Origin of the sequence: Nostoc sp. FACHB-152, from assembly GCF_014697475.1 — a bacterium.
Classification (GTDB): domain Bacteria; phylum Cyanobacteriota; class Cyanobacteriia; order Cyanobacteriales; family Nostocaceae; genus Nostoc_B.
Genome location: NZ_JACJRV010000013.1, coordinates 1 through 57,671, shown reverse-complemented (window position 1 = coordinate 57,671; position 57,671 = coordinate 1). Strand labels below are relative to the sequence as shown.

Annotated in this window: 48 protein-coding genes and 1 tRNA gene (1 of these 49 running past the window's edge); 26 read left to right on the top strand and 23 right to left on the bottom strand. The window is 39.3% G+C overall.

Translation table 11 applies throughout. The annotated features are described in order from the left end of the window. From H6G76_RS13350 to H6G76_RS13340, 3 genes are all read right to left on the bottom strand, one after another. Positions 1-2,542, bottom strand: partial view of an ATP-binding sensor histidine kinase gene (locus H6G76_RS13350; protein WP_190700937.1) — the start only. The gene continues 2,882 nt to the left of window position 1, outside the view; only the first 2,542 of its 5,424 coding nucleotides appear in the window; it begins with the start codon at positions 2,540-2,542; the stop codon falls past the left edge of the window. A 389-nt stretch (positions 2,543-2,931) separates the two neighbouring features. After that, positions 2,932-4,275 carry an aminotransferase class I/II-fold pyridoxal phosphate-dependent enzyme gene (locus H6G76_RS13345; RefSeq protein WP_190700934.1) on the bottom strand — a complete coding sequence of 448 codons (1,344 nt, stop codon included), beginning with the start codon at positions 4,273-4,275 and terminating at the stop codon, positions 2,932-2,934. 774 nt (positions 4,276-5,049) lie between these two features. Beyond that, positions 5,050-11,634 carry a CHAT domain-containing protein gene (locus H6G76_RS13340; protein ID WP_190700931.1) on the bottom strand — a complete coding sequence of 2,195 codons (6,585 nt, stop codon included), beginning with the start codon at positions 11,632-11,634 and terminating at the stop codon, positions 5,050-5,052. A 298-nt stretch (positions 11,635-11,932) separates the two neighbouring features. Between H6G76_RS13340 and H6G76_RS13335 the strand changes: the two genes are divergently transcribed. The 5 genes from H6G76_RS13335 to galT all read left to right on the top strand — a co-directional run bounded on the left by H6G76_RS13335 (position 11,933) and on the right by galT (position 20,343). Further along, positions 11,933-12,646 carry a DUF928 domain-containing protein gene (locus H6G76_RS13335; protein WP_190700928.1) on the top strand — a complete coding sequence of 238 codons (714 nt, stop codon included), beginning with the start codon at positions 11,933-11,935 and terminating at the stop codon, positions 12,644-12,646. An 86-nt stretch (positions 12,647-12,732) separates the two neighbouring features. Next, the gene (locus tag H6G76_RS13330) at positions 12,733-14,931 is read left to right on the top strand and encodes a CHASE2 domain-containing protein (protein ID WP_190700925.1); all 2,199 of its coding nucleotides are present in this window, start codon (positions 12,733-12,735) and stop codon (positions 14,929-14,931) included. A 54-nt stretch (positions 14,932-14,985) separates the two neighbouring features. Continuing rightward, entirely contained in the window at positions 14,986-16,746 is a 1,761-nt protein-coding gene (locus tag H6G76_RS13325) for a ShlB/FhaC/HecB family hemolysin secretion/activation protein (protein ID WP_190700922.1), read from the top strand. 649 nt (positions 16,747-17,395) lie between these two features. Then, on the top strand, positions 17,396-19,264 hold the full coding sequence (locus tag H6G76_RS13320) for a glycoside hydrolase family 2 protein (protein WP_190701094.1): 1,869 nt from the start codon (positions 17,396-17,398) through the stop codon (positions 19,262-19,264). After that, positions 19,243-20,343: a galactose-1-phosphate uridylyltransferase gene (gene galT / locus H6G76_RS13315; RefSeq protein ID WP_190700919.1), complete on the top strand. Its 1,101-nt coding sequence runs from the start codon at positions 19,243-19,245 to the stop codon at positions 20,341-20,343. Before H6G76_RS13320 ends, galT begins: the two co-directional genes overlap by 22 nt. 145 nt (positions 20,344-20,488) lie before the next feature. Here the strand turns inward: galT and H6G76_RS13310 are convergent, their stop codons facing one another. Together H6G76_RS13310 and H6G76_RS13305 are read right to left on the bottom strand one after the other, a co-directional pair. Next, positions 20,489-20,893 carry a hypothetical protein gene (locus tag H6G76_RS13310; RefSeq protein WP_190700916.1) on the bottom strand — a complete coding sequence of 135 codons (405 nt, stop codon included), beginning with the start codon at positions 20,891-20,893 and terminating at the stop codon, positions 20,489-20,491. Between the two features lie 5 nt (positions 20,894-20,898). Continuing rightward, positions 20,899-21,105, bottom strand: a complete 207-nt coding sequence (locus H6G76_RS13305) for a hypothetical protein (RefSeq protein ID WP_190700914.1) — start codon at positions 21,103-21,105, stop codon at positions 20,899-20,901. 331 nt (positions 21,106-21,436) lie between these two features. Between H6G76_RS13305 and H6G76_RS13300 the strand changes: the two genes are divergently transcribed. After that, positions 21,437-21,724, top strand: a complete 288-nt coding sequence (locus H6G76_RS13300; RefSeq protein ID WP_190700911.1) for a hypothetical protein — start codon at positions 21,437-21,439, stop codon at positions 21,722-21,724. Further along, the gene (locus H6G76_RS13295; RefSeq protein WP_190700908.1) at positions 21,724-22,119 is read left to right on the top strand and encodes a type II toxin-antitoxin system VapC family toxin; all 396 of its coding nucleotides are present in this window, start codon (positions 21,724-21,726) and stop codon (positions 22,117-22,119) included. The genes H6G76_RS13300 and H6G76_RS13295 overlap by 1 nt, the downstream gene beginning before the upstream one ends. A 72-nt stretch (positions 22,120-22,191) precedes the next feature. Here H6G76_RS13295 and H6G76_RS13290 read toward each other — a convergent pair whose 3' ends face one another. Then, positions 22,192-23,088, bottom strand: coding sequence for a bile acid:sodium symporter family protein (locus H6G76_RS13290; RefSeq protein WP_190700906.1), 897 nt, complete (start codon positions 23,086-23,088; stop codon positions 22,192-22,194). 312 nt (positions 23,089-23,400) lie between these two features. On the opposite strand from H6G76_RS13290, the gene H6G76_RS13285 reads away from it, so the two are divergent. The 3 genes from H6G76_RS13285 to H6G76_RS13275 all read left to right on the top strand — a co-directional run bounded on the left by H6G76_RS13285 (position 23,401) and on the right by H6G76_RS13275 (position 26,126). After that, entirely contained in the window at positions 23,401-24,510 is a 1,110-nt protein-coding gene (locus tag H6G76_RS13285) for a Xaa-Pro peptidase family protein (RefSeq protein ID WP_190700903.1), read from the top strand. Positions 24,511-24,682: 172 nt separating this feature from the next. Next, the gene (galK, locus tag H6G76_RS13280) at positions 24,683-25,765 is read left to right on the top strand and encodes a galactokinase (RefSeq protein ID WP_190700900.1); all 1,083 of its coding nucleotides are present in this window, start codon (positions 24,683-24,685) and stop codon (positions 25,763-25,765) included. Beyond that, positions 25,755-26,126: a signal peptidase I gene (locus H6G76_RS13275; protein WP_190700898.1), complete on the top strand. Its 372-nt coding sequence runs from the start codon at positions 25,755-25,757 to the stop codon at positions 26,124-26,126. Before galK ends, H6G76_RS13275 begins: the two co-directional genes overlap by 11 nt. An 87-nt stretch (positions 26,127-26,213) precedes the next feature. Here the strand turns inward: H6G76_RS13275 and H6G76_RS13270 are convergent, their stop codons facing one another. Next, entirely contained in the window at positions 26,214-27,026 is an 813-nt protein-coding gene (locus tag H6G76_RS13270; RefSeq protein ID WP_190700894.1) for a carbonic anhydrase, read from the bottom strand. 465 nt (positions 27,027-27,491) lie between these two features. Here H6G76_RS13270 and H6G76_RS13265 point away from each other — a divergent pair, with 465 nt between their 5' ends. The 3 genes from H6G76_RS13265 (at position 27,492) to H6G76_RS13255 (ending at position 30,591) form a co-directional block, all read left to right on the top strand. Continuing rightward, positions 27,492-27,983, top strand: a complete 492-nt coding sequence (locus H6G76_RS13265; protein WP_190700892.1) for a gluconokinase — start codon at positions 27,492-27,494, stop codon at positions 27,981-27,983. 781 nt (positions 27,984-28,764) lie between these two features. Further along, positions 28,765-30,060, top strand: coding sequence for a glycosyltransferase family 4 protein (locus H6G76_RS13260; RefSeq protein ID WP_190700888.1), 1,296 nt, complete (start codon positions 28,765-28,767; stop codon positions 30,058-30,060). Between the two features lie 330 nt (positions 30,061-30,390). Continuing rightward, positions 30,391-30,591 (top strand): hypothetical protein, encoded by a 201-nt coding sequence (locus H6G76_RS13255; protein ID WP_190700885.1) that lies wholly within the window; start codon positions 30,391-30,393, stop codon positions 30,589-30,591. A 287-nt stretch (positions 30,592-30,878) separates the two neighbouring features. On the opposite strand, the gene H6G76_RS13250 is transcribed toward H6G76_RS13255, so the two are convergent. Beyond that, positions 30,879-31,559 (bottom strand): GntR family transcriptional regulator, encoded by a 681-nt coding sequence (locus tag H6G76_RS13250; RefSeq protein ID WP_190700882.1) that lies wholly within the window; start codon positions 31,557-31,559, stop codon positions 30,879-30,881. Between the two features lie 87 nt (positions 31,560-31,646). Here H6G76_RS13250 and H6G76_RS13245 point away from each other — a divergent pair, with 87 nt between their 5' ends. The 3 genes from H6G76_RS13245 to H6G76_RS13235 all read left to right on the top strand — a co-directional run bounded on the left by H6G76_RS13245 (position 31,647) and on the right by H6G76_RS13235 (position 34,541). Then, positions 31,647-33,251 (top strand): 2-isopropylmalate synthase, encoded by a 1,605-nt coding sequence (locus H6G76_RS13245; RefSeq protein ID WP_190700880.1) that lies wholly within the window; start codon positions 31,647-31,649, stop codon positions 33,249-33,251. Positions 33,252-33,425: 174 nt separating this feature from the next. Then, on the top strand, positions 33,426-33,839 hold the full coding sequence (locus tag H6G76_RS13240) for a KTSC domain-containing protein (RefSeq protein WP_190700877.1): 414 nt from the start codon (positions 33,426-33,428) through the stop codon (positions 33,837-33,839). Positions 33,840-33,977: 138 nt separating this feature from the next. Next, positions 33,978-34,541, top strand: a complete 564-nt coding sequence (locus H6G76_RS13235; RefSeq protein ID WP_190700872.1) for a Uma2 family endonuclease — start codon at positions 33,978-33,980, stop codon at positions 34,539-34,541. A gap of 78 nt (positions 34,542-34,619) precedes the next feature. Here H6G76_RS13235 and H6G76_RS13230 read toward each other — a convergent pair whose 3' ends face one another. Beyond that, positions 34,620-36,842, bottom strand: a complete 2,223-nt coding sequence (locus H6G76_RS13230) for a tetratricopeptide repeat protein (RefSeq protein WP_199337366.1) — start codon at positions 36,840-36,842, stop codon at positions 34,620-34,622. 564 nt (positions 36,843-37,406) lie between these two features. On the opposite strand from H6G76_RS13230, the gene H6G76_RS13225 reads away from it, so the two are divergent. Together H6G76_RS13225 and H6G76_RS13220 are read left to right on the top strand one after the other, a co-directional pair. Then, complete coding sequence (locus tag H6G76_RS13225) at positions 37,407-39,020, top strand: adenylate/guanylate cyclase domain-containing protein (protein WP_190700866.1); 1,614 nt, start codon at positions 37,407-37,409, stop codon at positions 39,018-39,020. A gap of 100 nt (positions 39,021-39,120) precedes the next feature. Beyond that, positions 39,121-39,882, top strand: a complete 762-nt coding sequence (locus H6G76_RS13220; protein WP_190700863.1) for a class I SAM-dependent methyltransferase — start codon at positions 39,121-39,123, stop codon at positions 39,880-39,882. Between the two features lie 158 nt (positions 39,883-40,040). Here the strand turns inward: H6G76_RS13220 and H6G76_RS13215 are convergent, their stop codons facing one another. Both H6G76_RS13215 and H6G76_RS13210 read right to left on the bottom strand, forming a co-directional pair. After that, positions 40,041-40,316 (bottom strand): hypothetical protein, encoded by a 276-nt coding sequence (locus tag H6G76_RS13215; protein ID WP_190700861.1) that lies wholly within the window; start codon positions 40,314-40,316, stop codon positions 40,041-40,043. A 6-nt stretch (positions 40,317-40,322) separates the two neighbouring features. Then, positions 40,323-40,805, bottom strand: a complete 483-nt coding sequence (locus H6G76_RS13210; RefSeq protein WP_190700858.1) for a VOC family protein — start codon at positions 40,803-40,805, stop codon at positions 40,323-40,325. 83 nt (positions 40,806-40,888) lie between these two features. On the opposite strand from H6G76_RS13210, the gene H6G76_RS13205 reads away from it, so the two are divergent. Continuing rightward, positions 40,889-41,359 (top strand): DUF4385 domain-containing protein, encoded by a 471-nt coding sequence (locus H6G76_RS13205; protein ID WP_190700855.1) that lies wholly within the window; start codon positions 40,889-40,891, stop codon positions 41,357-41,359. A 40-nt stretch (positions 41,360-41,399) separates the two neighbouring features. Here the strand turns inward: H6G76_RS13205 and H6G76_RS13200 are convergent, their stop codons facing one another. Both H6G76_RS13200 and petJ read right to left on the bottom strand, forming a co-directional pair. Beyond that, entirely contained in the window at positions 41,400-42,419 is a 1,020-nt protein-coding gene (locus H6G76_RS13200; protein ID WP_190700852.1) for an aldo/keto reductase, read from the bottom strand. Positions 42,420-42,437: 18 nt separating this feature from the next. Beyond that, complete coding sequence (gene petJ, locus H6G76_RS13195) at positions 42,438-42,815, bottom strand: cytochrome c6 PetJ (RefSeq protein WP_190700849.1); 378 nt, start codon at positions 42,813-42,815, stop codon at positions 42,438-42,440. Positions 42,816-43,000: 185 nt separating this feature from the next. Between petJ and H6G76_RS13190 the strand changes: the two genes are divergently transcribed. Then, complete coding sequence (locus H6G76_RS13190) at positions 43,001-43,783, top strand: histidine kinase (RefSeq protein ID WP_190700846.1); 783 nt, start codon at positions 43,001-43,003, stop codon at positions 43,781-43,783. A 170-nt stretch (positions 43,784-43,953) separates the two neighbouring features. Here H6G76_RS13190 and H6G76_RS13185 read toward each other — a convergent pair whose 3' ends face one another. The 7 genes from H6G76_RS13185 to H6G76_RS13155 all read right to left on the bottom strand — a co-directional run bounded on the left by H6G76_RS13185 (position 43,954) and on the right by H6G76_RS13155 (position 49,023). Beyond that, positions 43,954-44,139, bottom strand: a complete 186-nt coding sequence (locus tag H6G76_RS13185; protein ID WP_190700844.1) for a YqaE/Pmp3 family membrane protein — start codon at positions 44,137-44,139, stop codon at positions 43,954-43,956. A gap of 115 nt (positions 44,140-44,254) precedes the next feature. Further along, positions 44,255-44,662: a phage holin family protein gene (locus H6G76_RS13180; protein WP_190700841.1), complete on the bottom strand. Its 408-nt coding sequence runs from the start codon at positions 44,660-44,662 to the stop codon at positions 44,255-44,257. A 212-nt stretch (positions 44,663-44,874) separates the two neighbouring features. Then, on the bottom strand, positions 44,875-45,339 hold the full coding sequence (locus H6G76_RS13175) for an SRPBCC family protein (protein ID WP_190700838.1): 465 nt from the start codon (positions 45,337-45,339) through the stop codon (positions 44,875-44,877). A 19-nt stretch (positions 45,340-45,358) separates the two neighbouring features. After that, a complete protein-coding gene (locus tag H6G76_RS13170; protein WP_190700835.1) occupies positions 45,359-45,550 on the bottom strand; it encodes a CPXCG motif-containing cysteine-rich protein in 192 nt (63 codons plus the stop codon). 11 nt (positions 45,551-45,561) lie between these two features. After that, positions 45,562-47,208, bottom strand: a complete 1,647-nt coding sequence (locus H6G76_RS13165) for a radical SAM protein (RefSeq protein WP_190700833.1) — start codon at positions 47,206-47,208, stop codon at positions 45,562-45,564. A 255-nt stretch (positions 47,209-47,463) separates the two neighbouring features. Next, positions 47,464-47,799: a hypothetical protein gene (locus H6G76_RS13160; RefSeq protein ID WP_397333635.1), complete on the bottom strand. Its 336-nt coding sequence runs from the start codon at positions 47,797-47,799 to the stop codon at positions 47,464-47,466. 135 nt (positions 47,800-47,934) lie between these two features. Beyond that, complete coding sequence (locus H6G76_RS13155; protein WP_190700830.1) at positions 47,935-49,023, bottom strand: glycoside hydrolase family 3 protein; 1,089 nt, start codon at positions 49,021-49,023, stop codon at positions 47,935-47,937. A 222-nt stretch (positions 49,024-49,245) separates the two neighbouring features. Between H6G76_RS13155 and pds the strand changes: the two genes are divergently transcribed. The 4 genes from pds (at position 49,246) to H6G76_RS13135 (ending at position 53,313) form a co-directional block, all read left to right on the top strand. Continuing rightward, on the top strand, positions 49,246-50,685 hold the full coding sequence (gene pds, locus H6G76_RS13150) for a 15-cis-phytoene desaturase (protein ID WP_190700827.1): 1,440 nt from the start codon (positions 49,246-49,248) through the stop codon (positions 50,683-50,685). Further along, the gene (gene crtB, locus H6G76_RS13145) at positions 50,669-51,601 is read left to right on the top strand and encodes a 15-cis-phytoene synthase CrtB (RefSeq protein ID WP_190700824.1); all 933 of its coding nucleotides are present in this window, start codon (positions 50,669-50,671) and stop codon (positions 51,599-51,601) included. Before pds ends, crtB begins: the two co-directional genes overlap by 17 nt. Before the next feature lie 118 nt (positions 51,602-51,719). After that, a tRNA-Ser gene (locus tag H6G76_RS13140) sits at positions 51,720-51,811 on the top strand. A 191-nt stretch (positions 51,812-52,002) separates the two neighbouring features. Further along, a complete protein-coding gene (locus H6G76_RS13135; protein ID WP_190700822.1) occupies positions 52,003-53,313 on the top strand; it encodes an ABC transporter substrate-binding protein in 1,311 nt (436 codons plus the stop codon). A 143-nt stretch (positions 53,314-53,456) separates the two neighbouring features. On the opposite strand, the gene H6G76_RS13130 is transcribed toward H6G76_RS13135, so the two are convergent. Both H6G76_RS13130 and H6G76_RS13125 read right to left on the bottom strand, forming a co-directional pair. Beyond that, positions 53,457-54,272 (bottom strand): hypothetical protein, encoded by an 816-nt coding sequence (locus tag H6G76_RS13130; protein WP_190700820.1) that lies wholly within the window; start codon positions 54,270-54,272, stop codon positions 53,457-53,459. 315 nt (positions 54,273-54,587) lie between these two features. Next, positions 54,588-55,526 (bottom strand): serine hydrolase, encoded by a 939-nt coding sequence (locus H6G76_RS13125; RefSeq protein ID WP_190700819.1) that lies wholly within the window; start codon positions 55,524-55,526, stop codon positions 54,588-54,590. A gap of 6 nt (positions 55,527-55,532) precedes the next feature. On the opposite strand from H6G76_RS13125, the gene H6G76_RS13120 reads away from it, so the two are divergent. Further along, positions 55,533-56,237 (top strand): C40 family peptidase, encoded by a 705-nt coding sequence (locus H6G76_RS13120; RefSeq protein WP_190700817.1) that lies wholly within the window; start codon positions 55,533-55,535, stop codon positions 56,235-56,237. A 14-nt stretch (positions 56,238-56,251) separates the two neighbouring features. Continuing rightward, the gene (locus H6G76_RS13115; RefSeq protein ID WP_190700815.1) at positions 56,252-57,265 is read left to right on the top strand and encodes a glycosyltransferase family 2 protein; all 1,014 of its coding nucleotides are present in this window, start codon (positions 56,252-56,254) and stop codon (positions 57,263-57,265) included. A 142-nt stretch (positions 57,266-57,407) separates the two neighbouring features. Here H6G76_RS13115 and H6G76_RS13110 read toward each other — a convergent pair. Next, positions 57,408-57,671: bluetail domain-containing putative surface protein (locus H6G76_RS13110; RefSeq protein WP_277883086.1), on the bottom strand; the 264-nt coding region annotated here is incomplete at its 5' end.

Sequence of the window (57,671 nt, the reverse complement as noted above, 5' to 3'; positions counted from 1 at the left end):
TTTTATCGTTGATATTGTCAATTTTAGTCAAGGCAACATCAACTAGAGCCTTCATCTCCACAAATTTTGTACAGAAGCAAGCAGCTTGGGCCGCACCTGTATAAAGCCCTAGCGTTAATTGATATTGCTGTTGCCAACAGTCTACTGGTAGTAAAGATATGCCCTGACTAAAATAGTTATAGGCAGGTTCAAACGCGGCTGCAAGCAAGGCTCTGTTTGCTGCCATTAAGTTTAAATCAGCCAGATGAATTTTTTCTTGATGCTTTTGAATTAAATCAACACTTTTATTCAGTTGATTGACAATATCAAAAATATTATCTACTAATTCTGTTGGCGATATATTCTGGAGTAGTAATCTTCCAATCTCTAAATGCTTTGCTTGCTTTTGGCTATCAGGAATTAGCGAGTATGCTGCTTGTTGTACACGGTCATGTAAGAAACGATACTCTAAGCGATAGTCATCAAAATATAAACTCTTGAGTTCTTCATTACCAAATAATAAAGGAATTTTATAGTCATTACTCCAAGGCAAAATCAGCCCTTGTTGCAAGGCTGACCATAAATCGCTGGCTATTTGTGTTGAGGATTTTTTACAACTAGTAGCTAGTACCTCTAACTTAAAGCAAGAACCAATACAAGCAGCTAGCTTGAGAACCTCCTGAGTTGCTAGTGGTAATTGAGAAATATTATTAGCTATCAGTTCTACTACACTTAAATCGGCAATTCCCATTGCCTGAATTTGTTCTATACTCCAATGCCAACGTCCTAGGGCAAAGTCAAATGTTAGTAGCTGCTCTCGATACAAAGCCTTCAAAATCTGCGTTAGGAAAAAGGGATTGCCAGCTGTTTTATTAAATAATAAAGATGCCAGTTCTTGTACCTGTGGGTTATCTTTTCTTTCTTTGAGAGTATCACAGAGGATTTGGGTGACGTGAGTCAGATCTAAGGGTTCAACAACAATGTTATTAATTACTGTCCCGGTATTACTAATTTCCTCAATGGTTTGAATGAGGGGATGTGTTGAATTAACTTCATTATCTCGATAAGCACCAATTAGTAGCAGATATTTTGTATCTGGATCAGTCATCAGCAATTGCATTAACTTCAATGTGGCGGAATCTGCCCATTGCAAATCGTCTAAGAATATGACTAATGGATGCTCTTTTTGAGTGAAAACGCGAATAAATTCTTTGAAAACTTGATTAAAACGGTTTTGAGATTCCGTAGGCCCCAAATCTGGGACTTTTGGCTGTTTACCGATAATTAATTCAACTTCCGAAATTACATCAATAACAACTTGTCCATTTAAACCTAAAGCTGTTAAAAGTTTCTTACGCCATAATTCTAGTTGCTCAGGACTTTCTGTTAATAGCTGCATCATTAAGGAAGCAAAAGCCTGAGTTAAAGGAGCGTAGGGAATATTTCGCTTGAATTGCTCAAACTTCCCAGATATAAAGTAACCGCGAAGGCTGGTGATAGGTTTATTTACTTCATTAATAATTGCCGATTTGCCAATACCTGAATAACCAGAAACCAATATCAGTTCCTTAGTGCTTTGGGAGCCAGAATTTTTTTGTGTAGATGCTACGCGCTCAAATACCTCTAGCAATAAATTGACTTGTTTTTCTCTACCATAAAGCTTTTGAGGAATGACCAACTGGCTGAGAACATCAAAATGGCCTGGGATAAAATTTGTTATTCTACCAGTATTTTTAAATTGGTGAAGGCAAGTTTCTAAATCGGCTAACAGTCCTACCGAACTCTGATAACGTTCTTCAGCATTCTTCTCCATCAGTTTCATAACTATTTGGCTAATAGCTGTAGGAACTGCTGGATTTAATTCCTCAATGGGAGTTGCTTGTTTAGCAATATGACAGTAAACTAATTCTAGAGGGTCATGAGTAATAAAGGGTAGCTGACCTGTAAGCATTTGATAGAAGCTGACACCTAGTGAATAAAAATCACTGCGATAGTCCACGGAGCGATTCATTCTCCCAGTTTGTTCTGGGGAAATATATGTCAATGTTCCTTCTAATTGATTGGGGCTGCACTGTAAAGGTGTTTCTTGAGAAAGACAAGAAGCAATGCTAAAGTCAGTCAGTTTACAAACCCCAGTCTGAGGATTAATGATAATATTACTGGGTTTGATATCTTTATGTATTATTTGATGAGTGTGCAACGCGCCCAAGGATTTTGTCAGCTGTATGGCTATATTAAGAAAATTTTCCAGAGGTAATTTTGCAGAATCCAGAAATTGTTGCAAGGATACTCCAGCAAAATCTTCCGCTACCAAAATTAAGCGATTTTGATGTGTCTCTAACTCATATACTTGAACCACGCCTTCCAATCTGAGGTCTTGTGTAATACTATACTCGTGTTTTAACCGAAGCATCTGCTCTAAGCTGGGATACTCTGCCTTTAGGACTTTAAGGATAACTAATTGCTGTAGTTTTTGCGCCCAAGCTCGGTAAATAATCGTATTCAGACCTTCATAAATTACTTCAGTGAGGTCATAACCTGGAATTGTTAAACTTATTGTCATTATTTCCTTTGTTTGCGGTATTAAATTTTTATAATTCCCAATAAAGAAATTAAAAATGGCTCAAAAAAGCCTGAGATGGCATTTATTCGAGATATTTAAGCTATTTGCTAAATATAACTCAATAATTTAAAGCCCCAAAAAACTTGATTTTTTGGGGTTTGATTGCTAGAAGGAACACTCAACATATTTAAAAACGATATTGCCTATTTCGTTTTTGAAATTTTGCGTATTTTTATCGCATTGAGCCAATACAACGAGTATCTGCACCCCTGATTATTAAGGAATCTTGGTTGCTAATGCAGATTTAGGAAGTAAAAATATACATTGAATAGCAATGGCAATACAAACTTCTCTACTGCCAGTTTTCAGCAAATCATCAAATGTTATAACTATACTAAACTACTTTCTGGAGTCTGCGTCCAAGAATATCCATCATCTTGCCACTCTGCCAATGGAGACGGAGGTATAATATTGTATTTTATGCCAAGTTCTTGCAATGCATTTATTGTTTTATCTATTTGTTCTTTTGTATGCGAGGCACTAAGAATGAATCTGATTCGCCCTTCTTTTGGTTTAACTACCGGATAAAAAATAGATACTGAAAATATCCCACGGGTAAAAAGTTCTTTGTTCAATGAGATTAATGTAGCTTCGTCTGGCATGAATATAGGGATAATAGGGCTTTTGCTTGTGCCTAAATTAAAGCCAATACTAGTTAATCTTTGCCTCATATATTGATTATTATGATGTAGTTGTTCAACAATTTGTGGGTTATTCTCTATTTCTTCTAAACTAGCTAAAATAGCTGCTGCATCCGATGGCGTTAAACAAGCTTGAAACGCATAGGAATTTGCCCGCCATTTTAGTAGAGGTAGATATTTTGATTTTGTTGCCAAAAATCCACCAATAGAAGCAGTTGCTTTAGATAAAGTTGCAACTATAAAATCCACTTGCTCAACAATACCTAGTTCACTACAGTATCCAGCACCATTCTTGCCATAAATCCCGAATGTATGCGCTTCATCCACATACAACAAAAACTTATATTTTTGTTTTAACTCAATGATTTCTCTAAGAGGTGCAATATCTCCACTCATGGAGTATGCAGATTCAACTACTACAAATATATTTTCAAAATTTTGCGAATATTTTTGTAGTTTTAAATTTAAATCATTTACATTATTATGCTTAAAGGTCATCCATTTTTTTCCTGATAATTTAATTCCATCTATCAAGGAAGCATGGCTTTCTCTATCAAACAAAATTAAATCTTTTTTTCCAGGTAACGCGGATAGGGTACCTAAATTAGCAGAATAACCAGTGGGAAAAAGGATGACGTTTTCTTTCCCAATTAAATTTCTAATTTTTAACTCAACTTCTTTATGTAGGCTTGACATTCCACCTGAAAGAGCGGATGTTCCAGAGCCAGTACCAAATTTTTTGACTGCTTCACAAACTTTATTAATCACATTCGCGTTTCTATTTAATCCCAAATAGTGGTTGATACACCATAATATACATTCAACCTTAAAATTACCCGTAGCTGAAACAACAGTTCCTGCAACATCACTACCAAATTCTATATACCTATCATTGGAATATAAGCCCAGTTCAATTTGGCGATTAAGCTGTTGAAATAATTTTTCACAAATTATTTCTATGTCAGTAATTCCTTGACTCTCTAATTGTTTCAGATAAGTAATGATAGGTGTCGAAATATCAGTGTTAATCATCAATGATGTGGTGAAAGATATTAGGCTATGAGATTTCTATTTTTTTGCTAATAGCAGATAAATCTAATATTTTTCAAATATACGGTATCCAAAAGATAAAGTTTACCAGAAATAACAAAAAAGAATTCTCATTTCATTTATTTAAAAATAGGAACCTATTTTACTTGTGAAAAGTACTATATGTTTTTAAATCGACTTTAGGGTATATTACCCATATTATCTATTTTTCTCTTTTCACAAATCTCAAGAATTCCTATATTTATATATTTAATCAATTGATTCGATATGTCATTAGTATAAATAGTGAACAATTTTAATAAGCTAATATGAGTTATTTAAAGTTTTCCGTGTAAATATAATAAGCTTTTATAAATAATTGAAGTTTTTAATAAATACATAATAAGCTTTTATAAAGTACTTGAAACTTTCAGTAATAATCCAACAAGTAGGTTTTTATCAATTTATTTAACTGTTAATTAGAGAATTAAGAGAGCAAAACAGCAGATAATAGCATAGATCTGTCCTTGCTTCTGATACCAATTTGAAAAATGATGGCAACAGATGGATGGCTCAAACGGTTATACAACAAGTGTTTTACAATTTCATTATCTAAAATCTAAAATGGTATAAGTCTCATATAGAAAGTTTCACAAATTTACAGTGTTAAGTTTGCTGTGCGGATAGGCATCCTAAAAATTCGTCACACTGCGTAAGCCCTGAATTTTGTACCAATAACGCTTTGCTGTATTATAAAATATCCAAAACTGATGATGTTCACCAAGGATTACCAATCATAGTAAAACTTGCCCAATAATAAGGATGGTTTAAGTTGTGATTGTCTTGTTCTGCTAACTCTGGAGGTAAATCTACACCTGTGGGCAAAGCTGGGCTGTATAATTTACCTTTTTCAATCCGAATTTGTCCTTTAATCATTGCTAATTGTGCTTGTCGTAATGCCTCGGCTTTAATTTTGACTTTTTCATTTCCTAACTGGCTATAAAAATCGGTCATTAATGCCAAGGTTCCTTCGTCGCTGACATACCACAAACTTGCTACTGCTGATTTTGCCCCTGATTGGGCGGCAAGTCCGGCAAATCCTAATTCTGCTTCGGTATCACCAACTGCTGTGCGACAGGCACTTAATACTAATAATTCAACTGGGGGATTATTAAAACTTAATTTCCGCACTTGGTCTAGTTGTAATTTTTTATCCCAGAATTGAATATATGATTGCCCTGGTTCTCCAGGTTTAAATTCGGCATGGGTGGCGAGGTGTAAAATACCAAATGGGGTTTGTCGTCGCTGTGAAAGCAAGCCGTTAACAGTAAACTTTTCGTTTAATAACGAATTTCCTCTCCATAATTTTTGTGTTAATAAGGACAATTCTACTGGGACTGCGGGGAGTGCATTTTGTTCTTGAAATTTAGATGCACCCATTGCTAGAATTTGCAATTTTTTAATATCAACGTAGCGAGTATCAGTCAAGTTGAGGCTGGGGGACAGTCCAAGGCTATAATTTTCAACGAGGAATTTTTGACCATCGTGGAGTGCTGCAACAGGAAGTGATCGCAATCCTTCATCCATTAAAAATAATAAATTATTTATCTGCCGTTTTTGCAGTTCGGGTTGCACAGGTTTGATTATCCAGTTATATATTTTCTGCGATGGTAAGAAAAAGTCTTCGGTAGTTCTATCTGTAACAGTGCCACGAAGTTCATTCACTGTTGCCAGCACTTCAGCACGAGTAACATCATAAATTACTTTCCGAATCGGTTTTCCTTTAGCAGTAATTACAATTATTTCTAATTGATCAGTATCTTTTCCTGATGCGTTATTTTTTGTTAAATCTGGTACAAAACTTACATAGACTAAAGCAGGTTTTGTCCCAGTTTCTTTTTCAATATTAGCGAGAATTGCCTTAGCTTCTTCGAGAGTAATTTGAGGTAAATCAAACGGTAAACCAAAATAATCTTTGAAATCATTACCAAAATCTGCATCTAATTTTTCCATCCCTAAATCAATATCAAAATCATCTATATTATTTGGTGCAGATATTTGATTTGGCGATTTTGGTTGAGTTTCTTCTGGAAAACGGGAAGTCATTTGATTTGGCGGTTGAGGAATAACAGGTTCAGGCGCAGTAATCAAACGGATTTCGTTGGGTGCAGTTCCTTGAGAATATAAATAAGGAAAAGATTGTCCAAGAGTGAGGCGATTTCCTAAGCCTGTAGTGATTTCTCCTGCTGTACCGTTAGTTGCAGGATTACCAATATCAAATGGTACTCCTGAATATCCGCCAAAATGACGTAGAGTAAATGAACCATTACCCAAACCACCGGCGGTGGATATACTGGCCAGTAAGCCATTTTGGTCTATAAAAGTATCGGAAGCACGAAAATATTGACCAGCCGTAATATCGATATTACCGCCAATTCCATTAGTACCGCCTTGGGCATTAATATAACTAACAACAACATCGCCAATGGGGTCAATACTAACATTTCCAGCGTTACCATTGCTGGTACTAGAGTTAATTATTCCAGTTGTCACACTGGTTTGAGCTATTAGTTTAATTTCGCCACCTTGGGTATTTCCTGAAGTATTTAAATCGCCACTGGTAATACTTTCATTTTGGCTGGTAAGGGAAATTTTACCTGCAATTGAATTGCTGTTAGAGGTGCTGAGGCTGCCAAGATTTAATGCTTCAGGTGCAAATATAATAATATCGCCGCTATTACCACTACTAGAAGTTGTATCGAGGTTTCCAGTAGTATTTACTTTACTGCTACTATTTAAGGAAATATTGCCGCCATTTGTACTAATATTAGTTGTATTGATATCAGGTGCCTTGATAGTAATGTTTCCCTTATTTGTGTAAATAGAGTTATTGAAAGTCAGCCCTTGTTGAGTTTGGATTGTGATATCTTGAAGTGGTTGATTTCCGCCAACTGCACTGGCAAAAGCTAGACTATTTGTATTGATTATCAGCGAATTACTACCAGTTCTTTGCCCATCAAGAGTGTTATTAAAATTAATTGCATTATCACTATTGGTGAGTGTCGTTAATGGATTAGTTAGAATAACTGCATCACCGTAGTTTTGTCCGTTAGCCGTGATAACGTTATTTTGGATTTTGGTTATACCATCTACATCAGTGGTTAAACTTTGAGCATTTACTGTCCCAGCAAACGTAGTGATTCCACCAGTATTGACAGTTACATTACCATTGGAGTTAACGTTTGCATTAAAACTAATATCTGCATCGTTAATACTATCAAGAATAATGTTTGCGCCGTTGATAGTTAAATTTTGAGCATAGGTTTGAGCATTCAGTGTAGTGACATTAGCATTAATTGTTGTATTACCATTAACAATTAAGCTGGCAGCATCTACAGTTCCTTTAAAATTAGTTATACCACTGCTATTAACAATTAATTGACCTAATGCTTGAGTTGAACCAACATTATTATTAAAGCTAACATCACTACTAATTGAATTTATTGTAAGAGAGTTATTGGCAAATGTTTGTCCATCAACAGTGCTATTAAAAGTAATGGGGTTATTTGTAGTTGTGAGGATAGTATTAGTAGCATTGATTTGAACTGCACTATTATAAGTTTGAGCGTTGGTTGTGGTGACGTTACCATTAAGTTGAATTGTACCTGCTGTTGTCAGGCGATCGCCAATAATTTCACCAGCTATAATATTGCCATTAGTAGCAGTAATATCAATTGCACCGCCAGTCCCGCCAGGGTTGGTTGCATCTAGAGTAATAGCACTGGTATCAACGTTTGTCCCTTGTAATGTTATAGAACCACCGGATGTAGAAACGGGTTTAGCTATATTCAAAACACCGGAACTGTTTAAGAATAAATTACCACCAGTAGTATTTACTTGACTAATACCATTAAAATTAATTTGACTGGGAGCCGTAATATTACCAATTATTAAATCTGCTCCATTATTATTAATGCCACTGTTAAGGTTAACAATTCCCGATGTATTAATCTGTAATGCATTATCTACACCTGTGGGACTTGTTGCACCAAAAGTTAACAACCCAGTGGTAATATCTCCTGTACTTTCTAAATTAATAATCCCACCTTGGTTGGTGCTGCTAGAGTTTAACGTGAACCCAGTAGTATTTATACTGCTACCACCAAGCGTAATATCGCCACCATCAGTATTAATATTGTGATTAAGATTTAATGGGTTTGCTTTTAATAGTATTAAACCGCCATCAGTATTAATAGTTGAGGGAATCGCAGTACCAAAATTAATTGTATTAGCTGATGTAAGGTTGCCAATTAAAATATCTGCGCCATTATTAACTAGATTTGCATTTATATTGACATTACCAGGTGTATTTATTTGCAAAGCATTATCTATACCATTGATATCAGTTGCCCCAAAGATTAAGCTACCAGTAGTAATATCACCGCTACTTTGCAGATTAATTGCGCCAGCTAAAGTTGTGCTACTAGAGTTTAGTGTCGCTCCGGTTGTTATAATGCTGCTACCACCAAGAGTTATATTGCCACCATTGGTGATGATATTACGGGTAAGGTTTAAGGGTGTGCTAGTTTTGAGTAGTACATCACCACCATTACTATTAATATCACCAGCAAAACCAAAAGTAATTTGACTTGTTGGGGTAACATCTCCAACTTTAATATCTGCGCCATTATTATTAATTGCACCATTCAAAGCCACAGTTCCCGGCGCATTCAATGTAATTGCACTTCCCCCAACGCCATCAGATTGAAGTTGCGAGACAATATCAATATTTCCGGTAGTGCTAGTAACATCAATATTGTTACCAATTAAAGAATTCGTGCCAAAATTACCAACTCGAATATTATTTGTGGCTTGAAGAGTTAAATCACCGCTTGTACCTAAAGTACCACCGTTGGCGCGATCGCTGCGAATAACTGTCCCATAGAGATTAATTCCTGCTTTACTATCAATTGCAATATCGCCACCATTACCAGAGTCAGTCGCCACACCTCGAAACTGAGAAGTAATAGCACTACTAGAAGAAATTCCCGTATTTGCAGAAATATTAATTGCACCGCCTGTTGTTCCGTTAGCACTAGAACTAGCATCCACTCCCCCATTCAAAGTGACACTTCCACCTGTGCTGGTAACACTAACATTTCCACCTTGTGTTCCGTCGGCTTGAATAGTGTTGAGAGTAATATTTCCTGGTGCTTTCACAACGAGAGAACCAGCTGCACTACCTGAAGATGTGGTATTAATAGGCGAAGCTACAGTAATCGTACTATTACTTCCAGTACTATTATCTATAGTGACATTACCGCCTGTAGAGTTGATAACACCTAATAGGATATTCCCAGAAGAAAGAGCATTGAAGGTTCCGCCAGCAGTTTGAAAAGTACTAGAAATATCGCTTTGAATTCCATTAGCTGAATTTAGAGAAATAGCAGAACCGCTAGCAATATCTGACTGAATTGATGTAGTGATAATTTTCCCATTACTACTGTTAAAATTCACTAATCTGCCAGTAGTTCCAGCACCTGCTATATTGACATCAATATCACCAAAAGCATTGAGCGTAACATTACCATTTGTTCCAAAATTACCGTTTTGATTGTAAGCATAAATGCTATCGGTAATTGTAATTCCTCCTGCGCTGCTGTTGATGTTAATACTACCAGCATTTCCCACATTTGGAGCCGAGCCACGAAATACAGAATATAAACTACCTACAATATTAATATTATTTTTAGCTGTTAAATTAATTGCTCCTGCACTAGTATTGCCTTCACTTCTAAGCTCTATTGTACTAATAGAGCCATTGATACTATTAAGAGATATATTACCGCCTTGAGTGGTAATATTTTGAATATTAATATCTCCACCAGCTTGAAAATCTACTAGTAGCTTACTTAAGCTAGTTGAAACACCATCAGGACTAGTAATAGTTCCACCAGCACTCAAGAAAAATGCGGGATTTGTAGGATGAACAGCAGGATCAATCCCATTAATAACAACTGTTCCATAGGTAATATTTCCTCCAGATGTTACTTGCAGTGATGCACCCGTATAGTTCCCAACTGCGTAATTACCTCCAACATTAATAACAGGATCATAGGAACTAATAAAATTTGTAGTTTTGCCATTTAAATTACGAATACTAAAATCTCCACCACTTTGGAAATGAGCGTCGGTAGAAATAATTCCATTACTAGCTAGTGTTAAATTTTTGCCACTATTAAATGGTTTATTGCCATTACTAGAAGAATCAAGCGCAAGAATATCAATACCTTGATTTCCTTGAATATATAAATTACTACCAGATTGTAGAGATGTTAAATTTAATGTCTCTACGTTATCGCGTACAAATACATTATTATTAGCTAGTAAATTTAAATCACCCGTTGTCTGGATACTACTACCAACTAATTTCAAATTATTACTTGCTGATAAAACTGCGTTTCCTGCTGTAACTTGTTTGGCTGCTACATCACCAGATTCTACTTGAATATTTGCACCAATTAAATCAAAACTACCATCAGGATTTACTTTTATATCTGTGGCAGAAGTCGCATTACCACCTGTAATTAATTGCGCTAAGGAGATAGATTCAATTTGAGGATGATTTAAATAATTTTGAATTGGCGAAAATTCTAAGTTTATTAAACTTCCCTGCTGAGTTAACTTTAATAAATTGTATCCGGGAACTGATACAAGTGTAATTTGTCCATTGGGTGCAGATAAACTTCCCGTACTGATGACTGTTCCAGCAAACAATGATAAATTCTTGCTATTACCAACAGCTAAGTTTCCGGCATTCAAAATGCTTCCTGGTATTTGTGTTGTAAAAGCAAAAGTATTAGGATTTCCTACAAGCCCAGCATAATCATTACTACCAATACTATCAAACCAGCTATTATTGCCAAACCCGATACTATTGGCAGTCGTTGCTGTAAATGAACCTGGAATATTTAAACTAGCATTTTTCCCAAAAACAATCCCCGCAGAATTCATTAAATATAAATTTGAATTACCACCAGTAACTTGAATTAAGCCGTTAATTATCGAGGCATTCCCTCCATTTACTCGCGTCAAAATATTTTGAATATTCGGTTTGGATACAAAATTAGCAATTTCATTTTGATTCAAACCAAATTGACTCAAGCTATGAAACAAATTTGCACCATCACCAGATAAATATCCCCCAGTAATATCGTAAATATTTCCATTGATATGAACTTGGGAATGGACTCCATCATTGGCGGGAATGATTGATTGTGCTTGAACAATATTAGTTGTTGTAGCAATGGTAAGGTTTATGAATGCTCCTGCTACTGCTAGCTTGAAATTTGCGGATTTCATAAGTATATATTCTCAAATTTTCATTAACTAAAAGTAAAGATGAAAGTATCTAGGCTGTTTTTTAGGTATATTTTCTGGTGCAATATAGCCTATAAATAATAGAAGTGCCTAAGGGATATTACGGATGGAAGAGGATCAGTAATTTTCTAAAACTTAAAATTTTGAGGCTTTCTGAGGGTAAAGTGTCGCTTAAAACTGGGAATACTGTAATTAGTAAATCAGGGTTTATTTATTGCCTGCTGTCCGATTTTTGCATCCAAGAAAAAAAATAAAGCATCAATATTTTTACAGTATTCTTATGCTCAAAATCCAAAAAAATCCCGCTTTTATTTCATTATTAATGGTGTTTTCTACAATCTCGCAACCTGTTCTCGCGCAAGTTCGTTTTAAACCACCTAGTACAAAAGCACCTGGTGTCAGCCAATCTGGGGGTACTCGTGGAGAATGTATTGCAAAAACTCAGCGAGAACTGCAATTTGTCAAAGCTTTATTACCGAAAGAGAATTTTGGGCTGACAACCGCAGCAAATCCTACTTTAATGGTATATGTACCTAAATCTACAGCTAAAAGTCTAGATATAGAATTGCGATCGCTAGATAAAAAACAAGTACTTTTAAAACAAAATCTTCCAGTTCCTGTAAATAATAGTATCGTTCGCATCAATCTTCGTGATCCTAAAATTCCCCAGCTAGAATTGAATAAAAACTACTATTGGAAAGTTACATTAGTATGTCCAAGTAAAGATAATGATGCAGGTGGAAATAGTTTCGCTGAAGGATGGATACAACGCATTCAACCAGATGCAAAACTGCAAGCTGCAATTAGTAAAGCCACACCACAAACCCTTCCTTCTATTTACGCCGAAGCTGGTATTTGGCTTGATGCTTTAATAAGTTTGGATACATTGTTTCAACAACAACCGCATAACAGATTGCTAACTTTTAATTGGAAAAGTTTTTTGAAATCTGGGGAAGTTAATGATGCGATCGCATCTATACCCATAGTGAAATAATAATCTAAAAATTATCAACACAATTCCCAACTTATTACATAGGTTGGGAATTTAAATTTATAAATTAATAATAAAGTAAGGTTAAAATGTGGAAAAATATTAAACAATTAACTTGGAAATTTCGCGGTGTAATTGTTGCTGCACCAACTATAACAGGATTACTAATATTACTTCGCATTTCTGGATTAATGCAAGGTTGGGAATGGCAAGCGTTTGATCAATTTGTCCGTCTTTCACCACCGCTTACCCAAGATAAACGCATTATTATTGTTGAAGTTACGGAATCTGACTTACAAAAATATGGTTTTCCTTTATCTGATAAACTAATCACTAAACTATTAGAAAAAATTAAAGCGCAACAACCGCAAGCAATTGGACTTGATATTTATCGAGATTTACCTGTAGGTGAAGAAACCGCAAAATTAAATAAATTATTTGTATCAACGCCAAATTTAGTTGGCATTCAAAAAGTTGGAATTCCTAGCGTTGCACCTCCAGCAAAACTGAAACAGTTAGGACAAGTTGCAGCCAATGACATTTTACTTGATGCTGATGGTAAACTCCGCCGAGGATTACTATCTTTACCTGACAAAAAAGGCGAAGAAATTTTAACGCTAGGTATGAACTTAGCTATACAATATCTGCAAAATCAAGGTATAAACCCAGAAATTACTCCAGACAACCGAATTAAACTAGGAAAAACTATATTTAACAAATTGCAAAAAAATGATGGTATTTATATAAATCTTGATACGGGAGGATATCAAGTATTATTGAAAAGTTATCGTCCGGCTGGCAGCTTTAACAAGGTTTCCGTCCAGCAAGTTCTAGAAGATAAAATATCTCAATCTTTATTCAAAAATCGCATCATTTTGATTGGTAGTACAGCAGAAAGTTTAGGAGATTTCATTCCCACACCTTACAGCACATTACAACAAACTCCAGGTGTCGAAGTTCATGCACAATTAACCAGCGCAATTATTACGCAAGTTCTCGATAAGCCTCTAGTAATTCAAGTTTGGAATGATAAATGGGAATATTTATGGATTTGTAGTTGGGGATTCATCGGTGCAGTTTTAGTTTGGCGAAAACGTAATCATCAAGTTCGCTCATTTTTAGATAGAGTGAAAGTTTTTATCAGCTTACTGATTGCAGCTAATATTTTAATCTTGAGTGCTTATCTTGCTTTTTTAAATCACTATTATATTCCTCTTATTCCGGCAATTATAGCTTTTTTGAGTTCTGCGATCGCTGTTATGGGATACTTATCGCAAACTGCCGCAGATATGCGAAAAACTCTCGGACGCTACTTAACAGATGATGTAGTGACAAGTTTATTAGAAAATCCCGAAGGTTTAAATTTAGTTGGTGAAAAACGCAAAGTCACCACTTTAATATCTGACATTCGTGGCTTTACCAGCCTGTCAGAAAAATTACCGCCAGAAGAAGTAGTAAAATTTCTTAACTTATATTTGAGTGTGATGAATAAAATCATCAAAAAATATGGCGGAACCATTAACGATATTATGGGTGATGGATTAGTTATATTTTTTGGCGCACCTATCCAGAAACTAGATGATACAGAACGCGCAGTCGCTTGCGCTGTTGCAATGCAGCAAGCAATGGAAACAGTAAATCAAAAAAATCGTGAGTTAAATTTACCCCAATTGCAAATGGGAATAGGGATTAATACAGGTGAAGTAGTTGTTGGGAATATTGGCTCAGAAGAACATATTAAATATACTGCCATTGGTAGCCATGTTAATTTAGCCTCCCGCATAGAATCATGCACAACAGGTGGACAAATATTAATATCAGAAACTACTTACAATGAGATTTCTGATATTATCAAATTCAAGGGAAAGATAGAAACATTTATGAAGGGATTTGATAGTGCAGTGACTCTATACGATGTTGAGGGAATCACAGGTAATTTTAATCTTTTTCTATTAGAAGAGATAGAAGATTTTATTAATCTAAAAGAGCCATTATTATTAAAATTTACCCTGTTGGAAGGCAAACAATTATCCCAAGACGAATTTGTGGGACAATTAATCCAATTTTCTAGTCAAAGTGGATTGATTGTGGCAGATAAAATACCTAACGCATTAACTAATATTAAACTAACTATTTTAGATTTAGATACTCAAGATTTATTAGCTGAGATATATGGGAAAGTTACAAACAAAGTAGTAGAGAATAATATAGGATTTTATATTAAATTTACGAATCTGACTCCACAGATAGAATCAGTTATTAGCCGACAAGGCTCAAAAATTTGCTAGTTTAGAAATGTCTGGATATAGTGTTGGATGCTACACATATCTGGGTTGCAATAAATGAAATTAGAGTTCAATGCCGCATTAAGTAAGTATAATTTATTACTATTAATACTTGTCTATTTTAGTTGTGTATATATAATCTTTCCAACCGCAGCGTTAGCGCAGCTTTCTCAAAACTCTTCCGAGGGGATTTTTTCAGATCCCAACCAACATAAGTTTCCGCAACCTCTACCAACAGTTGTCCCCATTCCTAACGAAGATGAACCCAGCCTAGAGACTCCACCAACTCCCGCACCTATAAATAACCCAGAATCTCGACAAATTAATATACCGGTAAAGAAAATCGAAGTTATCGGTAATACTATTCTTTCTAGTGAAGATATTAATCAAATTATCAAAAAATATGAAAATCGGGATGTTACTTTATCCCAACTGCGAAGTGCGGCGGAGGAAATTTCGCAACTATATTTAGATAAAGGTTATATTACTTCGCGGGCAATTATCGCCAATCAAAAAATTATTGATGGTATCGTCACCATTCAAGCAATTGAGGGGGGTATTGAACAAATTATTATTGAAGGCAATCAAAGAGTAAAACCAAGTTATATCCGCAGTCGTGTCAAATTAGGCAATACTACACCTTTAAGGCGGCAAACCCTAGAAGACCAATTGCGATTACTTAAAATTGACCCTTTATTTACCAATATTGAAGCCAGTTTGCGACCGGGAACTAAGTTAGGGCAGAGTATTTTAGTTGTCCGAGTTAAAGAAGCTAATGCGTTAATTAGCAGCTTTAATCTGGATAATTACTCTCCTCCAAGTGTTGGTTCTGAAAGGTTTGGTGCAGTAGTTGGTACTCGCAATACCACAGGAATTGGTGATGAGTTAACAGCAGCTTATCAACGTTCGACGACTGGCGGTTTGCAGATATTTGATTTCAATTATCGCGTACCGATTAATCCGATGGAAGGGGCAATTCAATTGCAAGTGACCTCCAGTAATAGTAAGGTGACTGCGCCTGATTTTAAGGATTTAGGTATTGAAGGTAATAACCAATTATATGAGATTAGTTATCGACAACCTTTAATTAGAACTCCCCGCGAAGAATTTGCTTTATCTTTGGCATATAGCCATCAAGATGGACAGACATTTATTTTTAATAATTTACCCTTTGCTTTTGGTATCGGCCCTGATCAAAATGGTAATAGTCGCACCCGTGTAATTAAATTTGGACAAGATTATATTAAACGCGATTTGCAGGGTGCTTGGGCATTGCGATCGCAATTTAACTTCGGTTTAGGAATTTTCAACGCAACTATCAATGATGCACCTGTTCCTGATGGTCGTTTTTTTAGCTGGACAGGACAACTACAAAGAGTTCAACTTCTCAATCAATCTAATATTTTGATATTACAAGGAGATATTCAGCTTACTCCCCATAGTTTGCTTCCTTCTCAACAATTTGTAGTTGGTGGAGGGCAATCTGTACGCGGGTTTCGGCAAAATGTCAGGACAGGGGACAATGGATTTCGGTTCTCTGTTGAAGATAGAATTGTCCTACAGCGCAACGAGTCAGGACAACCGATAATCCAGTTAACTCCATTTATAGATTTGGGTATGGTTTGGAATCAATCAGATAATCCTAATAAGCTCCCGCGACAAAATTTTCTGGCAGGTGCAGGGTTAGGAGTTTTATGGGAATTATTTCCTGGATTAAATTTGCGCGTTGATTATGCTTTTCCCTTTGTAGAATTAGATGATCAGGGTGATAATGCCCAAGATAATGGTTTATTTTTTAGCCTTAACTATCGTCTGTGATGGCAATTCAGGTTACAGGTTATAGATCTATCATCGACCAATGTCTTAACTGTCTTGGCTATTACAATCGATAAAAATATTATCCCAATCTGAACCTGAGACAAAATCATAAATTTACTGTCCGCATTCTGGTTTTGTCATTTAACTATAGTTGTTGACAAAGTACCTCAATCTCAGCCTTGATTTTTGTAAAAATCAAATAGTGCCAATAAGTTCGGTATTATTGGATTTTCTGGCAGAAATTACTAATATTTATTAAAAAAAATATATATGTAATTTGATTTACGTAAACAAATTACATTATCAAATTTCTTTTTTTTAAGGTTAATTTGCGGGTGATTGATGATAGTTTTTTGGAGAAAAATAATTTAGATTTTGCGGAATTATCTGGCGTAAATTGAAACTATATGTGCCATAATGTCACGAGCCAGAAGTTTATTACTACTTTTATGCTTCGTCACATTAATTGATGGAAGTAAAAATGCTTACTACAAAAAAATATATTGTTCGTTTGTGATGAGTCAAAACAATAACCTGACTCATCAGAATAATTTTTAGTAAAACTGCTGGTACGTCTGATAATCAAGCATTTTGGACTGAATCTAACTTACACAGAGGAATGGTCAAGAACCAGGAGCCAGGAAAAGTGATCAATTTATTAGATTTGGAGAATCGAGAGACTGAGTTATCTGCTGAATCCATCCAGAGCGATCGCACTAGTCAGGTTTTAAATACAACGGCACACCCAAACCCGATGTTACAGCGATCGCAATGGCAAACTTTAAACGGGGTATGGAAGTTCGCCTATGACGATGAGGGTAAATGCATTCGTCCTAGCGATCTTACCGATTGGTCACATTATATAGAGGTTCCTTTCGCCCCGGAATCTACCAAAAGTGGTATAGGCGATCAGGGGTTTCACCCAAACTGCTGGTATGAACGGGAATTCGTTACACCAGAAGGCGAAGGCAGGTTACTGTTGCATTTCGGTGCTGTTGACTATCGCGCTCGTGTATGGGTTAACGACCAATATATAGCTGAACATGAAGGTGGACATATATCTTTCACCCTGGATATTACTCATGCCTTAAACGACAGTGGCACAACCAAGGTGACAGTATGGGCGCAAGACGACCCGCATGATTTAGCTAAACCAAGAGGTAAGCAAGATTGGCAATTAAAGCCCCACAGTATTTGGTATCCTCGCACCAGTGGTATTTGGCAGACGGTTTGGCTAGAACGTGTACCTAATACTTATATAGGCAATATTCGCTGGACTCCCGACTTTGAGCGGTGGGACATTGCTTTTGAAGCTGGAATCGCAGGTAATAGACCTCTTCCAGGTATGCAAATTAAGGTGAAACTGAGCATTGGCGATCGCATCCTCGCCAATGATATCTACGAAATTTTAAACGAAGAAGTTAGCCGCCGCATCGCTTTGGGCGACCCTGGAATTGATGACTGTCGCAATGAATTATTGTGGAGTCCCGAAAAGCCAACTTTGATTGATGCCAATATTCAGTTGTGGTATCAAGGTCAGCTATTGGATGAAGTCACATCCTACACCGCCATGCGAACCGTCAGTATTCAGCGCGATCGCTTTATGCTCAACGGTCGTCCCTACTATCTGCGCCTGGTTCTTGACCAAGGTTACTGGCCGGAAACCCTAATGACTCCCCCCGATGATCAAGCTTTGCGGCTTGATGTCGAACTCGTCAAAGCAATGGGTTTTAACGGAGTCCGTAAGCACCAAAAAATTGAAGATCCTCGCTTTTTATATTGGGCAGACGTTCTAGGGTTGTTAGTATGGGAGGAGATGCCTAGTGCTTATCGCTTTTCACCAAAAGCGGTGGAAAGAATGACCCACGAGTGGACAGAAATCATCAAGCGAGATGTGAGCCATCCATGTATTGTGGCGTGGGTGCCATTTAACGAATCTTGGGGTGTGCCGAATTTAGTTGAAACGGCGGCTCATCGCAATTACGTGTTGGCAATGTATCATCTGACCAAGACTCTCGATCCAACTCGTCCAGTGATTGGCAACGATGGCTGGGAAAGTACCGATACAGACATTCTCGCTATTCACGATTACGAAACCAAGCCCCAACAGTTGGCGCATCGTTATAGACCTGAAGTTCAGCTATCAGACTTATTCGAGCGCAGCCGTCCAGGCGGACGTATTCTCACTCTGGATAACTATCCTCATCAGGGACAACCTGTGATGCTGACCGAGTTTGGTGGTATCGCTTATGCTCCCTCGGATACACCAGATGCAGATAAAGCTTGGGGTTATGAGCGTTGCTTTAATATCTCCGAACTCCAGATGAAATACGCCGATCTACTGAAAACGGTCAACGATATTGAGCTATTCAGTGGATTTTGCTACACCCAACTGACAGACACCTTCCAAGAAGCTAACGGGTTGTTGTACGGCGATCGCACACCCAAATTCCCCATTGAAGCAATCCGTGCCGCGACCCTCTCAGGACAAGGATTATGTACTCCCACAAGCTGTTAAAGCCCGACGGACGCAAACTCACCTTATATAGTCGTTACCCAATTTCTAACCAGCTAGAAGCACCTAGCCCTAGTAATGAGCCAGTGCAAGCAAATCCGCATTTGCGCTGGCATCCCTTGCGGGGTGAGTGGGTAGCCTATGCTAGTCATCGTCAAGGGCGGACATTCATGCCGCCCCCAGAATATAACCCCCTCGCACCTACCAGCAACCCCAATTTCCCCACGGAACTACCCCAAGGGAAGTATGATGTGGCGGTGTTTGATAACCGCTTTCCTTCCATGAATCTCACAGCTAACAATCCACCTCAAATGATTGTGGAGACGTTGCCTGCGAATGGGGCTTGTGAGGTAGTAGTGTTTACCCAAGATGCCAGTGCTTCCCTCAGTTCCTTGCAGTTGGATCATCTGGAGTTGTTGTTAGAAGTGTGGGGCGATCGCACCCGTGAATTAGGAAGCAACCCGCAAATTCAGTACGTCCTACCCTTTGAAAATAAAGGTCTAGAAGTAGGTGTAACTTTGCACCATCCACACGGGCAGATTTACGCATATCCTTTCGTTCCACCTGTGCCAGCGCGGATGTTGGCAATGCAACAGGAGTATTATCAAGAACATGGGCGGGGTTTACTGCCAGATTTAATCCAGCAAGAAATTGCCGACAATCAACGGATTATATATCAAGATGAGGAGGCGATCGCCTTCGTCCCAGTGTGCGCCCGTTATCCTTACGAAGTTTGGCTTGCGCCTAAACAGCCAGTTAGCAGTTTTACCGAACTGACTCCAGCGCAACGTTCAGGACTTGCCAAGGCATTAAAAACCGTCACACTCAAATATGACGGCTTGTGGAATCGTCCATTCCCATATTTAATGGCTTGGTTTGGTGCGCCCACCGATGGTTTAGCCCATCCCGAAGCACATTTACACGCCCAGTTTTACCCACCATATCGCACTAGCGAAAGGCTGAAATATTTGGCGGGAACAGAACTCGCGGCTGGGATGTTTGCGAATGATGCTTTGCCAGAGGAAAAGGCTAAGGAATTACAGGCGGTGGTTGTAAATATCGAAATGCCAGTTTCGGTATAAAGGGAAAATAAACTAATCAAAATAAGCGCATCTCATAAGGGATGCGCTTATTGTTCATAAAAACCGAAATTTAAAAAAGACAGTCAAAACATTGAATAATTGCAACAGATTAATAAATTTCGTGAGCGAACAGAAATCATAAATTTTATTTGACAGGAACTATATCAAACTCCAATTTAGAACGATAGAAACAAATATCAAATTCCAGAAAAAAGTTGGTTTGCCCCAAAATTAAAGGTATGTTTGCTTTTCTTACCCAAGCAAATGCTAACCTAACCGGAGGATAATTACCTATTTCAGCATGAGCGAAAAATGGCATTGCTAATTGATTACTTAAATTACCAGCAAGTTGAATAATTGCTTTACTATCTTCCCAAATAGCACCTAACTGAATACCAATTTCATAAGGTAATACACTAACAGTTGCACCACTATCAACTAATCCCAAAACTTCCACACTCTTCTCTCCTCGACGCAGAATCAGTGGAATTCGTGGCAAGCTATCAAATTCGTTTTGGGATGAGTCACTGGTTGAGTATCTGAAGCGCATACCATTCAGTCCTCATCTGTCATCATCGCTTCCATGAGGACTGCACCAACGCCAAAAGAATTATAAGGAGTTGGTAAATTATAAATTTTGAAAGGTTCGAGCGGTGAAATATCCTCATTAGTATCCAGTTCTGCCTTGAGGATACGGAATAACTCTAATTTATCAGTGGGAGAAAGTTGAAGAATGGCAGGAATTAACTCAGAAAGTGTCATATTTTGCGCCCCACTTTAGTTGGTAGCTTTACTAAAAGCTTAATCTATTTCCTACCTATTCAACTTAAACACTCCTTGTTAAGTGTGGTCTTGCTTGCCAATGCATAAGTACTAAGGACTTACGCAAGAACTCTCTCAAACTCTTATAACTGTGTATCCTTTGCGTCCTACCCTGCGGGTTCGCCATCAGGCGTTCTCGTTCGGCGAAGCCGTTCCCGAAGGGTAGAGTAGCCGCTAACGCATCTACGTTTTTTCATACTTGTGCGTCAGTCCTATTTATTTAAAAATGATTTAAAATTATAATATCTAAAAAATATAATATTAAATAAACATGAAAGTCAAAGGTATTAAACGTGGACAAAATATTGAACTGTTAGAGCAAATAAATAACATTCCTGATGGAACAGAAATAATTATAGAAGTAGAATTGATTGCCAAGCCAATACAAGAATCAAAACTGAATTTAACAGAAGAAGAAAGATTGGCTAGATTAAATAAATTATTTGGCGCGTGGAAAAATCAACCAGATTTAACAGAAATATTTGCAGACATCGACCAACAACGCCATGCTTATCAAGGTAGAAGCATAGACTCAATTGATAATCAGGATAACCGCTAATGTATCTGTTAGACACTAACATTTGCATTGCACTACTTCAAGAAAACCCCCAAGCAATTAAGAAATTTAATCGCTACTTCAGCCAATGTTATCTATCCACAATTATTGTTGCTGAACTTTATAAAGGCATTTACTATTCTCAACAGGTGGTTAATAATCTGGAAATATTGCATCAGTTTACTGAGCTATTACCAATAGAAACCTTTACCTTAGAAGCGGCGATTGAATTTGGCAAGATTCAAAGCGAACTCAAAAAGATTGGTAAACCAACTGGAGAAATAGATGCGTTAATTGCTGCTGTTGCTCGTTCTCGCAATGATATTCTCGTAACTAATAACATCAAAGATTTTACTAATATTCCTAACTTACAACTAGAGAACTGGTTAGAAAACTAGATATAGATTATTTAGTCAACCGCCTGAGGCTATTTCATATTCTTACTCAGAAATACCAGATTTTGTCCTATGCTAAACCTTACTTTCTAAAGGTTGCTGAATAGCAGCAGTTGCAGCTAACTTTCTACCATAATTAATAGCAATTAAACCTGTCACATACATAAACAAACTGTAAACCGCAGCTGGGATTGCCATATCAGGATTGTTGAGTAATCCGGCGGTAATTGCGATCGCTAGTGTACCATTTTGAATCCCAACCTCAATGGCAATGCAGATTTGCTGCGGAGCATTGAGTTTCAACAGCTTGCTAACATAAAACCCCGCCAACATTGAAATAGTATTCAACAGCACTACAGCAATTCCCACTTGCAGAATAAAGCCAGGGAGACGGTTCCACTCACGAATCACAAGTAAGAGAATAATTATCGCCAGGAAAGCAACTGCTAGGCGGCTAGTTACTTTTTCTAGACGACGCGCAATTTCGGGAAATCTCTGCCGCATACCCATTCCTATGATTATGGGTAGAAGCGTCATCAAGAAAATTTGTACTATTGTTGCACCAATAGGTAGAGCGATCGCCGCACTTTGACCAATGAAGTGCTGATATGCTAGGTTCCCTAACACCGGAATTGTAAATACTGTAATTAAACTACTAAAAGCTGTTAGAGTCACTGAGAGTGCAACATCACCTTTAGCAAGGAATGTAATTACATTCGAGGATACCCCACCAGGACACAATGCTATGATCATTAACCCCATAGCAATGACAGGTTGCATAGGTACCAATTTAGCAATACCAAAACCAATCACAGGTAATAAAACTACCTGACTGATCAAGCCAATGGAGACAGCTTTCGGATACTTCCTTACACGTTGAAAATCTTCTGGTAGCAGAGACAAACCCATGCCTAGCATAATGATAGCTAAGGCTATCGGTAAAACAACCGCACTCAAAAAGCTTGCTTCCATAATCAATATTTTGTAGGAATTAAACAATAAGTTAGAGGGTAATCAATGCTTTACAACTAATTGAGTTGCCAAACGACATTTTTAGCTTTCTAGCGTGAATTAACATTCAAAGCTGGTATTGGTAGAAATATTATCATGATTCAGTAATTACCCCTAATTTGCTATAAAAATTACTGAAATACAAAATTACCGAGGAGAAACAGTAAAGGTATATTTATCTCAAAAAACCTCAGTTCAAAACCTTAGACAGACGCAGAAAGACGTAGATGGCTTTGATAATTAATCATCGGTGTTCATCTGCTTTTATTTTTTATGAACGAGGAAGTTTCTCGAAAACTAGAGTTAATTAGGCAAACCATCTCGGAAACTGAGGCGGGCGGTGTGCGTCTGCGAGGGACAGATTGGTTTGCTTGGGCGACGGCTGGTGCTTCTCATACTGTGTTGCTCACTGCTGAAACTGGTGTCGCAGAAGTATTAGTTACAGGCCAAGATGCGTGGATATTGACAGATGAAATTGAAGCGCAACGCTTAAAGGATGAGGAATTACCCAGTAATTTTAAATTGCAGGTTAGCCCTTGGGCTGAACCTGATACTCGTGAAAGCTTTGTGCGGGATGCAACTGCTGGGGGCATAGTTCTGAGCGATGTCTGCGACAACGCGAAGCGCGATCGCCCCACAGCCCAAGAGCAACCAGTACCACCTTCTCTAGTAGCATATAAACGGGTACTCATGCCAACTGAGCTAGAAAGATATCGCCAAGTTGGACAAAAAGCCAGTGCAGCCATGACAGAAGTACTCCAAGCTGCCCAACCTACTTGGACAGAATATCAGTTAGCGGGTGCAGGTGCAGAAGCATTATGGGCAAGAGGTTTGCATCCAGCCGTGACATTGGTAGCGGGAGAGAGACGTTTACCTCTGTATCGTCATGCTACAGCGACAGCAGAAAAACTAGGACGGCAAGCAATGCTAGTGTTTTGTGCGAGAGGCTATGGTTTGTTTGCTAACTTGACTCGCTTCGTTTGTTTTGGTGAACTTTCCCAAGATGAAGCCGAACTACATCGTCATGTGCGAGAAATCGAAGCCAAAGTTCTATCTGCATCTCAACCGGGAATGACTCTCGACGCAGTTTATTATGCACTAGCGCAAGCTTATGAACGGCATGGTTTTCCTGATGCTATCCGCCAACATCATCAGGGAGGAACTACCGGCTATTTAGCGCGAGAGGTTGTAGCAACTCCCCATACAACTGAGTCATTGACAGAAAACAAAGCGATCGCTTGGAATCCTAGTTTACCAGGGGCAAAGGTTGAAGATACATTTGTCATCCTCAAAGATGGCAAGCTAGAAAACCTGACTTTTGATCCTAACTTTCCGAGCGTTGAGGTAGAAGGAAGATTACGTGCTGTGCCTTTGAAAAGGTGATTTAAGGCAGTTAACAGTTAACAGGCTTGAAAGTACCTTTGTGCATGGATTTTATCAGGAGGAAATGTCCTAAAAATTGCTTCAATTGCCATACACCTTTTACATCTGGATGAGGTACACTCACCTAGCCTCTAACCCTAGTCTCTAGCCTCTCTTCCTTAAAAAAATAACTATGAATTTCTCACAAATATTTGGTACACTACCCCAAACGCAAGCTAGTGCGCCAGGTAGGGTGAATTTACTTGGCGAACATACCGACTACAACGATGGTTTTGTACTGCCAACAGCGATTCCGCAACAAACAACTGTACAGCTAAGTCATAGTGATGATGGATATCATCATTTTTACTCAGAAAATTTAAATGAACGAGTCAGCATTTTAGAAATTAATCATTCACCTTCGGGATTTGCCAGATATATTTTTGGTTGTATTGAGGTGTTGCAAAAAGCAGGACACACAGTTCCACCACTAAACGTATATGTCCAATCATCAGTTCCGATGGGTTCTGGTTTATCAAGTAGTGCAGCGTTAGAAGTAGCAACGTTAAGAGCAATTCGCCAACTCCTCAATCTGCCAATTGATGATGTTGAAATCGCCCAACTAGCGCAGCAAGCTGAGATTAACTATGCTGGTGTGCAATGCGGCATTATGGATCAAATGGCTTCTAGCTTGGCTGATACTGAGCATATTTTATTTTTAGATACCCGCACTCTAGAACGCCGTGTACTACCTTTCCCTTCAGGAGCAGAAATTGTAGTTATAGATAGTGGTGTACCGCGAACTCTGGCAAGTAGTGGTTATAACCAACGGCGTGCTGAGTGTGAAGAAGCAGCACATTTACTAGGAGTAAAAGCACTGCGAGATGTAACTGATGCGAAAGTAACAGAAGCATTACCTGAACCTCTAAAGCGTCGCGCTCGTCATGTAGTTACAGAAGATAACCGCGTCTTGGAAGCTTTGGAAGGTGTCACACCTGAGCGGTTTGGCGAATTGATGAACGCATCTCATACGAGTTTGCGTGATGATTACGAAGTGTCTGTACCAGCACTAAATACTTTAGTAGAAATTTTTCAGAAAACCCCAGGCGTATTTGGTTCCAGGCTGACTGGTGCAGGTTTTGGCGGAGCTTGTGTGGCTTTGGTAGCTTTAGGTGAAGGAAAAGCGATCGCTAATCAAGTCCTAGAACAGTATAGCCATACAGGTAACACCGGAAAAATTTTAGTTCCTTCTTTGGAATCGAATCATGCAGCCTAGAGTTATTTATGGTAACGCCGCCACTGAAGGTGCAAATCGCTGGGGTTGGTTTATTGGTCACTTTATCACCCCAGATGATGACCCGCGATCGACTCAAGATTTAGAAATTAAATGGGGTGTCCACAAAGCAGGAGATCAAAGAACTCAGTGGGCAATAAACCACAAAGCTGCTACTCTTTCTATCTTGATTAGTGGCAAATTTCGCCTGCAATTTGAAAATAAAGAGATTGTTTTAGAGCGTGAGGGTGACTACGTACTTTGGTGTGCAGGTGAGCCACATTGCTGGGTTGCAGAGACTGAGTGTACTATTCTCACAGTCAGATGGCCTTCTGTGCCAGGCGATAGTGTAGCTATACGTTGAAAATAGGTGTAGAGGAGAAAGGGAAAAGGGAAAGAACAAACCTTTGCCCCTTGACCCTTTTCCCTGCTAAGTTATCTTGGCTAACCACTAATTTGAGCCGCGATAAATTCGCTCCATCTGTTCTGGAGAGAGGCGCGTCATGGGAAAACGCTCATTTGCAGAAACGGGAAGTACTTGAGGAGGTGTTATCTCTGTTTCTGGCTTATGGATCGTACCATTTGGCACATCGCAAATCGGAAACGGATTTAGGCGGTGGGTTTCTTCCTCTGATTCTGTTACTTGAGTTTGAGGTAAGACATAGGCGTGCCTATCGGGATCGTATGCTAAGACTTCGCCTGTTTCAATATGATAAACCCAAGCATAAATATTAAGTTGTCCTTGGTAGAGCTTAGAGTGAATTACTGGATAAGTCCGCAAATTTTCAATTTGGGTGAGAACATTCTCAGCAATCATAATTTCTAATAGTTCCTCCCCACTGTAGTGACCATAATGGTCTAGCACTAGCCTTCGGGTTGCTTCTGCATATTTCAGCCAATCATGTACAAGGGGCATTTCTTTACTCAGGCTGTTTAACTTCATTAGCCCTTTCATTGCACCGCAATGAGAGTGACCACAGATAATAATTTGACGAATATCTAAGGCTTGCACAGCATACTCAATTGTGGCACCTTCACCGCCATTGGTCGCCCCATATGGAGGAATGATGTTGCCTGCATTGCGGATGACAAATAACTCACCTACCTGGGCTTGTGTAATTAGATTAGGATCAAGACGCGAATCGGAACAGGTAATAAACAACACTCTGGGCTTCTGCCCAAGCGAAAGTTGCTCAAACAGTGATTGATGCGTCGAAAAATAGCTAGATTTGAATTCACGCAGACCTTTAATTAATTTCTTCATTACCAAATTCCACAAATACGCGGCTTAAGTGCCAAATCAGAGGAAGCAAATTAAGACAGTAGAGAGCGTTTGTTCTTTACGCTTTAACCATTGAGAATTCTTATATCATAAGTTAACTTGTGCTTTAAATTCCTACAATGTATCCACTCTTTAGTTATAGAATCTGGTTTGATTACTGAACATACTTGTGTAGTCAGGCAATAGGCAATAGGCAATAGCAAAGAAGGCAGGTAACGATGTACTGATTTTTTAAAAGAATGAAATATGAGTCCTATATATGAAGTTAGCTTTAACTTTTAGAGGCGACTAACATTTGCACGAAGTGATAAAAGCCTAAGACTTGCGAATTACTCTAACATACTTTAAAAAGTAAAATCACTCCTATTTATGTGAATAAACTGAGATATTTCAGCGTGTAGTTACGAAATTCCTCAAAGTGGGTGTGAAGGTTTAATTGAAGAACTTATGATTGTAATTGTCATGGGAGTAGCAGGCTCAGGTAAAACAACTGTTGGTCAAGCACTTGCAGCTGCTACAGGCTGGGAATTTAGCGATGCGGATTTATTTCACTCAGCAATAGCATTGGCAAAGATGGCTAGGGGAGAACCTTTGACAGATGCCGATCGCACTCCTTGGTTACAGACTATGCAAAGCGCGATCGCTCGTTGGCTACAAGAAGATAAAAATGTTATCCTAGCTTGTTCGGCACTGAAGTCTACTTATCGTCAGATTCTCGGTGGCGATGATCCACGGGTGAAATTTATTTACCTCAAAGGTAGCTATGAGTTGATTCAGCAAAGACTGCGCGATCGCGTTGGTCATTTCATGAAAGCTGATCTCTTACCCAGTCAGTTCGATACCCTAGAGGAACCAACCGCTACACAGGCATTTTATGTTGATATCTCCCAAAATTTAGAGGAAATTATTGACGATATCACAACTTTCCTCAACGTTTAACTGCCTGCATAAATCATCAAAGTAACTCAATCAAAATACTGATATATTTTCGCATTTATTTACTGTAATTTGGGTGTTGTCTGTAAAAATTTTTCCTGTTACCTAACTCTCTTATAAAGTTTATAAATTAAACAGTATTGCTAGATAGTAGGTAACAAGGAATAGGCTTAAAAACCTCTTGGTATCAATGTTTCATGATGAGTAATTATGCTAATTTATCTAGCAACCAGCATATATAATTTCTGCTCAATCTTCATTCAACAAAAGTTTTTTCAGTAAATTCAACTAGTTTTGACTTAATTAATTGATAAATGTAACATTCCATTAAAAGTTAAAGATTTAATAAAACATCAGTAAGTAAATTAAGATTATTGAGTACAATGCTACAGCCATGATAAAAATAGCGAGTAACAATTAAATATCAAAAATGCTTGCTTCTATCCAAACGTTAAAGCTTTCAGCTAAATAAATATTTAGATTAAATGCTATTTTCATAAAAATTAACTTAATTTAAAGAATAATTTGGAGGTTAAATAATGCCGATTTGTATTTAAAACTAAAAATAATGTTGACAATCAAAAGAAGCAATATTATCTATAAGGGATCTGGTTTGATTACTGAACATACTTATGTAGTTAGGGAATAGGCAATAGCAAAGAAGGCAGGTAACAATATACTGAGTTTTTTCAAAAATAAAATACGAATCCTATATTAATATTTAAATATCTAAAATTAACACTAAATAAATTCAGCCGGACTTAACAAAATTCATCATTAACTCATGCAGATTCTGATTTATTCCTATAATTATCATCCAGAGCCAATTGGCATAGCACCTTTAATGACTGAACTGGCAGAAGGACTGGTAAAACAAGGTCACGAGGTGCGGGTAATTACAGGAATGCCCAACTATCCACAGCGCGAGATTTATCCGGATTATCAAGGTAAGTGGTATCTCACAGAAAAAATTAATGGGGTGACAATTCAACGCAGTTACTTGCGAATTAAATCAAAACCAAATTTAATCGATAGATTACTGTTAGAGTTAAGTTTTATTATTACTAGTCTTCCCCAAGCTATTAAAGGCAAAAAACCAGATGTAATTCTTCTCACTATACCGCCATTATTAGTGACCCTACCAGCAGCTTTTCTGGGGAAAATATATAATTGCCCAGTGATTTTAAATGTCCAAGATATTCTGCCAGAAGCGGCTGTGCGCGTTGGGTTAATGACAAATAAATGGATGATCCGGTTTTGCGAAGTATTAGAAAAATTTGCCTATCGTCATGCCCAAACCATTAGCGTTATCGCTGATGGTTTTTTAGAAAATTTGGTCAACAAGCAAGTACCTGCTAAAAAAATTGTTTGTATTCCTAACTGGGTGAATGTGAATTTCATTCAGCCTTTGCCAAAGGAGAATAATCCTTGGAAAATTACGCATAAGTTAGATGGAAAATTTGTGGTGATGTACTCTGGGAATATTGCCCTGACCCAAGGTTTAGAAACTGTGGTAGCGGCCGCCGCACTTTTGCGTCATATTCCCGACATCAGCTTTGTAATTGCGGGCGAAGCGATCGCACTTTCAAGATTACAACAGTATTGTTTATTCTGTGGGGCAGATAATGTTTTACTCTTGCCATTACAACCACGAGAACAACTCCCGCAAATGCTAGCGGCGGCTGATGTGGGTTTGATTGTCCAGAAGCGGAATGTGATTTCTTTTAATATGCCTTCTAAAATTCCCCTGCTATTAGCGAGTGGTCGTCCCATCATTGGTTCTGTACCCGCAAATGGCACGGCGGCTAAAGCAATTAGAAAAAGTGGCGGGGGTATAATTGTCGAACCAGAGTCAGCCGAAGCTTTAGCTGATGCAGTTCTGGAACTTTATCATAATCAACAATTAGGTGAGCATTTGGGTAAGAAAGGTAGAAATTTTGCCCTTGAGCATTATGCTTTTGAACAAGCAATTGCTAGGTATGAAGGCGTATTTATGGATGCGATCGCTAAACGCAAATTATCAGGCGATCGCATTTTAAAAATCAATTCTCAAGAATCAGTTGTAGATATTTGCAAATAAGTAGTCTTACTCACTAATTACACCAGAATAGATAAGGTACATAACTATAGGAATCCGGTTTGATTACTGAACATACTGGTGTAGCCAGGCAATAGGCAATAGGCAACAGAAAAGAAGGCAGGTAACAACGTACTGATTTTTTTCAAAAATCAAATATGAGTCCTATATCTGCTTAAAAATAGTAATTATCCTGTTACAAATGTTAACTATTAATTCTACTATATTGTGATTTTTGATAAAGAATTGTATGACTTATAAAACAGATACTTGTCTGGATTTATATACTGGAGATTAATTTCCACCGTGTGCAATATGCACCAGGAGGTTCCAATGGTTCATACTTTTGAGGTGTTGGTTGATATTAAGGAATATGCCGATCAACCCAACAATACCTATCAATGCGGAACGTCAAGATACGAAATTAGTGCAGAGTCAATACAAAAAGCCGACGGTATGGCACGGGTTCAGGCCAGAAGCGAACATCCAAAAGGCACTGAATATGATGTCAGAGTAACCAGGCTTCTGAAGTAATTTAAGCCCTGGATTTAACGATAAATTGAGTTCTCATCATTAATTTTTCGCTTTTGTCAGTATTATAAAAAGAGACTAGAGGCTAGGGACTAGAAAAATTTTAGATTTTGGATTACCGATTTTAGATTGAAAAATGCTCCTAATCTAAAATCCTAAATTTAAAATTCAAAATTGATTCCGGCAGCACTTTTTTAAGTCAGCTACTCATGAGAAAAATCTACAATCAAACATGAGAAACTGTCTTCTCTAGACCCTAGTCTCTAATCTTTAAGCCCTATTTTTCATCACTATCGCTGTTGAGATTTTTGCAGCAAATACATAACTAACTGTTCGCCTGCGCTGTCGATATGTTTTTTTAATAGGCGCACAGCAGTTTTTGTGTCCCGCTTTTTGCAAGCATCCAATAGTTGATAGTGTTCTTTTTGCGATCGCTCTTGATAATCCATTTGTACCATCTGCACGCGCACATAGCGATCAACATTCACGTGCAAGTTTTTCACCATCGTTAATAGTCGCGGACGTTCAGCACTGGCGTAAAGAGTGGCGTGAAATTCCCAGTTGAGTTGCGCTAACAAACCTGCATCGGTGGCTTTATCGGCTGCTTCAAGAATGACTGCTGCTTTTTCTAAATCGGCTGCGCTGATTTTCGGTATTGCCAACTGCATCGCTTTTACTTCTAAAGCACTGCGAATCTCACAAATTTCTTGCGCTTCACTTGCAGTCAGTACCGATACCATCGCACCACGATTGAGATGCAGTGTTACTAAACCTTCTGCTTCTAATTGGCGCAACGCTTCCCGCACAGGAATGCGACTCACACCAAATTGCGTGGCAATTTCATCTTGTCTGAGAGATTGTCCTTCTTCAAAAATGCCGCGCAGAATCGCTTCCCGCAAGGCATCGGCAATTAAATCAGGAGTGCTGCGTTGTTGTTGCAGCAAGTTAGCAGCTAAATCATTTAAGTTCATAATTTATATTGTATACAATATCCAAAAAATTGTATACAATATCCAAAGTAACAAAACATCATTCCCTTAATTCCACGGGAGACAGTTATGAGCATTGCATCTCAACCAGACCGAGTTATTATCTTCGACACCACCTTGCGGGATGGCGAACAATCTCCAGGCGCAACCCTGAACGTAGAAGAGAAACTAGCGATCGCTCATCAACTGGCACTCCTTGGTGTAGATGTGATAGAAGCTGGTTTTGCCGTCTCTAGTCCGGGAGATTTTCAAGCCGTCAAAACCATTGCTGAACAAGTCGGAACACCGGACGGGCCAATCATTTGCTCTTTAGCCAGAGCCACCCGTAAAGATATTCAAGCTGCTGCTGAAGCCTTAAAACCTGCGGCGCGTCCGCGAATTCATACGATGATTTCTACCTCTGATATTCACTTGCAATATCAATTGAAAAAGTCTCGTAGTGAAGTATTGGCGATCGCTCAAGAAATGGTTGCCTATGCTAAATCTTTTGTAGATGATGTAGAATTCTCACCGATGGATGCCAGTCGGACGGAACCAGAATTTTTATATCAAGTATTGGAAGCAGCGATCGCATCTGGTGCAACTACCATCAATATTCCCGATACTGTCGGCTACTGCACACCCAAAGACATGGGAAATTTGATTCAGGGGATTCGTGAAAACGTCCCAAATATTGACCGAGTAATTCTTTCCATCCATACCCAAAACGATTTAGGTTTAGCTACTGCCAACGCCTTAGCTGCGATCGAAAATGGTGTGCGTCAGGTAGAGTGTACAATTAACGGCATTGGAGAACGTGCCGGAAATGCTGCCTTAGAAGAAATTGTGATGGCATTGCAGGTACGCAAACACTACTTTAATCCTTACTTTGGCCGTCCTGTTGATTCTGATGCACCTTTAACTAATATCAAAACCCAGGAGATTTACAAAACCTCTTCCTTGGTTTCGCAATTAACTGGAATCCTGATTCAGCCGAACAAAGCAATAGTCGGAGCCAACGCCTTTGCTCATGAATCTGGCATTCATCAAGATGGCATCATTAAGCATCGCCAAACCTACGAAATTATGGAAGCCGCATCTATTGGTTTGCCAGAAAATCGGATTGTTTTGGGTAAGCACTCTGGACGCAACGCCTTCCGCACGAGGCTGAAAGAATTAGGCTTTGAACTTAACGAAGCAGATTTGAACAAAGCCTTCAACCGCTTTAAAGAAGTTGCTGACAAGAAAAAAGAGATATCTGATTTAGATTTAGAAGCGATTGTGCGGGATGAAACGCAGATTCAAGTAGAAAGCGGTTTTCAACTCGAACACGTGCAGGTGATTTGCGGTGATTGCACTTGTCCAACAGCCACGATTACAGTTGTCACTCCCGATGGCAGAATCCTCACTGATGCAAGTGTCGGTACAGGGCCAGTAGATGCAGTTTATCAAGCTATGAACCGCTTAGTACAGATTCCTAATCAACTAATTGAGTTTTCTGTGCAATCAGTCACAGGCGGAATTGATGCCTTGGGAACAGTCACAATTCGGTTAGCTTACCAAGAGCGAATCTTCTCTGGACAAGCATCCGACACTGATATTGTGGTAGCCGCAGCATATGCTTATCTCAACGCTGTTAATCGCCTCTATCGTTACTTGCAAACTCAAAAAATCCCTGCTTCAGTAAGTGAATAAATAATACACAGGCTTAGATAGATCCCCGACTTTTTGAAAAAGTCGGGGATCTTGTTCGTATAGAAGCAAAATTTGACAATTTATTAATTTTATAGTACAAAAATACTAATAAGTTGCTTGTTGCGTAAAATTCCATACTTTACAACTATATATATCAGCAGGAGAGCCAAGTTAATGAAGCTATCTAAGATAGACTTGAGCAGTGTAATAGCGATCGCTCATTCTGACGGATATTTGCAGTTATTACTTGATCGAGGTGAAGAACTAGAGTTTTTAGAAGTTCCTGCGCCAGTCGAAGCTTATGAAGGACTGCAACACTTGAGTGATATTGTGGCAGAAACCGCTACACTGCCGATAGTGGAAGAACCAATTGCCATGTTACCAGTTAGCTCATCAATGGCGATCGCAGTTGGATATGATGAGTGCGATCGCACTCTGCAAGTTGAGTTTCAAAATGGTGCAGTCTATCAATATTCAGAAGTAGAGGCAGAAACTTGGGAAGATTTACATACAGCTGACTCTATTGGTGAATTTTTTAATCAAGAAATTAAAGGCAGATATGAATCTGAACGTATAGATTATATATAAGCATTTATAATTCATTCATAAAAAACAAGCTCCTCGACTTTTTTAAAAAGCCGAGGAAACGATAAACTGAACAGTTTAAAAATTAACATTACAATACAATTAAATATAATAACAATAAACCTATCAGGCAAGTTTTAGATGAATACTATTGTGCTGAATCTAGAACCAATTGTTCATTTAAACGATGAGCAATTTTATCAATTGTGTGTTGCCAATAGTGATTTAAACCTTGAAATGAATGCATCAGGAGAATTAATTATTGTGCCACCAGTGGGAGGAGAAAGCGGAAATCAAGAAGCTGAACTCATCACCGATTTAGAAATTTGGAATCGCCAAGCTAAATTAGGAAAAGTCTTTAGTTCTTCAACTATATTTATACTTCCCAATGGTGCAAAGCGTTCTCCTGATGCGGCTTGGGTAAAATTAGAACGGTGGGAAGCTTTAACCCCAGAACAGCGAAAAAAGTTTCCGCCACTTGTACCCGACTTTGTGATTGAATTGCGTTCGGAAACAGATAGGCTGATAACTCTTCAAGAGAAAATGCAAGAATATATAGAAAATGGTCTGCGCTTGGGTTGGCTGATTAATCCTCAAGATGGAAACGTGGAAATTTATCGCCTAGGAAAAGCTGTAGTAATTATTCAAATACCAGCAATTCTTTCTGGAGAAGATGTCTTACCTGGATTTGAGTTGCAAATCTAACATGGTATAGTTTTGCTAATATTTAACAGTTATCAGTTATCAGTAAAGAATGAGGTGTTTATCTTTGTGATCACTGTTTTAACCAGCAATCAATTGCTTAAAACGCTGATTATCAGCAATCTCATCAAAATCTATATCATTTGCAGCATCTTCCTTATAGCTGGGATTGATTTCAATTGCTTGTTGCAGACATTCAACGGCTAATTCTGCTTGTCTTTGTAGTGCGTAACAGGCTGCTTTGTTGTAATAAACAATGGCATAGTCTGGCTTAAGTTCTAGTGCTTTATTAAATGCAGCGATCGCATCATCATCCAGCCCTAATCTTACCAGTGTGTAACCGCGTTTATCCCAAAGTTTAGGCGAGTCTGGTTGAAGTTTTAGTGCTTGATCAAAAGAAGCTAATGCTTCTTCATATTCTTCCAACTCTATGAGGGAAAGACCGCGATTTAACCAAGCAGTTCCGTCATCTGGTTTGATTTGCGTAGCTTTATTAAAAGAAGCAAAAGCTTTTTTATGCTGGCGGAGATTACCAAAAGCCACGCCGCGATCGCACCATGCTTGGTGATAATCTGGTTGAAGTTTGATAGCTTTATCGTAAGATGCGATCGCCTCTTTGTAAAGTTTTAATCTTCCTAAAGTTATGCCATGTTTTAACCAAGCAAGAGCATTACCTGGCTGGACTGTGACGGCTTGATTGTAAAAAGAGAGTGCTTCTTCATATTGCTTTTGAGCAAACAAATCATCACCTTGTTGGATATCAGCTACTGCTGATACTTCCGGTTGTGGCTGAGGTGTTGACTCTGAATTAATTTGAGGTTGACTTTCAGTAATTTCTTGCAGAATTAAGTTTTTTCTTTCCTGAGCATCCAACTGTAAATCAGACAATTGTGTAACCAACTCTGTCTCTAATTTTTCTAATCTTTCTAAAAGAAATAACTTTTGTTTTTGCGCTTGTGATTGTAATTCCGAAAATTGCGAAGCAAACTCTGAACCAGATTTTTCTAAATTTTCAATAATTAAATCTTTGCGCTTTTGCACCTCTGCTTGTAATTCCGATAATCGTGTAGCAAATTGCAAATTTAAGCTGATCAAATCTTCTAACAGATTATTTCTTTGTTCTTGGCTTTCAACTTGTAACTCTGATACTTGTAATTTAAAGGTTTCTGCTATTTCTCCTATATTTTCCTGTACGTTATCTTTTTGCTGTTGAGTTTCAGCTTGTAATTGCGCCAGTTGTGTTGTAAATTCTGATTGTAATTTGATTAAATTACCTAGCACATCATCTTTTTGCTGCTGGCTTTCAGATTCTAATCTCGATATATAAGAATTAAAGCTACTTTCTAATTCCTCAATATTTTTGCTAGTTCTATCCTTTTGTTGTTCAGCATCTACTCTTAATCCAGCCAAATGAGATATAAATTCTGTTTTGGAATTTAATAATTCTTCAATTAAAGCATCTTTTTGCTGCTGTAATTCAGATGTGAGATTAGACATCTGAACTATAAAATCATCTTTTGACTTATCTATTGTTTGCCAATTAAGACTTTGATTTTGCTCATTTTTTAATTGAAATTCTGAAATTTGTAATGCAAGCTCTGATTCTAAATTACCTAAATTTTCAATAACTTTATCTCGTTTTTGTTGAGCAGTTAGCTGAAATTGCTGCAATTTGGTGTTAAATTCAGATTCTAAATTTTCGATAGTTTGTTTAAGACTGCTTATTTCTATATCTAAACCTGATAATATATTATTTTTAGATTGTAAAATATCAGATTCAAAAATATATAAATTTTCCTGCTCTTGTTTTATCTTTTGTTGTAAAGCATTAGATTCATTTTCTAATTCACGACTAATTTTTTTGACTTCTTGAATAATATTTTCAGCTTCTTGTTTAACAATGGTTATCTGAGTTTGTAACTTTTCTATTCCTTCTAGTTGAGACATAGCTCGATCAACAATTTCTCGAATTGCCACTTTGCGTAATAGCCAAAATAAGGCAATAACCGCTACAGGAAATAGGCTTAATATTACTAACCAGACATTCATCAGAACAGTCGTTCGATTAAAAGCTTGGTAAAAATTAGATGGAACAGGCTCTCGAAGTTTCTGTTCGGCTCGTAGTCGGTTTAATTCTTCTCTCTCTTGATTTGAGAGTACCTGAGCAACAGTTTGTTCTTTAGCGATGGATGGTATAGTTTGTCCACTAGTTACACTAGCAGACAGCAGCAAGGGTGAAAAGGCGATCGCGCTTTTCAAAACTAAGGCTAAGATAACTTGATTCTTGCTGTTCACTCTAGACATCTCCCTCAGATTTTAAAACCCCTACTTTTAGTGTAGGGGTTTAGCATCAGGTGTTCATGATCATGATGACTTTGCTCCCGCCTCAACTAACTTGTTAAACAGTAGATTGGCAACTTTGGCCATCAGCTTACCACCCTATTGCCTATTGCCTGTTCCCTGTTGTAATTTAGATGCAAGCAATTATCAAGATTTTGTAAAGCTAGTATCAAGGCATGATTAGTCTGTGTTAAATTCACCGAAGTTAAGATTATTGAGTGGTAAGCCGGAGAGAACTCGGTAATGTAAAATACTTTTGGCAGAACTCGGTCTAAATAACCGTTGTTTTCTGAATGGCTTCTGTGCAATCTCTTATCCGCCTAGTTTTTCAATATAAACGGGAAATAGCATCTACCTGGCTCACAATAATTGCTGGCAATACGAGAAGATAAGTAATATGTAATATTTACTACATACAGTTGCCGGATTGCCATTAACAGTGTCATAAAGAAAAGGTAAAGAATTCATCCTGCGTATTCTTTACTTTCAAAATGCTTCCCCAGCTTCCAGGATAGATAAATCATACTCATGACTGAACTTATATTACGCTTACAACAGGGAGAGACAGATACAAAGGTAACAGTGAATCAAGAACAATTCACTATTGGTCGTTTACCAGAATGTGATTTGTATTTACCCTTTGGTGGAGTTTCCCGTAAGCACGCCCTGTTACGAAAAAAGGCTAATGGTAGCTGGGCAATTGAGGATCTGGGCAGTAAAAACGGCACACAAGTAAATCAGAGTTTTGTGACTACGGCTAAAGAGTTACAGAACGGCGATATTATTTGGCTGGGAAACGTGAAGCTAGAAGTGCTGTTACCAATTTCGGCGATGCAGTTGATGTCTCAGCAAGTATCTTCAGAAGGGGCTGAACAGAGAACAATTCTGCGAAATGTTGAACAATTACAACAGCAATGGATAGCAGCTGATAGCCGAAATAATGAAATTGACAATAAAGACAAAAGCATTGCCCGCCTGAAAGATTTGGTAGATATAGCTAAAAATCTTTGTGCAGCAGCATCTATAGAAGAAATTTTCTCTCAGGTGCAACAAGTAGTTTTTCGTTATCTTGACAGTATTGACCGTTTAGCTTTATTGATTGATGTGAATGGATGCAATCACCTAGAATTGGTGAATGCTGCCACTAGATATGCTTCTGAACAAAAATATTTAGCAGCTGATGGCAGTTGGATTAGTCGGAGTATTTGTCAAAAGGTATTTGAAGAAAAAGTTGCCATTCAAACTGCTGATACTCATAAAGATGAGCGATTTGCTGGCGAACACAGTATTTTAGTCAAAGGTATTCGCAGTGCTATGGCTGTGCCTTTATGGGATGAAACTAAAGTAGTTGGTGTTCTGTATGCAGATGCCCATCTTTCTTCTTATCATTGGGCTGATGATGGTGAAGAAGAACTCAGCTTTTTTTCAGCTTTAGCAAATCTAGTAGCTTCGAGTGTGCAACGTTGGCTATTAGTAGAGAAGTTGAAAACAGAAGAAGTCATACGTCATAGACTAGAACGTTACCATTCTCCCGCAGTGGTGCAGCAGTTAATATCTGTAGGCGGTTTACCAGATGGACGTTTGCCCACGACTGAGAGCGAAATTAGTATTTTATTTGCAGATTTAGTCGGGTTTACTGCATTGTCAGAGAGATTAACACCAACAGCGATCGCTCAATTATTAAATAATTTATTTGAAGAAATGCTGCAAGAAGTGTTTGGCTACGGCGGCACTTTAGATAAATATATTGGCGATTGTATTATGGCATTTTTTGGCGCACCCGAACCTTTAGTAGATCATGCCGAACGCGCCACCGCCGCCGCTAAAGGAATGCTAACTCGCCTGCAACAGTTGAATGCCAACGGTTTTTGGCAGGAACCCCTACAATTACGCATTGCGATTAATAGTGGTAGGGCTGTTGTCGGTGATGTTGGCAGTTCTCAACGCGTTGACTACACCGCATTAGGAGCTACGATAAATTTAGCCGCGCGGATGGAAGCTGTTTGTCCTCCCGGTGAATGCGTCATTAGTGAAGCCACCTATCAAATGTTGTCACAGCCCCTAGATTTTCACGAAATGGGGGATTACCGTTTTAAAGGTATTGATAGGTTAGTTAAGGTTTATCAAACAAAAATGAGTTAAAATAATTCCCTTCAAATTAGGGACTTTTATTTAGGAATGGTATTTGCATACTTTGGTACAATTCATAAGTATTTTTCTACCATGCAAATATAAGTCATCAATGAATCATATTCGTAAGTTTAATTGTTTATCTTTTATAGGATTTATTCTCTTAATTTTGAATTGCTGGCTGCTAACACCAATTAACCCAGCACTCGCAGATATTTCCTCTACTAATGTTTATGAACAAAGAGCTAAACATAGTTCAGATGGTATTGGTAAATATTACATAGGGCGGGAAATTGCCAAGGTGATGGGACATACAGGCGCAGGTTGGCTAGAACGTCCTAGTCGTGAGTTAGAAGAACAGCCGAGTAAGATAGTCAGCGCGCTGAATTTAAAACCCGATGATGTCGTTGCAGATATTGGTGCTGGTAGTGGTTATATGAGTTTTCGTATTGCACCGTTACTATCGCAAGGAAAGGTTTTGGCTGTAGATATTCAGCCAGAAATGTTAGATATTATTGAGTTTTTTAAACAAGAAAAACACATTACTAATATTGAGCCTGTTTTAGCTACTCTCAAAAATCCTAACCTGCCAGCAGCAAGTATTGATTTAGCATTAATGGTTGATGCTTATCACGAATTTGAGTATCCCCAAGAAGTGATGCAAGGAATTGTTAAAGCACTCAAACCAAGGGGTCGGGTGGTGTTAGTAGAGTACCGAGGCGAAAATCCTTTAATTATGATTAAACGTCTACACAAGATGACACAAAAACAGGTGCGTAAAGAAATGCAAGCTGTTGGTTTAGTGTGGCGAGAAACTAAAAATTTATTACCCCAACAGCATTTAATGGTATTTGAGAAAGCAACACAATCATAATCTGTAGATTGTATCTTGCATCCCTCCCGACGAATGAAATTCGTGGCTATACAAACTAAGTCCGCCTGCGCGGGTTCCAAACCCTAGATTTTATAACAGTCCGCGCAGGCAGGTTTTGTCTGTGTAGCTGCGACTTCAGTCGCTTGCTGCAAGATTTTTTATGGAAGTGGAATCAAGCTGACACTTTTGTTTACACTATCCCAAACTATCCAATTACAAGAATTATCTACATCTTCTGGGTTATTAGTAACTTTAAAATATAGCTTGTTTCCATTTTTCGGTTCGATCGCAAAATCGGCATTTTGAGCATAAATAACTTTGAAACCTTTATCACGCAAGCAATACATAGCCCACGCTTTTAAAGATTGTTTATATGGTTCGTGGGGAATTGGTGGTTTTGTGATTGCTTCTTCGATGACTTTATATATCTGCATTGTCTGCTAACGTAGGTAGATACTTTTGCTATCATCCCTTGTTCCAGTAGATTGGGGATTACAACGAATTTCAATCATAAAACCATCGGGGTCATAAAAGTACACACCTCTACCGGTAGGACGGGTCACTGGCCCATGAGCGATCGCTATATTATTTTCCTGCAAAACTGCCAAAGCTTGCTCAAATAATCGCGGATCTATATCAAAGGCTAAATGATAAGCTCTAGTAAAACTCTGTTCTGGGTCTGGATGGGGTGGATTTAGGTCAGGTGTCCAAAATAAATCTAAAATTACGCCGTCGGGAGTCACGAAGTTAGCAACTTTCCCCTCGGCGACCTGTTCCACCAAAGTTGCAGGGACTTCCTTACCTGTCAGTTCATACAAACCCAAGACCTCACCATAAAAGTGCCTCGAAGCTTGCATATCTTTGACGTTGAGGGCAATATGATGCACTTTACGCAAATGTCCAGGAGCAAGGATATTTTTCATACATCAGTTAGATAAAAGGACAGAATAAATTTCCTTACTAGGATAGAAGTTGAACTCTAAGCGAGAGTTTATCTTTAATTATTATGGCTTTTGATTATTCTTTAGACTTCCAAAAAATCGATTTTCGTAAACATCCTGAATTATACCGTGTTGGCAAGGGCGAACAGGGTGTGCTTTTGGTAGAACCGTACAAATCGGAAATTTTACCTTATTGGCGGTTCAAAACACCTGAGATTGCTAAAGAGTCGAGTGAAAAAATCTACGAGCTTTTTCTAGAATATCTCGCACAGGATGATTTTGTCGGAGCAGATATGGCGCGGAAGTTCATCCAAATGGGTTACACGCGATCGCGCCGTTATGCTAATCATAAAACTGGCAGAAAGTACAAAAAAACTTCCGACGAAGGAAGTTCAAAAAAAGAAATATTACCTTATGATGTAGACTCAATAAAAGCAGAATCAGCCGCTATTTTTAAAACCAAATGGCTACAGGCGAAGACGAACGAAAAGTATCTTCAGCTTTTAGCTAGGCATAAACAAATGTATGAAGTATGAAAGGAAAGAAATTCTATAAAAGATAATTACGAATTAATAATTATCTTCTATATTCGTCACCACAGTCACCGATTAACTGATACAAATCTTGTGATTCCTGAGAGATTTTATCGATGCGATCGCAATCCTCTTGGTTTAAACTAAAACCAAATACTTTGGCGTTATTTTCGATATGTTCAGATATACCTAGTCTCGCACCAACAATTACACCTCCGACTGCTGGTTTATCTAAAATGTAACGCACTGCCACATTGGCTATACTTACATCATATTTATCAGCAATTTCTTGCAGCATAGACAGCCATTCCTGAAATAATCCCCAGCCACCCCACGCATCAATCATATTTTTATATTTGCGTAAGCTGACTGTACCTAAATTAAAGCTTCCCGGTTCTGGCTTACCTAAATACTTTTCTGAAAGCAACCCACCACAAACTGTGCCGTAAGTAAAAAGTTTAATATTATGTTGCTGGCAAAACTTCACCATTGCCACTTCAGGACGACGGTCAACTAAAGAAAATTGCACTTGGTTAGAAACAATTTTAATACCTGCATCTGTAATAATTTGCAGGTGTTCTGTATCAAAGTTAGTCAAAGCTAAATGTTTAATTTTGCCCTCTGATTGTAACTCTGCCATATATTTGAGAGCATCTAAATAATTTTTATCTTGATAATCCCACCAGTGGAATTGCATTAAATCTAAAGATTCAACATCCATTCTCCTCAAAGAGATATTGATGTTATCCTCCACTAATTTCTTCGTCATTTTGCCAGGACGAGGAACCCATTTTGTAAAAGCTTGTAAATTAGCTAAAGCTTCTTTACCTCTAGTAGCAATTAATTGACGGCGAAACTCTCCAATAAAATCTTCAGCAGGGCCATAATGGTCAGCTAAATCCCAGGTAGTAAAACCTACATCCACATATTGGAACATAGATTCTATTGCAGCTTGAGGATTAATCCTTCCATGTCCACCAGAGACTTGCCACATCCCATTTAATATCCGGCAAATGTTTAAATCGGGAGTAAATTGAAGACGACTTTCTGCGGGTAGTGCCATTGTTTTATTGAGAATTAATTAACGCCAATTTTTTTCAGCTTGTTCAAGGACGTAAGCCGAAACATCTTGAATTTCTTGTTCAGTGAGGCGGTCTTTATAGGCAGACATATTACCTTTACCATTGGTGACAATGGCTGTAATTGCCTCTATTGAATCCATACCATATTTCTTAAGAGCTTGCTTTTTGAGATTCTTACCTCGCCTGATTATGTTACCGCCATTGATATGGCAACCAGCACATTGAACGCTAAATATTTGTGCGCCATTAGCTGTATCGTTTGCAAATGCAGGTGAAGTAAAATTAATGGTTAATAACAAAAGGATAAAACATAATAACTGGATTATTTTTAGCAATTTAATTACTTGGGTTATAGCTTGTTTTTGTGTGACAACCATTGTTTGAACTAAATGATGAATTAAAGATCATCTTCTCATAAATATGTTCATAGCGATATAGGCTCACCTTTCTATCTAAAGGAAGTGCCTATTACTAAAAGAATACGCCACAATGTGAGTGTACCACCATGTTTAATCTAAACTAAATAAATTTATCCAAATTAGCTAAATACCCAGAGTTGAAAATGGTTAGAAATATCAAAGAACAAATTCAATCTGACTTGAAACAAGCTAAAGAAACTGGCCAGTTACGGACTGAACGAATTCGGGAAATTGTGAAATCAGCAGTTTCTCAAGTTGCTTCTGAGTTTAAAGAAGGTTCAGTTGAATTGCGCGGACTGGTTAGAGATGCGGTTTCTGCTGTTGTTGAAACCTTCCAAGAAAAAGGCTCTGAAATTAAAGAAGAAGTGACAGCTTCCATTGAGGGGGCTTTAGAAGGAGTTAATCAAAAAAGACACGAAAATATCATTCAAACTCAGTCAGAACTTCAACGGTTGCAATCTCAACTTGATAGTGAAGAAGAAAAGCTTCAGCAAGATGTGGATGTGATATTAGCAGAGATTCAAGAAACAGATACAGGAAGAACTGCTGATACCAAAAACGTAATTGACTCGGCTGTTAACGCTATCAAAGATAGTGACGAAGTTTCGTTGTTAAAACAACGCTACGCCCAATTGCAAGCACAATTAGCAATTGTCCGAGCTAATTTAGCTGCACGTTATGGCGGCCGTTCTGAAGAAATTCAAAGTTATCTAGAAGATGCGAAAACTTGGTATAACCAAGCGCGTCCACAAGCTGAAGTTCTAGCGACACAAGTCGCCCAAAAGCGATCGCAGTTAGAAGATAAACTAGGCAAAGCAGGTACAGCGATCGCTAGAAAAGAAGTTCAAATTAAACAAACCTTGCGGGAGTTATTACTAGCAACTGCTGATTTGTTTAAAGAAAAAGACACAGCAGATAAAAACTAGATATATCTGAGTTCGTGAACAAAATATCACCGACTTCTTAAAGAAGTCGGTGATATTACTTTAATAAAAAAGGTGGACTTATATAGCCCACCTTAATTACTGTCCTTATTGAGAGATGTGTACTGAGATAGATGGAAAGCTTTTATCTAGCCTGAGTAAGAAGAAGCTAATTAGTAAGTTCCGGTATTAAATGCTTCTTCTCTCTTAGCCAGTACCCAAATCGCATGAATACTGCCAGGAAGCCAACCGAGAAGGGTAAGCAGAATATTAATTACCAACGTTGGGCCAATACCAACAGTTAGAAAAACGCCTAAAGGAGGCACTAGAAGGGCAAGTAAATAACGAAATAATTTCATGGTTTTGCTGTTAGTTTTTTAACTAGATTAATTTACATTATCTGGAATTAACTTAATTACAAACTCTGTCTCCGGAATTAAGCTAATTCAGAATTACGCTTTGACTTGGCTTGTACTATTGCTGAGGGTTTCCTTGAGGTAATTCACCAGGGGTTGAAGTGTTGCCAGTTAAAGACAAGTTTCTTTCCGCAAAGTAGTTGCCAATAAAGGTGCTAGCCAAAGATAGAACAACTGGGCCTAGAATAAACGCAATAATTCCATGAACACTAAAACCAGGCACTAAAAATGCTGCTAATGCAAAACAGATACCGTTAACAACTAGAGAAAATGCTCCGAAGCTTACGAAGTTTAACGGTAAAGAGAGGGTAGAAAGAACTGGCTTCACAGAACTATTGATTAAGCCAATTGCTACAGCAGCAATTAAGGCAGAAGGAAAGTTAGCAATATTCACACCAGGCACAACTAAGTCAACAATTAGTAAGCTCAGTGCTGTAGCTACAGTTATTAGAAATGTTCCCAACATTTTTTTTACCTAAAAGTCAGCGATAGTTTGTTTGAATGTCTTTCTACTATCATTAACTATGTGGGAAATTTTAGGCTCTCTTGCAAGATAGATTAGGCTTCTACCAGTTGACCGATTTTGACTTAATACCAATAAAATACAGGATATAGAAACTAGAAACCCAAGATGGTAAAAATTATAACCCCTGTCTCCTAGTCTCTAATCTCTAATGCCTACCAAAAGTTACCGCTTCTGGTCTCGCATTCTCGCTTTGTTACATAATGTCTGTAGCGGAACATTGCCTCTAGTTGGGTTTGTATTAGCCAACCACTGATAAATTCAACTGTGTTTCCACCTGGCATACAGAAAGATATTGCATCTGTTAACTTAGTTTTGCCATCTTCCGGCTGAAATTCGTGTCGATGTATCCAAGTTTCAAAAGGGCCAGATATTTGTTCATCCACAAATAGACGATATTGTTCACATTCGGTGTGACGCGCTAACCAAGTTAAAGGTAATGGCCCAAGAAACAGGTTAAACTCTGTGATAGCACCTACTCCCAGTCCTCCCTCTCGCCTCACTACTTTTACTGGTTGCCAAGGTGGAGTTAGCATTTGCAGGATATCTGGCCTTTCATGAAATTGCCAAACTACTTCTATGGGCGCATTAATTACAGATGAATGTTTGAAGTGCAGCATGAACAGCAAAACCTAAAATTTAGCCTTCGTCGTATTCGGTATCAATTTCGATATCTAGGGTATCTTCGTCAACCCGGACATACAAGATATTGGGGTTACAGCAAACTTGACAGTCTTCAACATAAGACTGCTGTCCCCCAGCACTCAAGTCAATAAAGGTTAAGTTTGGTTCGCCACAAAAGGCGCAGTAATACTCAGCAGTGGTTTGCATTCAATTTTTGGCTATGAACTTATGGGCTGTAGTTCTTTGGAGGATGAACGGAAATGACTGGTCGCTTCATCCAAGTGCTTTAGTAGTGTAGACTGCGGTAGCGGCCCTTGCAAGTGGCTCCAAGGCAAGACTTGAGATGTTGACCAATTAGCATGGACATAGAAATCTAAATCGGGGATTTGTCCTTTAAGTTGCTTGAAAGCGCGTTTGTAACTACCCAAGGAGTCGCCAAAGTCGCGGGTAAGTTCGAGAAGTTGAGATAAGCGGCGATCGCCTCTCGACAACAAAGCCTGTATGATAGACCAATTATAGCTTTCCGGGCGAAAATCGATTCCCTGGGGTTTGAGTTGTTTTTGTAAAAGCTGCAACCGCTTCTCTGCTTGACGATTTACGCCAAACCATTGAAATGGTGTATGCGATTTCGGAACAAAGGTACTACAGCCATAGCTTAACCGCAGTCCTGGCGCAGCTTTTTTGATACTCCGCATCATCGCTACAGTTGCGTCTAAATCTTCGGCTTCCTCACCAGGAATACCTGCCATCCCGTAGAGTTTCAAGCCTGAGAGTCCGCCAGCTTTGGCATTTATCGCCGCTTGGATGATTTCATCATTTTGCAGCTTTTTATTGATGATTTGGCGCAGTTGATCAGAACCACTTTCTACAGCAATGGTAAGCGATCGCGTGTCTCGTTTCGCTAAAGTTTCGGCTAATTGCACCGTTACCGTATTAGTTCTGACTGAGGCAATACTCAACCGCACATCATCATATTTTTGCTGACTAATATAATTTAATAACTCCTCAAACTCTGGATGTTGAGTAACAGAAGCACCTAATAATCCCAGGCGATTTGTTACTTTTAAACCTCGTTCAATCGCTGGAATTAATGAACTTTCCAGACTGGCAGTTCTAAATGGTAAAGTCAGATAACTTGCCAAACAAAAGCGACACATTTCAGGACAACTCCGCACCACCTCCACCATGTAAATATTTTCCCAAGCAGCTTTTTCTGTTACCACCGTTGAAGCTGAGAGAATATTGCCGCGATAAGTTTGCTTTTGAACAATGGCGGGAACATCTGAAGAAATCGGCTGAATTGACTTAACCTCACCATCAGGTGTTTGATATTCCACTTCATATAAACTCGGAATATAAATCCCTGGTACTTGTGCCAATCTTTTTAGCTGAGTTTGCTTATCAGCTTGTCTAACTTCTTTATAAGCTGCAATAAAATCACCCAGCAGATTTTCGCCATCTCCTAACAAGATGACATCAAAAAATTCAGCAAAAGGTTCAGGGTTAGCCGTTAGCACTGGGCCACCACCAAAAATTAGTGGATGTGGTTCCTCTCGCAAATTTGCCCTAATCGGAATATCTAGAGATTCCAACAAATTTAAAATATTTACGTAATCTAATTCCCAAGAAATCGAAAATCCCACAATTTCCGGCTGTCTGGGAAGTTGTTCATGAATATCAGTAAATAGGCGACTCACTTGCACATCATCGCGCATTGCTAAAGTTGCCCAAACTATCTGATAACCAAGGCTAGTAATTCCCACACTATACTCATTAGGAAAGGCAAAAATTAAGGGTATTGCATCATTATCAGGACTAGCAGGAGTAAATAAAAGACGTTCAGTAGCAAATATAGATGATGTCATGTGAAAATAATTTTTAATTCGTAATTCGGAATTCGTAATTTTTGAAACTATATTTCAGAGTTAGCAAAAAAATTGCACAAAGACTCAGCGTACCTTTGCGTTTACCTCCGCGAGCCTTTGTCTTGAAAAGTTTGCTCAACGGGGGGAACCCCCGCACGCAACGCCAGTTGCTTCAAGTCGGGGAACCCGCCCAACGCACTGGCTCAACTTTTCGCTGCGTTTAAAAGTAAATTTACGAGCCTTATCTAGTATAACCTAACAAAACCTAGCAATTAATTCCTCACGAGATAACTGCAACAGTAAAGGAGTAAACTCTTCCGGTGATAAAGCTAATAAAGGTTCAATAATTGCTTGCAGTTGATTATCTAATTCACCAAAGCGAACTTTTAGTAAATTTTCCACCACTAAGCGTTCACCTTCTTGTATAGCTTGTTCTCTATCTTGTTGATAAAGTGGTGCTAATCGCATAACTAACTCCCTATCTTCTTCATCTGGATTTTGCGTAAATTGTAAATTTTGTTGCAAGTTGTACAGTAATTCTAATGCTGCTTTACGGAAAGGGTTATCGGGAGAAAGTGCTTCTAAATTCATCAATTGCTTGTTTCTGCACGTTTCCCCTACCGATTATTCTCAGCCACAAGGTTTCAGGGACGTTAGGTAACTGGTGAATTGCTACTATAGCTGTACGCAAGTAGTCTGCCATTAAATAAAGAGTTTGAAATAGTTTTATTGGAAAGTACAAGCGATCGCTAACTCCGCATGACGTAGTAATGTAGCTTTATCCAAAGCATGGACAATATATTGTGGTGTTTGTGCTAGTAGTTTTTCAATTCTCTCTCTAGCTGCTGTAACTACCACTTCCTGCAAGCTACCCTGACTAAGAGAATCAGCAAAATCTTTCGCCATGTAATAAGTCCTTTCAATAGACGATGAGTGGATATTGCGCGACACAATAAACAAGTCACACCCAGCATTAAAGGCGCGTGCAACAGTACCGCTTTGGGTGAACATATCTGAAATCGCTTTCATATCCAAGTCATCCGACACAACCACACCCTCAAATCCCAATTCTTCCCGCAGGATATTTTTCAGAATAGGTTGCGATATAGTCCCTGGCACATCTGGATCAATTTTGGGAAACAATATATGAGTTGTCATAATCAAAGGAATTTGCGCTGCAATTAAGGCTTTGAAAGGTATCAATTCCCGATCGCGTAAATCTTGTACAGTTAAATTCAGCACTGGTAACTCTAAATGAGAATCAGTACTAGTATCTCCATGTCCCGGAAAGTGCTTGGCAGATCCCAAAATTCCCGATTCTTGCAGCCCTAAGTAATATTCCACAGCACCTTGCGCTGCGGTTTCTGCTGTGTTCCCAAAGGCACGTGGCCCAATTATCGGATTATGAGGATTAGAGTAAATATCTGCTACAGGCGCCCAAGATACGTTAATTCCCAGTGATTTTAGTTCTGTGGCGGTTGCTTTTGCTACTTCGCGGGCTTGCGATCGCAAGAGCGTTGCATAAGGGAATCTAGTAATAGGTAAAGATGTGCGTACTACACGTCCACCTTCATGATCTAATGTCATGAACATCGAATCACGTTCAGCATATTCTCGAATTTTGTCGATTAATTCTTTGAAGCTTTCTAACCAAACTTCATAAGGAACACCATCTTGAAAGTTTTTTGCAAAAAATATTACCCCAATTGGTTTTAATTCACTCAACGCCCGTTTATCATCATCGCTTAATGTCGTTCCAGAAATCCCCAGAATCAAGTGATTTCCAAATAACTCTAACTCCCGTGATGTTGGCATAAATTTTTACCTATTTTTATAAAAAAATACTTGTGTATACAAATCCACCAATGTAACAAGGGGTTATATAACTTTTCCCTGTCACCTGTAACCTCTCACCTATCACCTTTTCACAGAACTTTTTCGCCAAGCGATCGCACAATCACTGCTAAATGTAACGGATTGCAACGTATAATGAGAACGACAAAACGATTAAGAAATATTGAAGAACAGTAGGTTTAAATGCGAGTAGCGATCGCTGGCGCTGGTCTAGCAGGACTTTCCTGCGCGAAATATCTTGTAGACGCAGGTTACACACCCATTGTCTTGGAGCGTCGAGATGTATTGGGTGGCCTTGTAGCAGCATGGAAAGACTCTGACGGCGACTGGTACGAAACCGGGTTACACGCCTTCTTTGGGGCATACCCCAATATGCTGCAATTACTTAAGGAATTAGGCATTGAAGACCGCCTTCAGTGGAAACAACATACACTAATTTTTAATCAACCAGAAAAACCCGGAACACTCTCACGTTTTGATGTTCCCGATATTCCATCTCCGTTTAATATCATTGCCTCGATTCTTCGCAACAACGATATGTTGACATGGGAGCAAAAGATTAGATTTGCTATTGGCCTACTTCCAGCCATCGTGCGCGGTCAAAAGTATGTCGAGGAGATGGACAAGTACAGTTTTTCTGATTGGTTAAAAAGGCAAGGCGTTGGAGAGCGTGTAGCAAGTGACGTGTTTATTGCTGCTTCTAAAGCCTTAACCTTTATCAACCCCGATGAAGTTTCTTCGACAATTTTATTAACAGCCTTAAATCGCTTCCTACAAGAGCGATACGGCTCTAAAATCGCATTTTTGGATGGTTCACCCACAGAAAGGCTGTGTCAACCAATCGTTGATTACATCACTGAACGCGGTGGCGAAGTTCGGCTGAATGCTCCCCTCAAAGAGATTTTGCTTAACCCAGATGGCACAGTCAAAGGGTTTTTGCTGCGCGGGTTAAATGGCGCACCAGATGAAGTCATAACAGCAGACTTTTACGTATCAGCCATGTCAGTTGATCCTTTAAAAGTCATGTTGCCAGAACCTTGGAAGCAAATGGATTTTTTCCAAAAGCTCGAAGGTTTAGAAGGTGTGCCAGTAATTAACATCCAGTTATGGTTTAATCGCAAACTCACAGATATTGATCATCTACTTTTTTCGCGATCGCCCCTCCTCAGCGTTTATGCTGATATGAGCAACACTTGTCGAGAATACGCTAACCCAGATCGGTCAATGCTGGAATTAGTTCTAGCTCCAGCTAAAGATTGGATTAGTAAATCTGACGAGGAAATTGTTGCTGCAACTATGACAGAGTTGGAAAAACTTTTCCCCGACCACTTCGGGAAAGAAAATCCAGCCAAACTGCTGAAATCTCATGTAGTGAAAACGCCGCGTTCAGTTTACAAAGCGACTCCTGGTCGTCAACAGTACCGTCCGCCCCAAAAAACTCCCATCGCCAACTTCTTTCTGAGTGGCAGTTACACCATGCAACGCTACCTAGGCAGTATGGAAGGGGCCGTACTTTCTGGTAAGCTAACAGCGCAGGCGATTTGTGAATCGCTGCCAGAGGCCAGTGCCTCAAACCTACAAACGCTAACCCGACCGCCTGCAACGAATGCTGCAACTGCCTGATTCTCCCCCGCGCATGAAAACGCTGGTCTCTGTAGACGAGTCATATAAACTTTGCCGGCAACTTACAGCCAAGTATGCCAAAACCTTTTACCTTGGTACTTTGCTGATGAGTCCGGCAAAGCGTCAAGCTGTTTGGGCAATTTATGCTTGGTGCCGCCGTACAGACGAATTGGTCGATGGGCCTGCATCTGCAATCACCACGCCAGAAACCCTAGATCTATGGGAGCAGCACCTGGAGTCAATTTTTGCAGGACACCCACAAGAAAGTTACGATGTCGCTTTAGTGGATAGTTTGCAACACTTTCCACTAGACATTCAGCCCTTTCGAGACATGATTGCTGGCCAGCGTATGGATTTATATCGCAGCCGCTACGAGACTTTTGAAGAGTTATATCTCTACTGTTATCGTGTGGCTGGCACTGTAGGGTTAATGTCAACAGCCATTATGGGTGTAGATACCGAAGCGAATACAGCGCCTTGGGATCAGAAAAAACAACCCTATAATCCTACAGAAGAAGCGATCGCACTTGGCATTGCCAATCAACTCACCAACATTTTGCGGGATGTTGGTGAAGATACCCGGCGTGGGCGGATATATATACCCTTAGAAGACCTAGACCGATTTAACTACACCGAGCAAGAATTCTTTCAAGGTGTAGTCGATGAACGTTGGCGTGCCTTAATGCGGTTTCAAATTGACCGGGCGAGGCAATTCTATACCAAAGCTGAACAAGGCATTACCCATCTATCACCCGATGCCCGTTGGCCAGTCTGGGCAGCCTCCATGCTATACGGGCAAATTTTGGATGTTATTGAACGCAACGATTATGATGTGTTCAGCCAACGTGCTTACGTGCCGCAATGGAAAAAGTTACGCACCTTACCTTTGGCTTGGATGCGATCGCAAGTACTTTAGTCTACAGTCAATAGTCAATAGTCCATAGTCACAACCTAATAACTATTGACCATCGACTATTGACAAAAAATTGTTTGACTTTCCCAAAAAACCTGCTATCATAAATATTCGTGACCCTGGAGAGGTGGCTGAGTGGTCGAAAGCGGCAGATTGCTAATCTGTTGTACGGCAGGCAACTCCGTACCGAGGGTTCGAATCCCTCCCTCTCCGTTTTCGATTAATCAATACACACTCAAGATAGTGTGTATGTAAATAAATATTAATTTCAGGATAAACACAGTTACTCCTCAAGGTGGATGTTATTATTTATCACTTGGAGCCTGTTAAGTTCGAGCTAACCTGAAAATACAGTTTAAATCTTACTTTCAGGCTCCTGAATATCAGAGGAGTGAAAGTAAATTATGCCAAGAATTACTGCTGCCCTAGCCTTGAGTGTAGCTACCATAGCAACAGGCTTCCTCATGGCAGCTTGTGAAAATTCCAGTACTACCAATCCCACAAGTACAGCCACCCCAGCCGCCAATACAAGCACCACAAGCAATGGTGGAGGGTTAAAAATTGGTACTTTACTACCGACCACAGGTGACTTGGCTTCCATCGGACAGCAGATGGTAGGTTCTGTACCTTTGCTTGTCGATACCGTCAACGCTTGTGGTGGAGTCAACGGTCAACCAGTAACACTCGTACAAGTAGACGACCAAACCGACCCGAAAGCAGGTGCGGCTGGGATGACCAAACTAGCAACTCTGGATAAAGTCGCTGGTGTAGTTGGTTCCTTTGCTAGTAGTGTTTCCACTGCGGCAGTTTCCGTTGCCGTACCCAATAAAGTGATGCTGGTGTCTCCTGGTAGCACTAGCCCTGTGTTTACAGATAAAGCTAAAAAAGGCGACTTTAAAGGCTATTGGGCGCGTACTGCACCCCCGGATACTTACCAAGCATTAGCATTAGCTCAATTAGCAAAGAAAAAAGGTTTTAAACGAGTTTCGACAGTTGTAATTAACAACGATTACGGTGTCGGTTTTGAAAAAGCATTTGTAGACACTTTTGAAAAATTGGGTGGAACCGTAGTTAATAAAGCCAAGCCAGTCCGGTACGACCCCAAAGCCCAAACCTTTGACACTGAAGCGGCTGCGGCTTTTGCTGGCAAACCTGATGCAGTAGTAGCTGTACTCTATGCTGAAACTGGTAGTTTACTTCTGAAAGCTGCCTATCAACAAGGTTTAACCAAGGGAGTACAAGTCCTGCTAACAGATGGTGTAAAATCACCTACCTTCCCTGACCAAGTAGGTAAAGGTGACGATGGCAAATATATCTTAACCGGAGCTTTGGGTACAGTACCTGGTTCAGATGGCAAAGCCTTAGAAAGTTTTAACAAGCTCTGGAAAGAGAAAAAAGGCGGTTCACCAGGAGAATATGCACCGCAAGCTTGGGATGCAGCAGCCTTGCTAGTCTTGGCAGCACAGGCAGCTAAAGATAACTCAGGTGTGGGCCTATCAAGTAAAATCCGAGAAGTTTCTGCTGGCTCAGGTACAGAAGTTACTGATGTCTGTGAAGGCTTGAAGTTACTCAAAGAAGGGAAAAAGATTAACTACCAAGGAGCAAGCGGGAATGTAGATGTTGATGCTAACGGTGATGTCCTTGGTGTCTACGATGTTTGGACTGTAGGAAATGACGGCAAAATCACCGTCATTGACAAAGTTACGCCTAAATAGTTTAAAAAAGGGGCTAGGGGCTAGGGAGTAGAGATTAGTTTAAAAAAGGGGCTAGAGATTAGGGATGAGCATTCGGAAAAACCCACAATCAAACCAGAAAAACGCTCTTCCCTAGCCTCTAGCCTCTAACCCCTAGCCTCTATTTAGTAATTACTAAAGTTGTAACCAACTCCAATCAGCAAACCGACATCAGTTTGGTCAAAGAATCCTGCATTGACACCAGCTGTAGCTGTGAATCGTGAGCTGAGGGGTACGTCAATACCTCCAGATACCAAGACTGCAACTTGGGAATCATCCCCTGTTTTAAGTGCTGCACCTACTCCAACATAAGGAGCGATCGCTAAAGGTTCGCTAAATGGATCTGATTGTCGGAGAGAGAAGTCGTAGGTAACAGGAACAAGAATTGTCGTATTGTTGCCAAACAAAGCTGCGGGTCTGATAGAGAACGCATTAGTCAGTCCAATTTTACTGAGAACCGCAAAGTTGCCATCGCCTATAGAAGACTCTCCACCACCTAAGCCAATATTCGCGCCAACCCCAATGTAACTTCTGCCACCACGGGTAGGTCTACCAAAATCAATATCTGATTGAGCAACTTTTGCATCCGAGGGTTGCGGATTAGCTTCGACAACTTCCGGTTTAAGAGACGCTGATGAGGTTGTTGCTGTCCCAGGAACAGACCAACTAGCAGTTTCCTGAGTGGCAGGACTGGAAAATTGCTGTGGCGCATTTAAATCTGCTGCTTTTCCTGACTCTGTTGCTGGTAGGGTAGGTAGATTTTCGTTTGCAGTCTCTACTTCGGTATTTACCTGATTGGGAGACGTGGCGGTAGCAGAAGACTCAGTTAACTGCTGAGTATCTACTGTCTGGGCCATAGCCGAAAAACTACTGGCTAAAACAGCAAAAGCAGCTAAACCTGGTAAAAAAACAACACCTTTACGCAAAAAGATTGTATTCACATTCACTCCTAACAAAATATTGCCGCTAAAAATCGCTAATTCTACAGTTTAAGTTCGTAAAATTGGGCAATACTTCGACTTTAACACCAGAAAATCATTTCCTACATCCTGAGAAGGTGGTAATACCGTGTCCGGTTAAAGACTTATCATTAAGGTCGCAGGGAAGTAGAGGAGATTGAACTGTAACCTCTCCTTCGCTCCTGGGCTTACCACCATACACAGTTTGTGTGGTGAACTACTACGCGGTTTATTTCATAAATACCACGTAGAATACTTGGATTTTGTAGTAGCAAATTTAACTTAAAAATTTTTGCTTTAAAGATTGCCAATGGCTGCTGCTACTGATTGAGAGACAAAGGGTAAAATATCACGGCTTTTAGCATTAGCTTTACCTTCAGTAAACACTACTAGTAAGTAAGGGCGTTTATCTGGGATTTCGATATACGCTGCATCGTGACGAACTTGACTTGTCCAACCTGCTTTTGACCAAATTTGAGCATTTTGAGGCAGTCCACCGCTCAAAAACCCTGTTACTTGGTCTTCTTCGACATCTTGAGGTAAATCTTCAGGGTTGAGACTGCGTTTAAGAATATTCATCATGGCTTGCGATCGCCCACTAGAAACCGCAACTCCACCGACGATACTATGTAGTAAACGAGCGATCGCACTTGTCGTCAACATATTGCGATTATCGAACATCTCGCCATAAAATGCCCTTTCTCGACCATAAGGGCCATCACCCCAAGTTTTTTGGCAAACGTTAATTGTCTCCATCTCATCCCAACCCAAAGATTGGTAGTAGCGGTTAACAATATAACGCTGTTGCTTCCAAGTTTCAAAAGGCCCTGGTGGTAATTCTGGCCCCGATGTAGTGCCAGTCAAAATATCTACTACTAAACTTGTAGCATCATTACTAGAGTCAACTATCATATCACCCAAGGCTCGCTCCAATTCTTTAGAGGTTTGGATCATGCCTTTTTCTAACCACTCGTTGGCTGCTACCAAGTAAAATAACTTCACCACACTCGCGGGGTAAATTCGCTCAACACCGCGATACGTAAATCCCCGGACTGAGTGATTCCAAAAGGCATCTGGAGTTAATGCGCCACCAGTATTTACAGGTACAGGCGGATCGTACACAACCCATGTTATGGCAATTTGATTACGGGCTAAAGTCGGAAATGTGGCCCAAGTTGCCTCTAAAATGCCATTACCGAGATTCTCAAGTTGTTCGTCTTTGTTAAAGAAAACCATTGAATAATGCTCTCTAATCCAGAATCCCAAATCTTCAATTTGACCGCAAATGAATACCAGTGTCTTGCTGACCTCAATTTATATGATTCTCCTGAATGTACGCGCTTGGCAACTCAAGCAGCTGTTGGGCGACATTTACAGGTAACATCAAATCATCAAGATGCCGCAGTTGAGGTGTATTTGTGTGAGGATGATTATCCAGGGTGGGTATCGGTTTCCGATTTGGGTTTATTACAACCTGCTACTGTACCTTATCAGGCTGCAACATTTTCGGAAGTTGAGATTAAAAAACTACTGCCAAATGTCATCGCTTTTATGCACAAGGCTATGCAGCACAATAACGAATATCTTTGGGGTGGGACGCTGGGGCCAAATTATGACTGTTCTGGGTTGATGCAGGCGGCGTTTGCATCGGTGGGAGTTTGGCTACCGCGAGATGCTTATCAGCAAGAAGCATTTTTGCAAGCGATTTCTATTGCTGAATTACAACCAGGCGATTTAGTTTTTTTTGGTACACCCCAAAAAGCTACCCATGTGGGGCTTTATTTGGGTGATGGTCGTTATATCCATAGTTCCGGCAAAGCACAGGGACGCAATGGGATTGGAATTGATGTTCTCTCGGAACAGGGAGATGAGGTAAGTCGGTCATATTATCAGCAGCTACGAGGTGCTGGCAGAGTTGTGAAGAGTTACGAACCACAGAGGCGTTGAGGTCATAAAGAGTTATGAGGAGTGGCTTAATTAGAGGGAAAATGGTACAGGAGAATGGGGCGATGTCGGCAAATGTCCCCGATGTATCGGTAGTTGTCCCGGTGCGTGATGAGGTGGAAAGCTTGCCTCTGTTAATGGAGGCGATCGCATCTACTTTATCTGAAAATCAAATCAGTTATGAAATCATTTGTGTGGATGATGGTTCAACTGATGGTTCTGCGGAGTTTTTGAAAGCCCAAGCGCAAGTTCGCAGTGATTTAAAAGCGGTAATTTTGCGGCGCAATTACGGACAAACCGCCGCCATGTCTGCTGGGTTTAACTATGCAGTTGGCAAAGCAGTTATCACTTTAGATGCTGACTTGCAAAATGATCCGGCGGATATTCCCATGTTATTGGCAAAGCTAGATGAAGGTTACGATTTAGTAAGTGGCTGGCGGCAAAATCGCCAAGATGGGGCAGTAAATCGATTGTTACCTTCCAAAATTGCTAATTGGCTGATTCGTCGCACGACAAGTGTGTATATTCATGACTATGGCTGTTCTTTGAAAGCTTATCGGGCGGAATTAGTTGCAGATATGCATCTTTACGGCGAATTGCACCGATTTTTACCCGCCTTGGCATATATAGAAGGGGCAAGAATTACCGAAATGCCTGTACGTCACCACGCGCGGCGGTTTGGGCGCAGTAAATACGGCATATCCCGGACATTTCGGGTGTTGATGGATTTGTTAACAATTTTGTTTATGAAAAAATTCCTGACTCGACCGATGCACGTTTTTGGGCTATTGGGTTTGACCTCGATGGTGTTGGGTGCAGGGTTAGGAATTTATTTGACGTTTATCAAATTGGCAATGGGTGTAATGATTGGTAATCGTCCTTTGCTGATTTTGGCAGTGCTGTTATTTGTGACTGGAGTGCAACTATTTTGCTTTGGACTATTAGCAGAGTTACTCATGCGTACCTACCACGAATCTCAAGGTCGGCCTATCTATCGTGTGCGTGAAGTAGTAACAAAAGATGTTAGCTAACGTAAAAAGTTGAGAACAAGATAGTTAGCATTTATTTGCATTTGTTTTGCCAACATTTAAGAGTTTTGATGCCTATTTATCGTGAAACCTGCTGGATATAAATAAATTCAGCAGGTTTTTGAATATCAAGTGTAGTTGAAAATTAAACAACAGCGAGAGAAGCCAAATTACCCTTGTAGCCAGTAATTTCAATCACCGCATCTGTCAGTGCCGAAAATCCATTGACATCATCATTCAGTGCCAAAAAAGTCTGCTGAGACTTACTACTACCGAGTGTAAAAGTAGCTGCACCATTAGCTACAAACGCACTCTCTGTTAATACCGCTTGTATATCTGACAAATTCAAACTCGCAACAGTCCCAAGTTGTACTAAATTGGCTGCCGATACTGCATGAATGCTATCAAT

Excerpts from the sequence above, each read along its gene's own strand:
- crtB (WP_190700824.1), top strand. The coding sequence starts at position 50,669 with ATGCTGCAACTGCCTGATTCTCCCCCGCGCATGAAAACGCTGGTCTCT.
- H6G76_RS13120 (WP_190700817.1), top strand. The coding sequence starts at position 55,533 with ATGCTCTCTAATCCAGAATCCCAAATCTTCAATTTGACCGCAAATGAA.
- H6G76_RS13135 (WP_190700822.1), top strand. The coding sequence starts at position 52,003 with ATGCCAAGAATTACTGCTGCCCTAGCCTTGAGTGTAGCTACCATAGCA.
- H6G76_RS13215 (WP_190700861.1), bottom strand. The coding sequence starts at position 40,316 with ATGCAGATATATAAAGTCATCGAAGAAGCAATCACAAAACCACCAATT.
- H6G76_RS13305 (WP_190700914.1), bottom strand. The coding sequence starts at position 21,105 with ATGACACTTTCTGAGTTAATTCCTGCCATTCTTCAACTTTCTCCCACT.
- H6G76_RS13115 (WP_190700815.1), top strand. The coding sequence starts at position 56,252 with ATGAGGAGTGGCTTAATTAGAGGGAAAATGGTACAGGAGAATGGGGCG.
- H6G76_RS13200 (WP_190700852.1), bottom strand. The coding sequence starts at position 42,419 with ATGGCACTACCCGCAGAAAGTCGTCTTCAATTTACTCCCGATTTAAAC.
- H6G76_RS13250 (WP_190700882.1), bottom strand. The coding sequence starts at position 31,559 with ATGAACTTAAATGATTTAGCTGCTAACTTGCTGCAACAACAACGCAGC.
- H6G76_RS13340 (WP_190700931.1), bottom strand. The coding sequence starts at position 11,634 with ATGAAATCCGCAAATTTCAAGCTAGCAGTAGCAGGAGCATTCATAAAC.
- H6G76_RS13185 (WP_190700844.1), bottom strand. The coding sequence starts at position 44,139 with ATGAAATTATTTCGTTATTTACTTGCCCTTCTAGTGCCTCCTTTAGGC.
- H6G76_RS13275 (WP_190700898.1), top strand. The coding sequence starts at position 25,755 with ATGCAGCCTAGAGTTATTTATGGTAACGCCGCCACTGAAGGTGCAAAT.
- H6G76_RS13210 (WP_190700858.1), bottom strand. The coding sequence starts at position 40,805 with ATGAAAAATATCCTTGCTCCTGGACATTTGCGTAAAGTGCATCATATT.
- H6G76_RS13235 (WP_190700872.1), top strand. The coding sequence starts at position 33,978 with ATGAATACTATTGTGCTGAATCTAGAACCAATTGTTCATTTAAACGAT.
- H6G76_RS13240 (WP_190700877.1), top strand. The coding sequence starts at position 33,426 with ATGAAGCTATCTAAGATAGACTTGAGCAGTGTAATAGCGATCGCTCAT.
- H6G76_RS13190 (WP_190700846.1), top strand. The coding sequence starts at position 43,001 with ATGGTTAGAAATATCAAAGAACAAATTCAATCTGACTTGAAACAAGCT.
- H6G76_RS13220 (WP_190700863.1), top strand. The coding sequence starts at position 39,121 with ATGAATCATATTCGTAAGTTTAATTGTTTATCTTTTATAGGATTTATT.
- H6G76_RS13330 (WP_190700925.1), top strand. The coding sequence starts at position 12,733 with ATGTGGAAAAATATTAAACAATTAACTTGGAAATTTCGCGGTGTAATT.
- H6G76_RS13175 (WP_190700838.1), bottom strand. The coding sequence starts at position 45,339 with ATGCTGCACTTCAAACATTCATCTGTAATTAATGCGCCCATAGAAGTA.
- H6G76_RS13260 (WP_190700888.1), top strand. The coding sequence starts at position 28,765 with ATGCAGATTCTGATTTATTCCTATAATTATCATCCAGAGCCAATTGGC.
- pds (WP_190700827.1), top strand. The coding sequence starts at position 49,246 with ATGCGAGTAGCGATCGCTGGCGCTGGTCTAGCAGGACTTTCCTGCGCG.
- H6G76_RS13265 (WP_190700892.1), top strand. The coding sequence starts at position 27,492 with ATGATTGTAATTGTCATGGGAGTAGCAGGCTCAGGTAAAACAACTGTT.
- H6G76_RS13345 (WP_190700934.1), bottom strand. The coding sequence starts at position 4,275 with ATGATTAACACTGATATTTCGACACCTATCATTACTTATCTGAAACAA.
- galT (WP_190700919.1), top strand. The coding sequence starts at position 19,243 with ATGTACTCCCACAAGCTGTTAAAGCCCGACGGACGCAAACTCACCTTA.
- H6G76_RS13205 (WP_190700855.1), top strand. The coding sequence starts at position 40,889 with ATGGCTTTTGATTATTCTTTAGACTTCCAAAAAATCGATTTTCGTAAA.
- H6G76_RS13295 (WP_190700908.1), top strand. The coding sequence starts at position 21,724 with ATGTATCTGTTAGACACTAACATTTGCATTGCACTACTTCAAGAAAAC.
- H6G76_RS13170 (WP_190700835.1), bottom strand. The coding sequence starts at position 45,550 with ATGCAAACCACTGCTGAGTATTACTGCGCCTTTTGTGGCGAACCAAAC.
- H6G76_RS13125 (WP_190700819.1), bottom strand. The coding sequence starts at position 55,526 with ATGGTTTTCTTTAACAAAGACGAACAACTTGAGAATCTCGGTAATGGC.
- H6G76_RS13285 (WP_190700903.1), top strand. The coding sequence starts at position 23,401 with ATGAACGAGGAAGTTTCTCGAAAACTAGAGTTAATTAGGCAAACCATC.
- H6G76_RS13165 (WP_190700833.1), bottom strand. The coding sequence starts at position 47,208 with ATGACATCATCTATATTTGCTACTGAACGTCTTTTATTTACTCCTGCT.
- petJ (WP_190700849.1), bottom strand. The coding sequence starts at position 42,815 with ATGGTTGTCACACAAAAACAAGCTATAACCCAAGTAATTAAATTGCTA.
- H6G76_RS13245 (WP_190700880.1), top strand. The coding sequence starts at position 31,647 with ATGAGCATTGCATCTCAACCAGACCGAGTTATTATCTTCGACACCACC.
- H6G76_RS13270 (WP_190700894.1), bottom strand. The coding sequence starts at position 27,026 with ATGAAGAAATTAATTAAAGGTCTGCGTGAATTCAAATCTAGCTATTTT.
- H6G76_RS13180 (WP_190700841.1), bottom strand. The coding sequence starts at position 44,662 with ATGTTGGGAACATTTCTAATAACTGTAGCTACAGCACTGAGCTTACTA.
- H6G76_RS13335 (WP_190700928.1), top strand. The coding sequence starts at position 11,933 with ATGCTCAAAATCCAAAAAAATCCCGCTTTTATTTCATTATTAATGGTG.
- H6G76_RS13310 (WP_190700916.1), bottom strand. The coding sequence starts at position 20,893 with ATGCGCTTCAGATACTCAACCAGTGACTCATCCCAAAACGAATTTGAT.
- H6G76_RS13325 (WP_190700922.1), top strand. The coding sequence starts at position 14,986 with ATGAAATTAGAGTTCAATGCCGCATTAAGTAAGTATAATTTATTACTA.
- galK (WP_190700900.1), top strand. The coding sequence starts at position 24,683 with ATGAATTTCTCACAAATATTTGGTACACTACCCCAAACGCAAGCTAGT.
- H6G76_RS13160 (WP_397333635.1), bottom strand. The coding sequence starts at position 47,799 with ATGAATTTAGAAGCACTTTCTCCCGATAACCCTTTCCGTAAAGCAGCA.
- H6G76_RS13225 (WP_190700866.1), top strand. The coding sequence starts at position 37,407 with ATGACTGAACTTATATTACGCTTACAACAGGGAGAGACAGATACAAAG.
- H6G76_RS13290 (WP_190700906.1), bottom strand. The coding sequence starts at position 23,088 with ATGGAAGCAAGCTTTTTGAGTGCGGTTGTTTTACCGATAGCCTTAGCT.
- H6G76_RS13230 (WP_199337366.1), bottom strand. The coding sequence starts at position 36,842 with ATGTCTAGAGTGAACAGCAAGAATCAAGTTATCTTAGCCTTAGTTTTG.
- H6G76_RS13255 (WP_190700885.1), top strand. The coding sequence starts at position 30,391 with ATGGTTCATACTTTTGAGGTGTTGGTTGATATTAAGGAATATGCCGAT.
- H6G76_RS13300 (WP_190700911.1), top strand. The coding sequence starts at position 21,437 with ATGAAAGTCAAAGGTATTAAACGTGGACAAAATATTGAACTGTTAGAG.
- H6G76_RS13155 (WP_190700830.1), bottom strand. The coding sequence starts at position 49,023 with ATGCCAACATCACGGGAGTTAGAGTTATTTGGAAATCACTTGATTCTG.